Origin of the sequence: Pinibacter aurantiacus (genome assembly GCF_019130065.1) — a bacterium.
Taxonomy (GTDB): Bacteria; Bacteroidota; Bacteroidia; order Chitinophagales; family Chitinophagaceae; genus Pinibacter; species Pinibacter aurantiacus.
The window spans coordinates 115,343-173,013 of sequence record NZ_JAHSPG010000001.1 but is presented as its reverse complement, the minus strand read 5'-3'; the positions used below and the strand labels follow the sequence as shown (position 1 = coordinate 173,013).

The 57,671-nt window shown below is 42.7% G+C and carries 40 protein-coding genes and 1 riboswitch (2 of these 41 running past the window's edge); of the genes, 27 read left to right on the top strand and 13 right to left on the bottom strand.

Annotated elements, in window-relative coordinates; all coding sequences use genetic code 11:
* Positions 1 to 967 carry the start of a TonB-dependent receptor gene (locus KTO63_RS00685; RefSeq protein WP_317195725.1) on the bottom strand. The gene continues 1,493 nt to the left of window position 1, outside the view, so only the first 967 of its 2,460 coding nucleotides appear in the window; its start codon is at positions 965 to 967; its stop codon lies beyond the left edge, outside the window.
* A 284-nt stretch (positions 968 to 1,251) separates the two neighbouring features.
* Here KTO63_RS00685 and KTO63_RS00680 point away from each other — a divergent pair, with 284 nt between their 5' ends.
* The 9 genes from KTO63_RS00680 (at position 1,252) to KTO63_RS00640 (ending at position 19,868) form a co-directional block, all read left to right on the top strand.
* A complete protein-coding gene (locus KTO63_RS00680) occupies positions 1,252 to 2,034 on the top strand; it encodes a carboxylesterase family protein (RefSeq protein WP_217789192.1) in 783 nt (260 codons plus the stop codon).
* An 893-nt stretch (positions 2,035 to 2,927) separates the two neighbouring features.
* Positions 2,928 to 6,206, top strand: coding sequence for a SusC/RagA family TonB-linked outer membrane protein (locus KTO63_RS00675; RefSeq protein WP_217789191.1), 3,279 nt, complete (start codon positions 2,928 to 2,930; stop codon positions 6,204 to 6,206).
* Positions 6,207 to 6,217: 11 nt separating this feature from the next.
* A complete protein-coding gene (locus KTO63_RS00670; RefSeq protein WP_217789190.1) occupies positions 6,218 to 8,143 on the top strand; it encodes a RagB/SusD family nutrient uptake outer membrane protein in 1,926 nt (641 codons plus the stop codon).
* A 47-nt stretch (positions 8,144 to 8,190) separates the two neighbouring features.
* Positions 8,191 to 9,429 (top strand): DUF4959 domain-containing protein, encoded by a 1,239-nt coding sequence (locus tag KTO63_RS00665; RefSeq protein WP_217789189.1) that lies wholly within the window; start codon positions 8,191 to 8,193, stop codon positions 9,427 to 9,429.
* Between the two features lie 29 nt (positions 9,430 to 9,458).
* The gene (locus KTO63_RS00660; RefSeq protein WP_217789188.1) at positions 9,459 to 10,712 is read left to right on the top strand and encodes a DUF4998 domain-containing protein; all 1,254 of its coding nucleotides are present in this window, start codon (positions 9,459 to 9,461) and stop codon (positions 10,710 to 10,712) included.
* Between the two features lie 170 nt (positions 10,713 to 10,882).
* Positions 10,883 to 12,169: a glucosidase family protein gene (locus KTO63_RS00655; RefSeq protein ID WP_217789187.1), complete on the top strand. Its 1,287-nt coding sequence runs from the start codon at positions 10,883 to 10,885 to the stop codon at positions 12,167 to 12,169.
* 161 nt (positions 12,170 to 12,330) lie between these two features.
* Positions 12,331 to 14,571: a glycoside hydrolase family 95 protein gene (locus KTO63_RS00650; RefSeq protein WP_217789186.1), complete on the top strand. Its 2,241-nt coding sequence runs from the start codon at positions 12,331 to 12,333 to the stop codon at positions 14,569 to 14,571.
* Positions 14,572 to 14,757: 186 nt separating this feature from the next.
* Positions 14,758 to 17,031 (top strand): GH92 family glycosyl hydrolase, encoded by a 2,274-nt coding sequence (locus KTO63_RS00645; protein ID WP_217789185.1) that lies wholly within the window; start codon positions 14,758 to 14,760, stop codon positions 17,029 to 17,031.
* A 380-nt stretch (positions 17,032 to 17,411) separates the two neighbouring features.
* Positions 17,412 to 19,868, top strand: a complete 2,457-nt coding sequence (locus KTO63_RS00640) for a glycoside hydrolase family 95 protein (protein WP_217789184.1) — start codon at positions 17,412 to 17,414, stop codon at positions 19,866 to 19,868.
* A gap of 143 nt (positions 19,869 to 20,011) precedes the next feature.
* On the opposite strand, the gene KTO63_RS00635 is transcribed toward KTO63_RS00640, so the two are convergent.
* From KTO63_RS00635 to KTO63_RS00625, 3 genes are all read right to left on the bottom strand, one after another.
* Positions 20,012 to 20,986, bottom strand: a complete 975-nt coding sequence (locus tag KTO63_RS00635) for an SRPBCC domain-containing protein (protein ID WP_217789183.1) — start codon at positions 20,984 to 20,986, stop codon at positions 20,012 to 20,014.
* Positions 20,983 to 21,333, bottom strand: a complete 351-nt coding sequence (locus tag KTO63_RS00630; protein ID WP_217789182.1) for an ArsR/SmtB family transcription factor — start codon at positions 21,331 to 21,333, stop codon at positions 20,983 to 20,985. Before KTO63_RS00630 ends, KTO63_RS00635 begins: the two co-directional genes overlap by 4 nt.
* Before the next feature lie 225 nt (positions 21,334 to 21,558).
* Positions 21,559 to 21,795, bottom strand: coding sequence for a hypothetical protein (locus tag KTO63_RS00625; RefSeq protein ID WP_217789181.1), 237 nt, complete (start codon positions 21,793 to 21,795; stop codon positions 21,559 to 21,561).
* Positions 21,796 to 22,201: 406 nt separating this feature from the next.
* On the opposite strand from KTO63_RS00625, the gene KTO63_RS00620 reads away from it, so the two are divergent.
* Positions 22,202 to 24,640, top strand: a complete 2,439-nt coding sequence (locus KTO63_RS00620) for an ABC transporter permease (RefSeq protein ID WP_217789180.1) — start codon at positions 22,202 to 22,204, stop codon at positions 24,638 to 24,640.
* Positions 24,641 to 24,779: 139 nt separating this feature from the next.
* Here the strand turns inward: KTO63_RS00620 and KTO63_RS00615 are convergent, their stop codons facing one another.
* Both KTO63_RS00615 and KTO63_RS00610 read right to left on the bottom strand, forming a co-directional pair.
* Entirely contained in the window at positions 24,780 to 25,577 is a 798-nt protein-coding gene (locus KTO63_RS00615; protein WP_217789179.1) for a ferritin-like domain-containing protein, read from the bottom strand.
* Between the two features lie 11 nt (positions 25,578 to 25,588).
* Complete coding sequence (locus tag KTO63_RS00610) at positions 25,589 to 26,302, bottom strand: ferritin-like domain-containing protein (protein ID WP_217789178.1); 714 nt, start codon at positions 26,300 to 26,302, stop codon at positions 25,589 to 25,591.
* 185 nt (positions 26,303 to 26,487) lie between these two features.
* Here KTO63_RS00610 and KTO63_RS00605 point away from each other — a divergent pair, with 185 nt between their 5' ends.
* Together KTO63_RS00605 and KTO63_RS00600 are read left to right on the top strand one after the other, a co-directional pair.
* Positions 26,488 to 28,158, top strand: a complete 1,671-nt coding sequence (locus tag KTO63_RS00605; RefSeq protein ID WP_217789177.1) for an alpha-amylase family protein — start codon at positions 26,488 to 26,490, stop codon at positions 28,156 to 28,158.
* A 747-nt stretch (positions 28,159 to 28,905) separates the two neighbouring features.
* Positions 28,906 to 30,102: a neutral zinc metallopeptidase gene (locus KTO63_RS00600; protein WP_217789176.1), complete on the top strand. Its 1,197-nt coding sequence runs from the start codon at positions 28,906 to 28,908 to the stop codon at positions 30,100 to 30,102.
* Between the two features lie 239 nt (positions 30,103 to 30,341).
* Here the strand turns inward: KTO63_RS00600 and KTO63_RS00595 are convergent, their stop codons facing one another.
* Entirely contained in the window at positions 30,342 to 31,142 is an 801-nt protein-coding gene (locus KTO63_RS00595; RefSeq protein WP_217789175.1) for a DUF4382 domain-containing protein, read from the bottom strand.
* A 385-nt stretch (positions 31,143 to 31,527) separates the two neighbouring features.
* Complete coding sequence (locus tag KTO63_RS00590) at positions 31,528 to 33,330, bottom strand: tetratricopeptide repeat protein (RefSeq protein ID WP_217789174.1); 1,803 nt, start codon at positions 33,328 to 33,330, stop codon at positions 31,528 to 31,530.
* A gap of 162 nt (positions 33,331 to 33,492) precedes the next feature.
* Positions 33,493 to 33,585, top strand: a riboswitch (TPP riboswitch).
* A 66-nt stretch (positions 33,586 to 33,651) separates the two neighbouring features.
* On the opposite strand from KTO63_RS00590, the gene thiM reads away from it, so the two are divergent.
* The 8 genes from thiM to KTO63_RS00550 all read left to right on the top strand — a co-directional run bounded on the left by thiM (position 33,652) and on the right by KTO63_RS00550 (position 42,599).
* Positions 33,652 to 34,446 carry a hydroxyethylthiazole kinase gene (thiM, locus tag KTO63_RS00585; RefSeq protein ID WP_217789173.1) on the top strand — a complete coding sequence of 265 codons (795 nt, stop codon included), beginning with the start codon at positions 33,652 to 33,654 and terminating at the stop codon, positions 34,444 to 34,446.
* A 2-nt stretch (positions 34,447 to 34,448) separates the two neighbouring features.
* Entirely contained in the window at positions 34,449 to 35,084 is a 636-nt protein-coding gene (gene thiE / locus KTO63_RS00580; protein WP_217789172.1) for a thiamine phosphate synthase, read from the top strand.
* A gap of 136 nt (positions 35,085 to 35,220) precedes the next feature.
* Positions 35,221 to 36,057, top strand: a complete 837-nt coding sequence (thiD, locus tag KTO63_RS00575; protein ID WP_217789171.1) for a bifunctional hydroxymethylpyrimidine kinase/phosphomethylpyrimidine kinase — start codon at positions 35,221 to 35,223, stop codon at positions 36,055 to 36,057.
* Positions 36,041 to 36,694 (top strand): thiaminase II, encoded by a 654-nt coding sequence (gene tenA / locus KTO63_RS00570; protein ID WP_217789170.1) that lies wholly within the window; start codon positions 36,041 to 36,043, stop codon positions 36,692 to 36,694. Before thiD ends, tenA begins: the two co-directional genes overlap by 17 nt.
* Positions 36,695 to 36,836: 142 nt before the next feature.
* Positions 36,837 to 39,005 carry a TonB-dependent receptor gene (locus KTO63_RS00565; RefSeq protein ID WP_217789169.1) on the top strand — a complete coding sequence of 723 codons (2,169 nt, stop codon included), beginning with the start codon at positions 36,837 to 36,839 and terminating at the stop codon, positions 39,003 to 39,005.
* A gap of 274 nt (positions 39,006 to 39,279) precedes the next feature.
* A complete protein-coding gene (locus KTO63_RS00560) occupies positions 39,280 to 40,782 on the top strand; it encodes an ArnT family glycosyltransferase (protein WP_217789168.1) in 1,503 nt (500 codons plus the stop codon).
* A 292-nt stretch (positions 40,783 to 41,074) separates the two neighbouring features.
* The gene (locus KTO63_RS00555; RefSeq protein WP_217789167.1) at positions 41,075 to 41,911 is read left to right on the top strand and encodes a rhomboid family intramembrane serine protease; all 837 of its coding nucleotides are present in this window, start codon (positions 41,075 to 41,077) and stop codon (positions 41,909 to 41,911) included.
* Between the two features lie 190 nt (positions 41,912 to 42,101).
* Positions 42,102 to 42,599 (top strand): hypothetical protein, encoded by a 498-nt coding sequence (locus KTO63_RS00550; RefSeq protein ID WP_217789166.1) that lies wholly within the window; start codon positions 42,102 to 42,104, stop codon positions 42,597 to 42,599.
* Positions 42,600 to 42,687: 88 nt separating this feature from the next.
* Here the strand turns inward: KTO63_RS00550 and KTO63_RS00545 are convergent, their stop codons facing one another.
* The 3 genes from KTO63_RS00545 to KTO63_RS00535 are packed head-to-tail and all read right to left on the bottom strand — an operon-like array spanning position 42,688 to position 44,616.
* Positions 42,688 to 42,927, bottom strand: coding sequence for a hypothetical protein (locus KTO63_RS00545; RefSeq protein ID WP_217789165.1), 240 nt, complete (start codon positions 42,925 to 42,927; stop codon positions 42,688 to 42,690).
* 5 nt (positions 42,928 to 42,932) lie between these two features.
* The gene (locus KTO63_RS00540; protein ID WP_217789164.1) at positions 42,933 to 43,643 is read right to left on the bottom strand and encodes a hypothetical protein; all 711 of its coding nucleotides are present in this window, start codon (positions 43,641 to 43,643) and stop codon (positions 42,933 to 42,935) included.
* A complete protein-coding gene (locus KTO63_RS00535; protein ID WP_217789163.1) occupies positions 43,624 to 44,616 on the bottom strand; it encodes a hypothetical protein in 993 nt (330 codons plus the stop codon). Before KTO63_RS00535 ends, KTO63_RS00540 begins: the two co-directional genes overlap by 20 nt.
* A gap of 407 nt (positions 44,617 to 45,023) precedes the next feature.
* Here KTO63_RS00535 and KTO63_RS00530 point away from each other — a divergent pair, with 407 nt between their 5' ends.
* On the top strand, positions 45,024 to 45,683 hold the full coding sequence (locus tag KTO63_RS00530) for an HAD family hydrolase (protein WP_217789688.1): 660 nt from the start codon (positions 45,024 to 45,026) through the stop codon (positions 45,681 to 45,683).
* A gap of 352 nt (positions 45,684 to 46,035) precedes the next feature.
* On the opposite strand, the gene KTO63_RS00525 is transcribed toward KTO63_RS00530, so the two are convergent.
* Positions 46,036 to 48,261 (bottom strand): sodium-translocating pyrophosphatase, encoded by a 2,226-nt coding sequence (locus KTO63_RS00525; RefSeq protein WP_217789162.1) that lies wholly within the window; start codon positions 48,259 to 48,261, stop codon positions 46,036 to 46,038.
* A gap of 427 nt (positions 48,262 to 48,688) precedes the next feature.
* Between KTO63_RS00525 and KTO63_RS00520 the strand changes: the two genes are divergently transcribed.
* The 5 genes from KTO63_RS00520 (at position 48,689) to KTO63_RS00500 (ending at position 54,182) form a co-directional block, all read left to right on the top strand.
* A complete protein-coding gene (locus KTO63_RS00520) occupies positions 48,689 to 49,453 on the top strand; it encodes an SDR family NAD(P)-dependent oxidoreductase (RefSeq protein WP_217789161.1) in 765 nt (254 codons plus the stop codon).
* 190 nt (positions 49,454 to 49,643) lie between these two features.
* Complete coding sequence (locus tag KTO63_RS00515; protein WP_217789160.1) at positions 49,644 to 50,498, top strand: fumarylacetoacetate hydrolase family protein; 855 nt, start codon at positions 49,644 to 49,646, stop codon at positions 50,496 to 50,498.
* 365 nt (positions 50,499 to 50,863) lie between these two features.
* On the top strand, positions 50,864 to 52,420 hold the full coding sequence (locus tag KTO63_RS00510; RefSeq protein WP_217789159.1) for a S26 family signal peptidase: 1,557 nt from the start codon (positions 50,864 to 50,866) through the stop codon (positions 52,418 to 52,420).
* Between the two features lie 167 nt (positions 52,421 to 52,587).
* Positions 52,588 to 53,076 (top strand): cytidine deaminase, encoded by a 489-nt coding sequence (locus KTO63_RS00505; RefSeq protein WP_394371616.1) that lies wholly within the window; start codon positions 52,588 to 52,590, stop codon positions 53,074 to 53,076.
* Between the two features lie 263 nt (positions 53,077 to 53,339).
* A complete protein-coding gene (locus tag KTO63_RS00500) occupies positions 53,340 to 54,182 on the top strand; it encodes a DUF6089 family protein (RefSeq protein ID WP_217789157.1) in 843 nt (280 codons plus the stop codon).
* A 349-nt stretch (positions 54,183 to 54,531) separates the two neighbouring features.
* Here KTO63_RS00500 and KTO63_RS00495 read toward each other — a convergent pair whose 3' ends face one another.
* Positions 54,532 to 56,469, bottom strand: coding sequence for a gliding motility-associated C-terminal domain-containing protein (locus KTO63_RS00495; protein ID WP_217789156.1), 1,938 nt, complete (start codon positions 56,467 to 56,469; stop codon positions 54,532 to 54,534).
* Between the two features lie 369 nt (positions 56,470 to 56,838).
* Here KTO63_RS00495 and KTO63_RS00490 point away from each other — a divergent pair, with 369 nt between their 5' ends.
* A protein-coding gene (locus KTO63_RS00490; protein ID WP_217789155.1) for a menaquinone biosynthesis decarboxylase crosses the window boundary here: on the top strand, positions 56,839 to 57,671 show its start. Its footprint extends 1,090 nt past the window's final position; the window shows 833 of its 1,923 coding nt (coding positions 1-833); it begins with the start codon at positions 56,839 to 56,841; the stop codon falls past the right edge of the window.

The following is a 57,671-nucleotide window of genomic DNA, read 5'->3' as shown; positions in this document are numbered from 1 at the left end:
GTTTGCCGAGTTTGAACAAAAGAGAAGGGTTAACATAATAGCGTTCGCTTTTTACCACATCGCGATAGCTTTTTGAATTTTCGTAAGTACCATTGAGGCGGAACGCAATTGTTTTGCTGATTGGTCCGTACACATCAAAAGATGGTTTGTACAACGCATTGCTTCCCGCACGCATTGACACTTCGCCGCCGTACTGGAACTTAGGTTGTTTGGTCACCATGTTCAAAATACCACCGGGAGCAACGTTTCCAAACAAAATTGCTGCGCTTCCTTTTAGAACTTCCACTCTTTCAAGAGAGCTTACTTCCGGCATTGCGCCAGAGTTTACGCGGGCTCCGTTCTTGAACATATTGTTGCTACCAAAGCTGTAACCACGACCGGAAAAAGCTTCCTGTGTTGAACCTCTTGTAGTAGCAAGATAAATGCCGTTTACATTTTTCACCACATCGCTCAGGCGCTGTGATTGCTGATCTGTAATGATATCTTTATTGATAACGCTGATGCTTTGCGGAAGATCCATCGGATCGATTGGCGCTTTCCCAATGCTCAGAGGTTTTGCGTTAAGACCTCTTTTCGCGTTCACGATCACTTCATCAAGTTCTTTTGAAGTTTCTTTCAAAACAAAACTTGCTTCCGTTGTATTTCCCGCTGTTACTGCAACCTCTGTGGATTGTGTTTGCAGGCCCGAGTAGGAAACAACGAGTGTGTAATGGCCAACCTTTACATTGCGTAGGGAAAAAGTACCGTCTTCATTTGAAATAGTTCCTTTTGAAGTTTCCTTAAGAATAACATTTACATAAGCTGCCGGCTTCCCGTCTGTCGTTGTGATTTTTCCATTAATAGCGCCAGTCTGAACAATTACGTTCATTGTGTCTGTCTGCGCGATTACTTCGATATTTCCTGTCTGTGCGAATCCATTGATTGTGCTGAATAAAACTGATAGCAGTAGTAAATAGAGATATTTCACTTTGGTCAATTTTTTTGCAAAAAAACTACGAAGCAAACTTTAAACAGTGCCGGATCGGGAAAAACGGTTTACGGTATCGGGAAAAAGTAAGAAGCTGCGCATCCAGGTTTACCACTAAGGCGTGAGAATCAATTAGGTTAGCTAAGGAATGATAAAGCAATATGCTTTTCATAGAAGTTCACACATCAGACAAATTCCCTTAGTGGAACTAAGTGGCCTTAGTGTCTTAGTGGTAAAAAGGGGCCTTGCTTGCACAGCTACCCCAAATGCCCTAAATTCACTACATGCGTAAACTACTCTCCACCATACTGTTGCCCATCTTATCAATCACGGCACAGGGACAATCATTGGATGATTTTCAAAAACAGAAATTTACCCATGGCGGCGACACACTGTTGTACAGGGTTCAGTACCCGCTGAACAATGTGCCGTCCAAAAAGTACCCGCTGGTGATAGTGTTGCATGGATCAGGAGAAAGGGGAAATGACAACGAGGCACAGCTAAAGTGGGGCGGCGATCTGTTTGCCAACCCCGCCAACAGGGAAAAATTTCCCGCTATTGTAGTATTTCCGCAATGCCCGTCAACCGATTCCTGGGGACGAGTAGGAGGAAGCCGGAGCGCCGATTCTTCGCAACGCTTTAGCTTTTTGTCAAACGAGCCAACCGGCAAATCGCTGGAGCTGGTGCTCGAACTAATAGAGTCTATGGTCAAATCCGGAAAAGTAGATCGCAAGCGCATTTATATTGGCGGCTTGTCCATGGGAGGCTTTGGCACATTTGAGGCGCTTTGGCGAAAACCAAAATTATTTGCCGCAGCATTTCCCATTTGCGGTGGTGGCGACACTACTAAGGTTGGTGCATACGCAAAAAAATTCCCGATTCACGTTTTTCATGGCACGATTGATCCTGTTGTTGGCGTAAATTATTCCCGCTCAATGGTGGCAGCACTGGAAAAAGCCGGAGCCAACGTGCAGTATACAGAATATCCCGGTGTAGGACATAACAGCTGGAAAAATGCTTTTGCCGAACCGGATTTCTTGCCATGGCTGTTTGCGCAGAAGAAGTAGTGAGCACACGGATGACACGGATTGGACTGATTTGCACTGATTTTTTTGATTTGAAATTTGAGATTTGAGATTTGCCTGATCCCTCAAATTGCAATGTCGTCGTTTAGATGGCGAGAAGGCTTCGACAAGTTCAGCCTGACAGCGCGAACGGGTTGTCAGGCTGAGCTTGTCGAAGCCTGGTTAAACAGGATGGTGATTGCGAATCCCTCGTGACTAAACGACATTGAATTTCAAATCTTGAATTTCAAATTTCAAATCAAACATTCAGATAGAAGCCTTTAAAAAATCCGTGCAAATCAGTCCAATCAGCGTCATCTGTGTTCCTCTCTCACTGCAATATCTTATCCTATTCTTGCATTATGTTACCACGCTTGCTTTTCAAAGAAATACTTGCTTTCTTCATTTTTTCGACGTTTCGTTTTCCTGAAATACCTTATTTTACAGCATATTCCAGCGCTTTTGGCTCATTTCAAACCTTCTCTTCAGTTTATCGAACGCGATGATTTCTACCGCAAAAAAATATTTTAATTACCCACGCTTATATTTTGTTTAAAAAAAATTAAATATATATTTGTGGTATAGTATAGAATAGTATAGAAACCGAGCCTTATCCAAATACTTCCGAGCCAGAAGTAATGACCAGTCAAACTAACAATTGCCATAAAATGAATAACAAACCAACTTGCTGTGAGACGCTTTACGCGCCTTTAAAAAAGGAGTCTTTCTCTCCGCCATCTTCCCATTACACAAAACAAAGTATACACAAAGAAATAGCTGACTAAAGCGATTTCGACATTTTCAAAAACAAAGAATGAACCCTTTGTTCAGGAGGTTGCGCATGCATCCTTCCGGCAGCGTCATGAATATTACTTACAACTCTAAAATGCTTGTTTATGAGATTGTTTTCAAACAGCGATAGTGTTTCGCTATCTGCACGAAAGCATGGTTTGTTTGCACTAAACAAACTGCTTTTATTCTTTCTCTTTAGTATCACCGGCAGTATTGCTTTTTCCCAGGACAACAATAAGATCACCGTTACCGGTAGGGTAACAGACTCCACAGGTGCGTTGATCGAAAGAGCCAACATTATTGCAGTTGGGAAAAAAGGCGTCGGTACTACCACCGATGTCAATGGAAGATTTGTACTGGATGTAGATCCGGGCACACAAATTTCCATCTCTTACATAGGGTATCAAACAAAAACAGTTACCGCAACAGCTACTTCAAAAACATTCAATGTGGTGCTGGCACATGCCATTAACAAAGCAGAAGATGAGGTGATCATTACTGCATATGGCCGCAAACAAAGAAAGGAAGCCGTGGTAGGATCCGTGACAGCAGTGGCTCCGGGCGATCTTAAAATTCCGGCGAGCAATCTTACCACCGCACTCGCGGGACAGGTGGCCGGTGTTATTGCTTATTCAAAAACCGGGCAGCCAGGTATGGATAACGCTTCATTCTTTGTAAGAGGTGTTACCACGTTTGGTTACAAGCAAGACCCGTTGATTCTTATCGACAACGTTGAGCTTACCGCTTCTGATCTTGCACGCCTGCAGGTAGATGACATCGCCAGCTTTTCTATTTTGAAAGATGCCAGCGCAACGGCCCTGTATGGTGCGAGAGGTGCAAACGGTGTCATTCTCGTTTCTACAAAAGAAGGTAAAGAAGGCAAGTCAAAGATCAATTTCCGTTTCGAAAATTCCTTCTCACAATCAGCAAAAAATCTGCAGATTTCAGATCCGGTTACCTACATGAATATGTACAACGAAGCTGCAGGTTACACCGTATACGATCCAAATAAGATAGCCAACACCAAAGCTACGATGGACAAAGCGCCGGGCAGCAATGAGTTTGTGTATCCGGCAGTTAACTGGATGGATATGTTGTTCAAGAAAACAACTTCCAATCAAAGAGCCAACATGAGTGTAAGCGGTGGTGGCGGCGTTGCGAAATATTATATCGCCGGATCTTACAACGTAGATCATGGTATTTTGAAGCAGGACATTCGTAACAACAACAATAACAATGTTAATTTCAAAAACTATCAGTTACGCGCAAACGTAAACGTCAATCTGACCAAAACTACAGAAATGATCGTGCGTATGTCGGGCAACTTTAACGAATACAATGGCCCGCTGAGTGCTGATAATAATTTCTCTACAAGCCTTTACAGCGAAGCATTGCACTCAAGCGCGGTTGATTTTCCGGCATACTTTGAGCCAGATTCCGCAAATATGAATGCACAGCACATTCTGTTTGGCAACGTAGCAAATACAAATGGCGACGCATCTGTGTACACAAACCCTTACGCATCGCTGTTGAGGGGCCACAAGAATTTTTCAGAGTCACGGATGTCTGCTCAATTGGAACTAAACCAGAATTTGAGATTCATTACAGACGGGCTAACGTTCCGGGCATTGTTCAATACAAACAGGTATTCCTATTTCCAATCGGCAATGGCCTATGCGCCATATTACTACCAGGTGAAAACGTATGACAGAGTAACCAATGACTACACGTTATATTGGATAAATCACTCGCCGGGCGATGCAAGAGAATATCTGATCTATTATCCTGATCAACAACTGACGAACATCAATGCATTCTATTATTTCCAGGGTACGCTTGATTACAACAAAAGACTTGGCGATCACAACGTCAGTGGATCATTGGTAGGAACCGCACAACAAACTCTTTACTATAACAAGAAAGATGAGTGGGGAAATTATATTGATCCTTCAGTCAATCCGGGAAGGGCTTTGGAAGAAGCTTTACCTTTCCGAAACCTGGGATTGGCGGGACGTGCAACCTACTCATACAAAAACAAATACTTCGCAGAATTCAACTTTGGATATAACGGTTCCGAACGTTTTGATGAAAATCACCGCTTCGGTTTCTTCCCCACGATCGGTGCGAGCTGGATCGTATCAAAAGAAAAATTCTGGGAGCCATTGGAGAATGTAATTGATCGTTTCAAAGTGAGAGCAAGCTATGGTTACGCAGGTAACGATGCCATCAGTCCAAGACGCTTTTTCTATAAATCAGACGTTAACCTGAACGGTGGCAACGGTGCTTCATTTGGAACAAATAACAGTGAGTCAAAAAATGGTGTAAGCGTTAAGGCCTACCCAAATCCGGAGATTACATGGGAAACATCACAAATGCTGAACCTTGGCGTGGAGATGACACTTTTCAAAAACATCAACGTCGTTGCTGAGTTTTTCAAAAAACATACCTACAACATTTTGCAGCAGCGCATTACCCAGTCCACTATGGGCCTGGAAGCGGCGATGAGTTCGAATGTTGGTTCGCTTAACAGCAAAGGAGTTGATCTTTCCCTTGATTACAAAAAGAATTTCAACAAGGACCTGTGGGCTTCTGTGAGAGCGAATTTCACTTACTCTACCAACTTGTATGAACACTATGAAGATCCGCAGTGGGAAGAACCATGGAGAGTTATTTCAGGCAACCAGCCTTCCGGTAAAGCGAGAGTATATCTTGCAGAGAGATTGTTTGTAGATGACGCAGAAGCAAAGAACTCGCCTATACAATCTTTCGGCGATGGCCGCGTAATGCCAAAAGGTGGTGACATCAAATACCGCGACATGAACGGCGATGGCGTTATTGATTACAAAGACATGGTGTTTGCCGGTTATCCTTATGTGCCTGAAATCGTTTATGGCTTTGGTTTCTCTACAGGTTACAAAGGCTTTGATCTGTCAGCATTCTTCCAGGGACAATCACACAACTCGTTCTTCATTGATCCGGTAAAAGTAAGTCCGTTCATTCCAAGCAGAGAATACAATATTGCAGGCCCAACACAACTGCTGCAACAATTTTCAGACAACCATTGGTCAGAGAGCAACCAAAACCAATACGCAATGTTCCCGAGATTTCACACAACTGCTTCTGACAACGCAAACAATGAACAGGGAAGCACATGGTGGATGCGCGACGGGCGTTTCCTGAGATTGAAATCGCTTGAAGTTGGTTACACATTGCCAAGGGACATCACAAAAAGAATGCACCTGGCCAACTGCAGAATTTATTTCAACGGCATGAACCTCTTTACATGGAGCCCATTCAAAATATGGGATCCTGAATTGCAGGGAAATGGCTTCGCTTACCCAATTCAAAAAGTGATGAACATTGGCCTGAATGTTAATCTGTAAAAACTATTATCATGAGATCCATTTATAAATACATACTGCCTGCATTGCTGATCGTTTCAGGTGTTTCATGCAAAAAATACCTGGACGTTGTACCTGATAACGTAGGCACGCTTGACTATGCTTTTCACAACAGGAATGAAGCAGAGAACTATCTCTTCACTTGTTACTCCTATACACAAAGAGGCGATGTTACACACGATGCAGCATTCGTAAGCTCTTCAGAGATTGTGTACCCGATGAACCTGAAGTCGGAGTATTTCAACAAGATTGGATTCAATCTTGTAAGGGGCGGCCAAACCTCTGCCAGTCCGATTTTTAACTATTGGGATGGAGGCAACAATGGCGACAATATGTTTGTGCCCATCCGCATGTGTAACACCATGCTTGAAAATATTGACAAGCCAATTGATCTTTCACCCGTTGAAAAAACAAGATGGGTCGCAGAAACAAAATTCTTAAAAGCATACTATCATTATTACCTGCTTCGCTTGTACGGTCCAATTCCGGTGATCGACAAAAACCTTGACATCAACGCTTCCCCTGAAGCTGTGATGGTAAAAAGACAACCGATTGATTCCGTAGTCAACTACATCGTGAAATTGCTTGATCAGGCTGCACCTGACTTGCCACCAATGATTGAGAACCAGGTGAAGGAGTTAGGAAGAGTAACAAAACCTGCAGCGCTTTCACTAAAGGCCGAAGTGCTCATGCTTGCTGCAAGTCCTTTGTTCAACGGCAATCCAGATTATGCAGGCTTTAAAGACAAAGGCAAAGACGGTATAAACTTATTTCCGGAAAGCTATGATGCAATGAAATGGAAGAGAGCGGCAGATGCGTGCAAAGAAGCGATTGATGCTGCCGAAGGCGTAGGCATTAGATTGTACAAAGATTTTTCTGCACCAACCTTAACGCTCACAGAAGAATCAAGAGAAGTGCTCATGCTGCAAAACGTAGTAACTGAGCAGTGGGATAAAAATCCGGAATTGATCTGGTGTTCCAATCCAACATACGGTTTCCAGGGAGAAAGCATGCCGATCATGACAGCGAAATCCTTGCTGCACCTGTGGTCCATACCAAGCACATTTGCGGTTCCTATTTCTGAAACGGAGTTGTTCTACACAAAGAATGGTGTGCCGATCAATGAAGATAAAACATGGGACTACAACAATCGCTACACTTTACAGGATGGCGATGAAACCAACAGAGCGTATATCAAAGAAGCATACACCACCATTAAAGCACACTTTGACCGTGAGCCAAGATTTTATGCGGACATAGCCTTTGATGGCGGTATCTGGCTCGGCAACGCGCAACTTAATCTTGACAAGGCATTATACGTGCAGGCCAGAGGTGTTGGTTCTTTTTCAGGTGGTATGAAAAATGATGTGTGCGGGAACATCACCGGTTATTGGCCAAAGAAACTGGTGAATTATTTAACCACGCACGACGACCAGGGTCGTAAAGATGTTGCTTTCCGCATTGCACGCATCAGGATGGCCGGCTTGTACCTGTGGTATGCGGAAGCTTTGAACGAAGCAGGCAACGATCAGGGCGCACGTGACATGGCAATCAGCTATCTCGACAAGGTAAGAGAGCGTGCCGGTTTGCAGGGTGTGAAAGCATCATGGACAAGCTACTCTAACAATCCAACAAAATTTGCTACACAAGATGGTTTGAGAAAGATCATTCACCAGGAAAGAAGAATTGAATTGTGCTTCGAGGCACAATGTGGCTGGGATCTTCGCAGATGGAAAGAAATGCAGGAAGTGCTGGGCAAACCAATGCAGGGATGGAGCATTGATGAAAACCAGGCGGTGAACTACTATCGCCCACGCACAGTATTGGTTCCGGATTTCAGATTGAAAGATTACCTGTGGCCGATCCAGGATGATAACCTGATTAAAAACACCAACCTGGTACAAACGCCTTACTGGTAACAGACCGTTTGATCTTGAAAAATTTCAATGACTTAAAAAATTAGAAAATGATTTATAAAAATAACAGGCACAAGAATACACTTCGCTTTGTGGCATTACTGATGCTGATGGCGACATTGTTTTCCTGCTCCAAAATGGATCAATACCAGGGCATTGTTTCCACCGATCAAACAAAGCCCGATCCCGTTACCGATGTAAAAGTGAACAACATTAACGGCGGTGCATTGATCACGTATACATTGCCAAAATCGCAAAATCTTTTGTATGTAGTGGCAGAATACAATATCAGAGATGGCAAGCCAATGCAGGCAAAGGCCAGCTACTACACAGACACATTGAGGGTAGAAGGGTTTGCAGATGAAAAAGAGTACACAGTGAAATTGTACGCTGTGAGCCGTGCAGAAATAAAATCGGACCCTGTGGAAGTAAAAGTAAAACCACTCACACCAGTATTCAAATTGTTAAGAAACACCTTGACAATTGATCCAACTTATAGTGGCGTGACCATCAAAGGAACCAATGTGAACAAGAGTTTGCAAAACATTGTACTGCTCGAGTATGACAATGCTGCAAAAGGTTATAAAGTGGTGGACCAGCACTATCGCGCAGACAGCACGATCAAATATTCCATTCGCGGTTATGATACGTTAGAACACAAATTCGGTTTGTATGTATCTGACAAATGGGGAAATGTATCTGATACTTTAGTTACAAGTCTGAAACCATTGTACGATGTGCTGCTCAACAAAAGCAAAATGTCGCCTTATCGCTTAGGTACAGATGCAGCGCTATACACAGCCAGCGGAGGTTTCGGGCCTGTTGAGTATTTGTGGGACGATAATACCGGCACCGGTTGGCACACTGCCGGCAACCTTGTTTTCCCAATCTTCGTCACATTTGATATGGGTGTGTCTGCAAAATTGAATCACTTCGTTATGTGGGAACGATATGATGATTACAGCTATGGACACAATAATCCAAAAACGTTTACTGTTTGGGGAACAAACGAGACGCCACAGAACGTAACACTGCCGCAGGTTTCAAATGAAGGCGATGTGGTGAGCGGATGGACAAATATGGGCAACTATAAATATCCTGATCCTCCTTCCGGCAACAAGCCGCCAAATATCACGGCATCAGATAATCAGTTTGTAAAAGATGGCGTTGATTTCGATGTTCCGACAGGTCCTAAAGTAAGATACCTCCGCATTGCTGTAAGTTCCACATGGGGAGGCACTTCAGATGGGCATATCATGGAACTTAACCTATACGCAGATCCACGTTAACGCATTTGTAGATCATTAAAAGAAAGAAAATGAAAACATTCACAAGAATATCTCTTGTCACTTTGCTTGCTATCATGGTGATATTGGGTTGCGATAAAAAAGACACTGCCTTCAGAGACTACCTCGGTGGTAAGGAAGTCATTTATGCAGGCTTGCCTTCTAATGTAAGTTATTTTGCGGGTTACTTGCGTACGCAACTTTACTGGAACCCAAGTCCGGATCAAACCATTGCGAAGTACGTTATTTATTGGAACAACAAGGCTGATTCAATATTAGTGAATGCCACTACACACAAGCCTTCCGATACCATGCGTGTAATGATCAGCAACCTGAAAGAATATAGCTATGCATTTACCATTTACTCAATCGATGGACAAGGCAACCGTTCTATTCCGCTGGAGATAAACAATGTGAAAGTGTATGGTCCTATATATAAGGCAGGACTACTGAACAGACCTTACAATGCAGATAACCCTTCGAAAGTTAACGATGATGGTACAGTAACATTGAACTTCAACAAAGCGGATACGATCAACATTACAACTGTAATTGAATACACAAACACATCAGATGTGGTGGTGAAAAAGAATATCGATTCCAGTCAATATTCACTCATACTATCTGATCTTAAACCGGGAACATCTGTAAAATATTATTCGTCTTACATTCCGTTCGTGGGTTCGCTGGATACAGTGTTTACGAATGAAGCGTCAACCTTCCCGGAAATAAAAAAATATGTTGAGTGTGATAAATCTTTGTGGGCAGAATTACAAATGCCAAACGACGCACAAACATTGGGAACAGCTTATGGTCCTGAAACAAGACTCAACCGCATTTGGGATGGCGACTGGAGCGAGGGCGGACGTGACTTTTGGGGGAGCCATATCTTTCACAGCAACCAAGCGCACTTGCCTGCACAACTAAGTTTTGACCTTGGTAAAGATTACAATGAATTGGGTCGCATTGCAGAAATGGGAAGAAGCTGTTGCGCAACAGCCACCGCTTTTGAAGTGTGGGGAATCAGCACAAATGATATCAATGCCGCAGCCACCTCAAAGCCTTCAACAGACGCAGGCTGGGCAGATGAAATGCGTTCGAAAGGATGGACATTACTGAAAGATGTTGTAAGAACCGATAATGGCCAGGCGATAGCAACCTTTGATTTGATAAAAAATCCTCCGCCTGTACGTTACATACGACTACGTGTAAAAGCAGTAGCAGATGGCAGCAGCGGCGATTTTCAAATTGCAGAAGTTGGTTTTTGGAACATGGTGCAATTTTAAAATTTTATAAAGTGCAAGAACGTAGAGATTGATTTCTACTCTCTTCAATAAATAACATTTCTATATTACCACTAAGGCACTAAGTGCACTAAGACACACTAAGTTTCATCGGCAAGTTTTCTTAGTGAAACTTAGTGTACTTAGTGTCTTAGTGGTAAATTTGGTTCCTTATGGTTAAAAGAATATTCGCTATAATAGGCATTGTTTCAGCAGTCGCATGCTCGACAAATAAAAAGGCCATTGATCAACAATTGGCAACCACCATTCGTAATGATCAACGTTTACAAACCGTCTCGGCAAAAGCAGAAACATTGCTGCACGACGGCTTAAACGCCGGCAGCGGCTACGGAGAAATATGGATACGCGACCTGAACACTTTCATCGAACTCGCTTGCAAAACCGGCGATGTAAAAAAGATCCGCGAAGCATTGTTGACGTTCTTCAAATTTCAACGGGAAGACGGCAATATCGTAGATGGTTACATACCAAAAGGTACTTCGCAAATTTCTTATGATTTCATCTACAGCCCGCTGGCACCGGATTTTGCCGCACATAAAAATACGGTAGAGACCGACCAGGAATCATCTTTAATACAGGCCATTAATAAATACATCAACGTAACACACGATACTTCTTTATTGAACGAAGTGGTGGCAGGTAGAACCGTTGCGCAAAGAATGGAAGATGCGATGAATTTTTTACTGACAAAACGTTACAGTGAAAAGTACGGACTGATATGGGGCGGTACAACCATTGACTGGGGCGACGTACAGCCTGAACACGAGTGGGGTGTGGTGCTCGACAGCTCTTCGCATCCTGCGATTGATATTTACGACAACGCCATGTTTGTAATCGCCATGAATAATTATGTTGCCATGATTAGTGATGCGAACAAGAAAAAGCAATGGCTGCAAACAAGAGATCAACTGTCAAAAAATATAAGAACATATTTGTGGGATGCATCAAAACAGAAATTTATTCCGCATGTATATTTGAAAGGGTCTCCATTTCCAGCAAGCTTCGATGAAAACGCCATTTATTATCATGGCGGAACAGCTATCGCAATAGAAGCGGGGCTTCTCAGCGAAAAAGAAATACTGGCATCATACAAACAAATGCAGCAAAATGTAAAAGAAGCCGGCGCTCCATCCATCGGACTCACCGTGCATCCTGTATATCCCAAAGGCCTTTTTAAAAACACATGGTTGGTGCCATACTATTATCAGAACGGTGGCGACTGGCCATGGTTTGGCGGTAGAATGGTGCAGCAGCTGATAGCAAATGGTTACTACAAAGAAGCATACGAAGCGCTGTCGCCGATGTTAGACATGATCATCAAAAACGGTGGCTTCTCAGAATGGTATGATTTGAAAGGAGCACCAAACGGCTCGGGTCAATTCAGAGGTTCTGCAGGTGCTTTGTGGAAAGCAATCGCAATAATGAATGAGAAGATGTAAAAGCATTTTCAAGCGCAGTTAAAATAGTACAGATAATAGCCACTCTTTAGTAGATGTTGAACATCTTTGTTGAATTGCAAAATGGCAAAAAGCTTTTACCTTAGAGTGCGCAAACGTTAACACAAAAATCAAACACCGACCATAAAGTGACCGCATTGCATATGACTAAAAACAAAATTGCCGCTTGCATTTCGTTGGCTATTTTACTTTTTGTAAATACAATTGTAAGTGCACAGGAAAACATGAAGCTGCACTATACAACTCCTGCAAAAGATTGGATGACCGAGGCATTGCCCATTGGCAATGGCAGAATGGGAGCGATGATCTTTGGAGGGGTTGAAAAGGAACATCTGCAATTCAACGAACAATCTTTGTGGACGGGAGACGAAAAAGAAACCGGCGAGTACCAGGCATTCGGTGATCTCTATATTGACTTCAATAACAAAGATGCTTTTACAAATTATAGCCGCGATCTGGACATCAGCAGCGCAACCCATAGTATAGCTTACACACAAAACAACGTGCAATTTTTCCGCGAATATTTTTGCAGCTTTCCCGATAAAGTAACAGTGTTGCGGTTTACAGCCAATAAGCAAAATGCTTACAACTGTAAAATAAGGTTGACAGATATGCACAAAGCGGCTTTCGCTGCAAGCAATAATCACATTGCTACAAGCGGAAATCTTGCCAATGGATTATTATACGGTTCAGATGTTTACGTGAAAACAGAAGGAGGACAAACAAAGTTAATGCAAGACACTGCGGGCTATTTTATCACGGTCAGCAATGCAAATTCGTTTACGGTATATCTTACTGCTGTTACCAATTATTTGCAGGACAGCAAAAAAGGCTGGCGCTCTGCTGGGTTGAGTCGCCCGTCAAATCCTGCTTTCTTACAAAAGACATACGTGCAATTGAAAGCCGCTCACACAAATGATTACAAAGCACTGTTTGATCGAGAGCAGATTAATTTAGGCACCACAGATGCAAGCGCATTACAGCAAACAACCGAAAAAAGAATTCTTGCTTATAAAAAAAGCACCGATCACTCACTCGAAACCTTGTTGTTTCAATATGGCCGTTATTTATTAATCAGCTCATCGCGTAAGGGAGGCTTGCCCGCTAATTTACAGGGGCTTTGGAACAATACAAATACACCGCCATGGCGAAGTGATTATCACTCCAACATCAACATACAAATGAACTACTGGTTAGCGGAACCTGCTAATCTTTCGGAGCTGCACTGGACATTTCTCGATTATATCAACAGCATTCGTGACGTTCGCAAGAAAGCGACAAGCGATTATTACAAAGGCGTTCGCGGATGGACAGTACAAACAGAAAATAATATTTACGGTGGTTCCGGCTGGAAATGGAACCCTCCCGGAAGTGCATGGTACGCGCAACACGTGTGGGAACACTATGCGTTCACGATGGACAAAGCGTATTTAAAAACATTTGCTTATCCCATCTTAAAAGAGCTTTGTGAGTTTTGGGAAGATCATTTGAAAAAAAGACCCGATGGTACATTGGTAACGCCCGACGGCTGGTCGCCCGAGCAGGGCCCTGAGGAAGAAGGTGTGACCTATGACCAGGAAATTGTGTACGATCTGTTTACTAACTATATCGCGGCTGCCGACACGTTAAAGATTGATCCGGCATATCGTCAACGCGTGTACGAAATGAGAGAAAAATTGCTGAAACCCAAAATAGGGAAGTGGGGACAGATACAGGAATGGGAAACAGACAGAGATGATTCAACCAATCATCACCGCCACGCATCGCACTTGTTCGCCTTGCATCCGGGAAAGCAGATTACACCTGAGACACCGGCACTTTTCAATGCTGCAAAAGTGAGTTTGAAAGCAAGGGGAGATCTGGCAACGGGCTGGTCAATGGCATGGAAAATAAACTTCTGGGCGCGTTTGCTTGATGGCAATCATGCCTATAAAATACTGCAAAACTTCATCACACTTGTTGGCGGTGCGAGCATTGATTACCAGGAAGGTGGCGGCATTTACCCGAACCTTTTCTGCGCGCATCCGCCATTTCAAATTGATGGCAATTTTGGCTACACCGCAGCAGTTGCAGAAATGTTATTGCAAAGTCAGTCAAGCGCCATCAGGCTTTTACCTGCATTGCCAGATGCATGGCAAACCGGCTCTGTAAAAGGCTTGCGTGCCAGAAGAGGTTTTGAAGTTTCCATCAACTGGAAAAACAAACAACTGCAAACGGCTTCCGTCCGCTCGCTTAGCGGCATGCAATGCAGAATAATGTTACCTGCCTCTTTTTCAATAAAAGACAAATCCGGTAAAAAAATAAATTACACAAAAGACAGCGATGGCGTGGTGGTGTTTAACACCGTGAAGGGCGGGGAATACGTTATTGCAGTTGAGAATTGAGAGTTGAGAGTTGAGAGTGGAGAGTTAATGTTTTGCATGATTCTGTATCAACAATAACTCTCCACTCTCCACTCAATAAAAAAGTCCATCATTACCGATCATTCATCCATTTATAAAAATCGCTTTAAACATACATTTGATCACACAATAAGATTCTAAAAGTTTTATTGAAAATAATTTCTTGTCATGATGAAAACCCGCAAGGCTTTTGTTCTGGCCGCTTTTTGTTTGATAATAGTTGATCTTGCTTGTGCCCAAAGCACGGAAGATAAAGTCACACAATATGTCAATCCCTTCATTGGTACCGGCGCAGTAAATGGAAGCAGTCTTTCCGGCAATACATACCCCGGTGCAACATCTCCTTTTGGTATGGTGCAGTTGAGCCCCGATACAAGAGACGAACCTGAGTGGGACGCTGCTTGTGGCTACAACTACAACGACAAAACGATTGCAGGCTTCAGTCATACACATTTAAGCGGAACTGGTGCGCCTGATTTTTTTGACATACTGTTCATGCCGACAACCGGCCAGGTTCATACACGTGCAGGCAATGCCAACGAACCCAACAGCGGCTATCGTTCTCGTTTTTCGCACAGCGAAGAATCTGCAAGAGCTGGTTATTACCAGGTGAAATTGTTGGATTATAATATTAATGCAGAGCTTACAACAGGCACGCACACTGGTTTTCACAAATACACGTTTCCTAAAAACAGCGATGCCCATGTGGTGATCGACCTTGACCATTCACTGAAGAAGCCAAACTGGGGATGCAAAGTGATCGATGCACAGTTTAAAGTAATTAACGAATTTACAATCGAAGGTTATCGCGTAATCACAGGCTGGGCAAAGCTTAGAAAGATTTATTTCCACGCGGAATTTTCAAAACCCATCACCAATCAAATCATTGCTGATGGCGGAACGGTGTTTCAAAACAATGCAGTAGTCAATGGGACAGACCTTCGCGCAGTGCTGGATTTTGATACCAAAGATGAAAAGCCGTTGTTAATCAAGATCGGTATTTCGGCTGTAAGTACAAACAATGCACGCTTTAACATGCAGCAGGAAATTCCCCATTGGGATTTTAATTTGGCAGTCGCTCAGGCAGATGATGTATGGGAGAAAGAATTAAGTAAGATAAAGATTAGCGGAACAAAGGATCAAAAGCAAATTTTCTATACATCCTTGTATCATGCGTTCATACAGCCCAATACTTTGTCCGATGTAAACGGAGAATATCCTTCCATTAACTACACGATAAGGACAGGCAGGCAATATTCGACTTTCTCTTTGTGGGACACTTATCGCGGCGCACATCCTTTATACACTTTGGTACAACCTGCACGCACAGCGGATTTTGTCAACAGCATGATACGTCAGTATGAAGATTACGGCTATCTTCCTATCTGGCAATTGTGGGGTCAGGAGAACTATTGCATGATCGGCAATCACTCCATTCCTGTAATTGTAGATGCCGTGTTAAAGGGTATCCCCGGTATCAATAGACGCAGGGCTTACAACGCTATCAAAGCGTCATCGACCGTTTCGCATCCGGGTTCTCCATTTGATATTTGGGAAAAGTACAAGTACATTCCTGAGAACAAATTATCGCAATCTGTTTCTGTTACTTTGGAAATGGCTTATGATGATTGGTGCGTGGCGCAACTTGCAAAAGAGCTGGGAGAGACAGACGACTACAATCACTTCATGGAGCGTTCGCAATTCTATAAAAATTTGTACGACACTCAAACCGGTTTCTTCCGTGCACGTGATGATAAAGGCAATTGGTTAACACCTTTTAATCCTTTGCAGTATGGCGGCAACGGCGGAAACCCTTACACAGAAGGCAATGCATGGCAGTACTTTTGGTATGTGCCGCAAAATATTTCATCGCTTGTTGAATTGACAGGGGGCAAGCAAGCCTTCGATAACAAGCTCGATAGCTTCTTTACTATTACAGCAACGCACGGAGAGGTAAATGGAAATGCATCAGGCTTTATAGGGCAGTATGCACATGGCAATGAGCCAAGTCATCACGTTACTTATTTGTACAACTATGCGGGTCAGCCCTGGAAAACACAGTATTACGTTTCCAAAGTGCTTACAGATCTATACACTAACAACTCTGCAGGATACTCCGGCAATGATGACTGTGGTGAGATGTCGGCATGGTATGTGTTTAGCGCCATGGGTTTTTATCCGGTAAATCCGGCTTCCGGTATTTACGATATCGGCACTCCATTGCTAAGCAAAGCTGCGCTGAAAATGCCCAATGGTAAGATGTTTACGATGATCGCTAAAAATATTTCGAAAGAAAATATTTACATACAGGCGGCTAAATTAAACGGGAAAGATTATCAGCTGACGTACATAACACAACAGGATCTTGAGGCCGGGAGCACGCTTGAATTTACGATGGGCAGCAGGCCCAATAAGAAATGGGGAGTTCCTAAAACGAAGTGATGAATGATGGATGTCCGGCAGTTTTATTACTATGAAACATTTTTGCGACGCTCCATTGGATGCTCAATACTGTGTTTTCTTAAGGTGATTCCGCAACAAGTTTATGCCTTACGGGCAACAATACGCGGGAGTGCCAGTTTCTACTGATATTTTTTCCCCTACGGGAAAGGTTCTATTGCCCGTAGGGCATTAATGTCAGTAGAAAATATAACAGAGAGTTTCTTTTTGTCCCCGTCCGATCCGGCACGGGCGGGCGTAGGACATTAATATGAAAAGTAACGACATCGCTTAGCCAAACGACATTGAATTCTATTGAACAAATAAAACACACCCCTTATTTCTTTAACAACCGGGTTAATGAAAGAATAAAAAAGCAGTACATGAAAATGAAACGATTGTTCAGCAAGAGGAATTTTTTTTGCATGCTAAGCGGATTGTTTGCGGTAACAACACAAGCGCAAGATGATGTGAGAATGTTGTTCAAACAACCTGCCGACAATTATTTGTCATCGGCACCTTTAGGCAATGGTCGCCTTGGTGCGATGGTGTTTGGCCGTGCCGACAGAGAGCGTATCGTTCTCAACGAAATCTCCATGTGGAGCGGGGGCGTGCAAGATGCAGATGACAAAGATGCGTACAAGTATTTACCAGAGATAAGACAACTGCTGCTGGCCGGTAAAAACAAAGAAGCACAGGACTTAATGCAAAAGCATTTTGTATGCAAAGGGCCGGGCTCTGGTGAAGGCAAGGATGGAAAGTTCGGTTGTTATCAAACGCTGGGCGATCTTTTCATAAACTGGAAAGATGCTCAACAACCCATTCAAAATTATTCCCGCTATTTGCGACTCGATAGCGCCTATACAAAAACAACATGGCAGCGCAACGGCGTCGATTTTACCGAAGAAGCAATTGTTTCCGGGCCACAACAAGTCATTGCCGTTCGTTTACGTTCGTCGAAAGCTGGAGCACTATCATTTGCCACAAGAATATACAGAAAAGAACGAGTATCATACGCCGTGAAAGGCAATGAGATGCAGATGAGCGGTATCATGAACAGTCGCGGTGATGAAGGCATTTACTATGCGTCTGTTTTAAAAGTAATTCCAACAGGTGGGTCGCTTACGCAAAATGATACAAGCATCATTGTAAACAATGCCACTGAGTGTTTATTACTCGTGAGTGCAGCAACGGACATGAACTGGCCGAACGTTGAACAGCGCGGGCCTGCGCCGTTGCCTGTTGTACAAGCTACTTTGCAAAAAGCATCTGCGCAGTCATGGAAAAATTTATTGGCTGCAAACATCAAAGACTACAAATCTTATTTCGATCGTTGCAGTATAAAATTTGCCGGTGCAGCTCAGCCAGAGATCGGCAAAATGAGTGTGCAGGAGCGTTTGGTCAATTTCAGCAAAGGCAATAGCGATCCAGCGCTCGTCAGCATGTACTTTAATTTTGGCCGCTATTTAATGATTTCTTCTTCACGCCCTGGTGGAATGCCCGCTAACTTGCAGGGACTTTGGGCAGATGAATATCAAACACCATGGAACGGCGATTACCATACAGATATTAATGTGCAGATGAACTACTGGCCCGCAGAAGTTACCAATCTCGCCGATTGTCACACACCTTTATTTGGTTTGCTTGGACAAATGTCAAACTATGGAAGCCGCACAGCCAAAGCATATTACAATGCAAGGGGCTGGGTAACGCATCCTATCACGAATCCATTTGGCTTTACTTCTCCCGGCGAATCTTCTAGCTGGGGTTCGACTGTAACAGGTGGTATTTGGGCGGCCACGCATTTGTGGTCACACTATGAATTCAATCACGACAAGAAATTTCTTGCACAGGCTTATCCAATATTAAAAGGTGCCGCACAATTTTACCAGGATATTTTAATCGAAGAACCAACGCATAAATGGTTGGTGACTGCACCATCCAACTCTCCGGAGAACGCTTACTTCGACGCAAATGGCAATCACATCGCGAATTGCATGGGGCCGACTGTCGACAACCAATTTGGTCGCGCCATTCTTAACTATGCAGCCGATGCCGCAGATATTTTAGGGGTTGATAAAAAATGGGCCGATAGTGTTCGTGCGATCAGCAAACGTTTGCCGCCCAATCAAATCAGTCCCACTACAGGCGCCTTGATGGAATGGCTCACAGATGTGAAAGAAGTGGAGCCCGAGCATCGCCACACTTCACATTTAATGGCGGTTTATCCCTTGGATGAAATTACACCATGGGATACTCCCGAACTTGCTGATGCGGTTAAGGTAACGCTGGCTCATCGCGGCAAGGGAGGCATAGGCTGGGCATGGGCATCGCGCATCATGACGTGGTCGCGTTTGCAAAATGGAGACAAAGCACTTGAGCATTTACGTTATATGCTAACGCCGTCTACAGTTACTACAGTTGAATATTCATCTGGTGCAGGAACTTATCCAAACTTGTTCTGCGCGGGTCCACCGTTTCAGATCGACGGGAATTTTGGTTGTACTGCGGGTATTGCGGAAATGTTTTTGCAGAGCCACGGAAAAGAAGATGTGATACGCTTGTTGCCTGCATTGCCATCAGATCGGTCGCTTCAATCCGGTGCAGTCAAAGGTTTGCGGGCACGTCGTGGTTTTGAAGTTTCATATAACTGGAAGAATGCAAAAGTGCAAACCATCAATATTGTTTCAACAAATGGTTTGCCTTGCAAAATTTTATTGAACAATGCATTTACGATAAAAGATAGAAGCGGCAAAGCGGTGAAGTATAAAAAGGATGCAAGTGGAGTGGTGGAGTTCGCGACCGTTGCGAACGGAGCGTACAAGATTGAGGTGATTTGAGATTTGTTGTTTGCAAGGTCTCTGGATTACCACTAAGGCACTAAGGACACTAAGTTTCACTAAGAGAGGTCTAAATTTTAAACAACCCTTAGTGAGGCTTAGTGTCCTTAGTGTCTTAGTGGTAAATGAGAGAGAACAAATCTCTAGTTGTTATAATTCACCATCCACTTCACGCCAAACTTATCAGTGAATTCGCCGAAGTAAGCTCCGAAAAACATATCCTGCAACGGCATGGTAACAGTGCCATCTTTTGACAAAGCATCGAATAGTCTCTTTGCTTCTTCGCGTGATTCAGGTTCAAGGCAAATGTGTGCATTGTTGCCAAAGGTTAATTGAAACCCCATTTCTTTTGGCGCATCGGTTCCCATCAATACATGGCCGCCAAGTGTGGGCAATTCAATGTGCAGGATCATTTTCTTAATGTTCTCTGGAATCTCCGGATGGTCTGCATCCTGGGGAATGTCGCCGAAACGTTGAACGCCTTTACCTCCAAATTCCGTTTTGAAAACTGATTGATAGAATTTAAATGCTTCGTATGTGTTGCCGTCAAAATTCAGGTAGGTGCAAACCCTTGCTTTGGTATCTGTTTTTGCAGCTTTTCTTAATGTAAATTGAGCCTTGATATAACTATCAAGTTGATCAAATGTTTTGTTGAAACCACCGTTAACATTCGTTCTCATTGTTTGGAAGAATTCGTATTCTTCTTCCGTATTATTAACCGGATACCCTATAAGCGTGATAGTCGTTTTGTTATCTTTCTCAGTAAATGTTATCCGGTTGAAAATTTCCAATGGCCATCTTGCATCAAAATCAGCCCTTACTATTTCACCTTTTTCATTTGAAAACGAGTTAGTGAATTCCAGCAGGTCAGGTCTTTTAATATTGCCGTAGATAAACCTTCCCCACATGGTGTGTTCCGGGCCTTCCATTTTGTAATGAAACATTCCTTTTGACTTAAAATCCAGTTTCACTACAGTTGTTTTAAATTCAATAGGTCCCCACCATGCTGCCATTGCTTCAGGCGTTGCGAAGGCATCAAATACCAACTCCTTCGGCGCGTCAAATTCGCGAACAATCGCAAGTACTTCGCGTTGTGTTGCTTGATTGGTCTTTGTCATTTTGAATTGTTTTTAGTTTTATTCTTTAATTGAATATTATGCAGGTATTTATCGAGAGAATTGAATTTCTCGGTCCAGAATTGCCGGTATTGATCTACCCAGGCAGACACTTCAACAAGCTTATCCAGTTTTGCTTCACAGTATCTTTCCCTTCCTTGTTTTTTTATAACGATCATTCCACATTCAGTGAGGATCTTAATGTGCTGGGATATGGCGGGGCGGCTGATATCAAAGTTTTCCGCGATTGCGTTCAGGTTCATTGACTGCCTGGCAACCAGGCTAATGATCTGCCTTCTCGTAGGATCGGCAATAGCCTGGAATACATCTCTTCTTGCTTCTGTTGACATAATATGTAAGTAAATGCTTACACAAATATATGTAAGTATTTGGTTACACAAAAAGAATCGGACATTTTTTTCAGGAATTAGAAGTTAGGAGTTAGGAATTAGAAAAAGGCGAGATGCACTGTGTGGAGTAACAGTGTTTTAGGTATAACACTTGAATGAATTGGTTGGTAAGATTCGATCGCGTTGACACACTATTCTAATTCCTAATTCCTAATTCCTGGTCAGCTAACTGTTGTCCTCAATCGCCTGACCAATTGCCACGATCAAATCGTTGGATTTATTATTGTTGTCAACCCATGAAGCTTCGTTGTTTACGAGGGTTGGTTTAATCGTAACATTGTCGAGATACACTTTTCCTGTTTCGTCATTTCTAACATTGGTCACTTCATAATTGCCGTCTTTTTCTTCATAATCGGCTTTCAGATAATCATCTTCGAATTTGAACAGAATCTGCATTTTCATACAATAAGTTTAATGGTGAGCCTGCAATTTTAATACCCTCAAAAATCAATGTTCTTGCTTAAGGATATTCCGTCACGGTTAATGCCCTACGGGCAATAATGAACGTTTGTGCTGCTTTTATTGATATTGTTTCCCTACGGGAAAAGATTGCCCGTAGGGCATAAATGTCAGTAGAGAATATGTAAGTGGACTCCTTTTGTCCGTAGGACATTAATATGACAAGGAATGAAATCGCTAAAGAGAGGACATTGACCCTCAAAATTCGAACCGCACACAGGTTGTATCAAAATCGTACAATTATTATTATCTTAATGGGAGAGCGTTTTTTGATTATCAATCATTTAAAATTCTGGTACATGTTTTCGTTGTTTGATAATGGTGAAGTTAATTCCATAAAACAACTGCCATGCTACGCAACTACCTTACCATGAGCTTTCGCAGCCTTTGGAAAAACAAAGGTTTCTCGCTGATCAATATTATGGGGCTTGCCATTGGCCTTGCTACCTGCCTGCTGATACTCTTTTTTGTGATAGATGAACTGAGTTATGACAAGTATAATGAAAGGGCAAAAGACATTTATCGTGTAGATGCAGATATTCAATTTGGCGGTAGTCACTTTGATATGGCGATGTCACCTGATCCTATTGGGCTCACGTTGCAAAAAGATTATCCCGAAGTAGAGGCTTATGTAAGATTCAGAAGACCTGAAGACAGGTTTCTTGTAAGAAAGGCGGATCAGAATGTTGCTGAAGACAATGTGTTATTTGCAGATTCATCCCTCTTTAATGTTTTTACATTGCCAATGGTACAGGGCAATCCTGCAACGGCGCTGACTGAGCCAAACACTGTCGTGATCACAGAAGCCATTGCGCGTAAGTATTTCAATAGCACAGACGTTTTGGGAAAATCGCTGCTGGTGAATGATACATTGCCTTACAAAATAACCGGAGTGATTAAAGCTATGCCGGCACAATCACATTTCTACAACGATATTTTTATTTCCATGTCATCCAATGCCGAAAGCCGCATGGGGCTGTGGGTGATGAATAATTATCAGACTTATATTGTTTTAAAGCCCGGCTCAGATCCGAAAAAGTTTGAAAAACATTTTGATGAAGTAGTCGACAAGTATGTGCTGTTGCAGGTGCAGCAAATGTTGGGCATTACGAAAGATCAATTCAGGCAGGGCGGCAATTTTGCGCGGTATCATCTTTTTACACTCACGGATATTCATCTGCATTCTTCCAAGGTTGGTGAAATAGGCGTGAATAGTGACATTCAATACGTTTATATTTTTTCTGCGGCAGCTATTTTCATCTTGCTTATTGCCTGTGTAAACTTTATGAATCTTTCTACAGCACGCTCCGCCAATCGTGCGAAGGAAGTGGGTGTTAGAAAAGTGCTTGGTTCCTTGCGCAATAACCTCATCAAACAGTTCATAACTGAATCTGTGGTGGTGGCTGGCATTTCAATGCTGCTGGCTATAATGATCGTATCGATTTGTCTGCCTTACTTCAATAATTTATCTGGTAAAAATATTGACGTTCATTTTTTTGAAATGCCGTGGATGGTTGCATCTATTATTGGCTTGACATTATTGGTGGGCTTCCTGGCAGGTTCTTATCCGGCCTTTTATCTTTCTGCATTCAGGCCCGTGAAAGTTTTGAAAGGAGAGGTGGCATCCGGCTTTCGAAGTAGCAGGTTAAGAAGTGCTTTGGTAATTTTTCAATTTTGTATTTCCATACTTCTTATCGTCAGCACGATCGTTATCTACAGTCAACTAAGATACATTCGTCATAAGGATATAGGTTTTGACAGGGAGCAGGTTTTGGTATTGCAAAACACAGATAAGCTTGGCAATGGCACAAAAGCATTTCGCTCAGAACTAAAGCGCATAAAAGGAGTGGAAGAGGTTACGATGACAAAGTTTCTTCCAACCAGCGGAAAGCTTAGTGATGCACCGTTGTTTCGGGATGCGTCATTCGATCAAAAGTCCGCTATTTCAACACAGCTCTGGAACGTAGATGAACATTATGTTCCAACGCTTGGCATGACAATGTTGAGAGGCAGAAATTTTTCAGAAGACATGAGTACGGATGCATCGGGGGTAATATTGAATGAGGCGGCGGCGGCGCAGCTTGGTTATAAAGATCCGTTGAATAAGTATCTCTATATTCCGAAGGATTTTCGTGCAGGTAATTCTCCTGACAACATTTTGACCTTTCACATTATAGGGATCGTTAAGGATTTCAACTACAGTTCCCTGCGGCAAAAAGTTTCGCCGCTCGCCCTTTTCCTTGGGGCTTCGCCAGGCACTACCGGCATTCGCATTAAAACAGCTGATATTCCTGGTTTAATCGCGCAAGTAAAGCAAGCGTGGAATAGAATGCAACCGGGACAGCCTTTCTCATATTCGTTTATGGACGACGATTTCAACAGGATATACAATGCAGAACAACGCACGGGAAGTATTTTCATTTATTTCGCTGCACTTGCTATCATTGTTGCGTGTCTTGGCCTGTTTGGATTGGTGACCTATGCTGCGGAACAACGTTCTAAAGAAATTGGCGTTCGCAAAATACTGGGTGCTTCTGTCAATAACATTGTCGTGATGTTGACGTCAGACTTTTTAAAACTTGTTTTAATCGCCATCGTCATCGCTGCTCCGCTTGCGTGGTGGTTGATGGTGAAATGGTTGCAGGGTTTTTCTTATCGCATCAACATGTCCGCGTGGTTCCTTGTATTTGCAGGTGCGTTGGCGACAGCAATAGCAGTGGTGACAGCGTGTTCGCAAGCGATCAAAGCAGCTGTTGCGAATCCGGTGAAGAGCCTTAGGAGAGAATGAAAATTAATAATTAATAATTAAGAGGACCACAGTTTTTATTGAGTGCTACACTTCGCATGTTAAACATAATGCTTCATAGTTTTTGTCAGGGGCGCTACACCTATTAATTCTTAATTATTAATTATTAATTTTCTTGCTCTCACGCTTTAATAAACGGCCCCGCAATCGCCAACACCTGCGCCATCGTTAAGGGCTCATCGAATGCTTCTGTGATAGCGTCAGCAGATACTGAGGTAATCGTCTTTACATCTTTTCCGCCTTGCATCGTGTTGTCTTCTCCCGCGTAGATGGCAGCAGGCAATCCATTGGCTTGCGATTGCGTGATCCAGCCTTTGAAGCCTCTTAACCGCCTTATTTCAGAGGCATGTCTAGCCTCTACGGAATGTATGTCGAGTGCAGCAGTAATCACTGCTCCGGCTGCTTTATCGGCAAGCAGGTTGGCAGCTTGTCCTTTGTAAGCACGAACACCTGTGTCTTCAAATGCATTTGACAACGCCAGGAAAGTTTGATAGTTACTGAAAACATCGGCAAATGTGCCACCCGCTGTAAAATCAAAGTTTGGCTTGCTTACAGGTGTGCCCTGCAATGAGGTGATGGTTGATTTCAGCAATATAACGTGCGCGTCTTCATGTTTGCTGATCTGCGCAATAATGTTCATGTCGCTGGAAGGAACAAGCCCCGAAGACGCAAGCCCCATTTGATAAAATTCTGATTCCAGGTATTCCAGTGTAAGTGCATAGTTTAAAATATCAACAACGCCCGGCGTGGAAGTTTGCGCGAATGCACGATTGCTCATGATGCTGGAAAGCCCCAGTGGAATAGCCGCGATCGCTGCTTTAAGGCCAAGCTTTAGGGTCTTGTTCAATGCGTCGCGTCTCGAAATATCCGTTTCGTTCTTTTCATTTGCAAGTGCTTCAAATATTTTCGTAGTATTCATAACAATAAGTTTTATGGTAGTTTGGTGGCGGATATTTTTGTTTTGAGAAACGTATTCGCAGTGGCTACAATACTTGGATTGCCTGCATTGGGAGTTCTGGAGAAGTCGAGGCCCGTGGTTGGGTCAACTACGTCATCACCTGCAAAGGATGCCGACTTCGGATTCAGCAGGTCCCGTATGGCGGCAGCATGTCTTGCTTCTACCGAAACAATTTTCCCTGCCAGGGTAAGATAGTCACCGTTGGTGATGTATTGCCCTGCGCCATTGTAGGCGGAAACACCAGTGTCTTCAAGTGCTTTCGCAGTGGCCAATACACTGGCGCGACTGGTGAAATCAATTTTTGAAAAATCAACCTGCAATTGCATGATAGCAGAGGAACCCAATGCAGCTTTAAAGAAATCGCGGTGGGCAATTTCATGGTTCATGATGTCAGCCAGTATTTGTTTTTCTTCATTGGTAGCGCCGCTGTACATCGAAGCATTTACCTGTATATAAAATGCAGCTTCCAGTTGCTCCAGCGCGTAAGCAAAATTTAAAATGCCCGTATCGCCGCTTCCTACGTCGACTGTTCCATTGGACATAGAAGGGTTATCGTCTTTATGACAAGCTTCCAAACCTATTGCCATTGTAGATCCGGCGATGGCTGAGTATTTCAAAAAAGTCTTTCTGTTGAGCTGAGTAGTTAGTATTTTTTGCACGGCACCTTCATCGTTCGTTTCTTTCATAAAAATATTTTTAGTGAGTGATTATGTTCAGCTACGAGAAAGCAAATCACTTTAGATTCATATTTTTTAGAAAATGGTAAAGAATTTTTTCCAATGAACTGGTTGGGGAAAATCTTGCTCGTTATTGTCTTATAATCTTACTATCTTTTGCTGCCACGATTTTTTAAAACAACAAACTTGACCAAATGAAAAGACGGGATTTTGTAAAAATATCAGGGACAGCAGTACTTACAGGTGCCTTAACCAAACTAACGTATGGATTCGGAAGCGGCAATACTTCAATGAAATATCCCGATGAAGTGTGGGTGCAGTGGATGAATGAATGGTTCAAGCTTACTGCAAGCAATGGCAGTTTATATAGGCATGAGAATTTTACAGTAGAGATAAAAAGAAGCGGCGATGCAGACGGTATTTATATAAGTTCACCAACGAAGGAGTTAAGTGCAGTTCGCATTAAATGGAAATACGAAAAGGCGAACAACTCAAAATTTTTAGGAGATCATTGGGAGCGCTCTTATGGAGATCTGCAATGGAAAACAGATTATACGGGTGTAAAAAATCCATGGTACATTATCATTACAAATGGCAAAAGTGCAGAATGCTTTGGGGTGAAGACTGGCGCAAATGCCATCTGCTGGTGGGTTTTAGGAGATCATTCGTTAGAGTTGATGCTTGACACTAATTCCGGTGGAAGAGGTGTTTTGTTAGGCAATAGGAAATTACACGCAGCAGATGTTATTACCATGAATGATGCAAATGCGAAGAGTGTCTTTCAAACAGATCATTTGTTTTGTAAAAGAATGTGCGCTAAACCGCGATTACCAAAGCAGCCTGTTTATGGCATCAATGACTGGTATTTTGCTTACGGCGAAAATTCATTTGACCTTATTAAAAAGACGACGGCGATGATGGCCGAGCTGGTGACCGATCATTCCAATAAGCCTTTCTCTGTTATCGATGCGGGTTGGGCCGAGTACTCGCCGCTATTGCCCGGCGATGGCGGATGGAATGAAGATTTCGGCAAGCCAAATGATAAGTTTAAGGATATGCATCTGATGGCCGACGAAATAAAGAAGCTTGGTATGCGTCCCGGATTGTGGATGCGTCCACTTTGTGCACGACATGATGAAAAGAAAACGTTGCTTGCACCGCCAATTCCGGGCAGGGATAGTCCTAAGAATCCTGTGTTAGACCCAACCATTCCGGAAAATATTGAGCGCATTAAAAACTATTTCAGCATTTATAAGTCCTGGGGATATGAAATGGTAAAACACGATTTCACAACTTATGACATTACAGGTCGCTGGGGTTTTAGCATGAACGATGGTTTTACTTCTGCAGGCTGGAACTTTAACGATCGATCGAGAACAAATGCAGAAATCATTGGTGATCTATACAAAACCATAAGAAGCTCCGCAGGTGATAATATTTACATCATTGGTTGTAACACGCTGAGCCACCTGAGTGCGGGCTTGTTCGAATTGTGCCGCATTGGTGACGATACGAGTGGAAGGGAGTGGAGCCGTGTAACTAAAATGGGAGTGAATACTTTGGCTTTCCGTTTGCCACAACACAATGCGTTCTATGCCGCAGATGGAGATTGTGTGGGGTTAACAAAAGACATTCCATGGATTAAAAACAAACAGTGGCTGCAACTGCTGGCAGAGAGTGGTGCTCCTTTATTTATTTCTGCGCAACCGGAAGCTGTTGGCGCAGAGCAAAAAGAGGCTATACGCAAAGCATTCGCCCAGGCTGCAAAACAACAGCCCTTAGGTGAACCTGTAGACTGGATCACGAACAACCAACCTGCTGTTTGGAAATTGAACAATAGAACGGTGCAATTCGATTGGAGTTAGGCGAATAAAATAAGAAGAGTTCGAATTGGAAACCATCCCTCAATAGTATTACTGCTGATGAACGTACTGCGACGCCCGCCTGAATGAATCAATTCGGGCAGGCAACGATGTTTAACCGGAGCCACAAATGCCGGTAACGAACAGGCAATATATAAGAGACCCGTGGCCTTTTTAAAGAACATTTTTTCTTATAAAAAAACTTCGGTCAGAAAGTAATACTGAAGTTTTTTTTAATTAACTTGTTAGTGCTTAACCCCGGCTGAGCCGCCGATCGCGGCTTCCCCAATTTATCTTCTTTGCCGGGCTCCAGCGCAGATTACACAACACCAATGTGGAAATAATTTCTCCGATCAGGCGTCTTTGTAAGCCAAAAGTGCGGCACAAAGAATGTTGTTGATCAACCAGGCAAGAGGCATCGATAAATGATGCGTTTGATTTCTTTTTCGTACCGTGTTAACCAAGTTGACTGCATCTTCTTTAATCGACAATGAGGAAAAGTGCTTTAATTAAAAGATTCATTGAGGCCCCTGATGGCACGCAATGCTGAAATCTGCAATCACAAAGCATATTCACTTCTACACAAGATTATTTAATGGAAGGCGGAAAGTCTATCTAAGGAAAATGCTGTAGGCAAAGCTTTACATGCATTCTTCAATCATGGAAATTCTGTGCAGTGATCGCTATGCAACTATTTAAACATATAGTATGAAACACGTGTTATTAAAAACAAATCAAAAACCTTTAATTATGAGAACTCTTTATTCATCGATGTTTGCCATTATGATCTGCGCATTCTTTGCTACGGGCTGTCAGAAAGATTACAATAGAGAAGGATCGGCCCAACCAAATCAAAGCAACGCAGCTGCCAAAACAAACGCTAAAGCCCCTGTCGATGTAGCCGCAACATTCGCAAAAATCAGGGCAACTCTGCCTGCCAATTTCGAAAGCAGATCGAATAGCATAAAAGCCGACCTGCTTGCGAAAGTTAACCCTGAGTATAAATATGTAGTGTTGAACGCGCTCAAACTTACAGAAACAACATGCGACGACAATACGTTGCTTACGCAGTGGCTGAATCTCCAACTATCTGACTGGAGCTTCGATGTCATCTTCTATGCATCTCTAACAGGAATGCTTGATTTCCCAACCTATGATGCGTTACTTTTTTCAAACAGCGAAAGCGGTCAGCAATTTGGAGTGAACGGAGAGTATTCGCAGCGCATAACTAAAACAATGAAGGATTTAAAACGTTTCTGGGACATCCAGTCTTCGCAAATTGTAGTAGTGCCCATGCATGGAAGCATGCTGCTGGATAGAAACAAAGTGATAAGGATCGATATGATTCTTTATGGCGATTCGCAAGTTGGTGCAGAATACTGGGCAGACGTGATTTCATCTTTGCTGGAAGGGATTCCGCAATACAGAAATGGGAATCATCCAATTTTTACTTTCAATGCGTTTGCGCAGTCTACATTTGATTTTCCACCTTTTGGTGTAGTGCCGGATAAAATTGTGATGGGAGATGGTATCCTGGATGCCTATGCTGCTATTGGTTTTGGAGATGTTGCTCCTCAAGCGGTGCTTGCACATGAATTTGGGCATCACGTTCAATTTCAGAGGAATGTATTTGGCAATGAATCTTCACCTGAGGCAACACGCAGAACAGAGCTGATGGCAGATGCAATGTCTGCATACTATCTTTCTAGCGCAAAAGGAGCATCCATGCAGTGGAAAAGAGTGAAAGAATTTTTGCAGGTCTTCTTTAATATAGGTGACTGTTCATTTACCAGCATCAATCACCACGGTACGCCCACTCAAAGAATGGCGGCAGCAGAATGGGGATATCAAACAGCTAATAATGCACAAAAACAAGGTCACGTGATAAGTTCTGCTGAATTTATTGCTTTGTTTGATGCGCAGTTGCCGACGATAGTAAGTCAGTAAAAGAGTTGAGAGTTGAGAGTTGAGAGTTGAGAGTTGAGAGTTGAGAGTTGAGAGTTGAGAGTTGAGAGTTGAGAGTTGAGAGTTGAGAGTTGAGAGTTGAGAGTTGAGAGTTGAGAGTTGAAAAAAATAAAACCTCCGAAGGTACGGAGGTTTTGTAATACTGTTGTGAATAATTGATTTTCAAATTAACTCTCAATTCTCAATTCTCCACTCTCAACTTAATAAAGAGTAAGGCTGAATTATTTAATCAATGTCACCGTCGGCACAGTCGTTACAACGCCTGTTTGCACCGATACATTTCCAACGTTGAAGTTTTGATAGCCTGTTAAAGTATCCGCCACAAAATATAGGTTCCAGCTTCCGGCTGTAACGCCAGCAAAACGATAGAAACCTAAAAGGGAAGGAACTGCATACAATGTGTCTGTTCCATTAATGGCCATTACTGTTGCTTTTGCATCAGGAGGCAAAACTGTTCCCTGCAATGTACCGCCTGTTGCTTCAGAATAAGTTCTGATAACAGGTTTGAGATTGAATTTGCCGCTGCCTGTTGCAACAACAGATTTATTGGCATCAAAATCTATCCACAATCGATAAACAATTCCTGCAGTCAGATCTGCATGGAGATTAAGTTTTAAACCGCTTTGTTGTGCAGAAGGTGTGTTTAATGGATAAGATACACCATCTACAACTACGCTGTTATTGCTGCCGAGCACCAATCTTATCTGGCTTATTTTTCCTGCAGGAATATCTACGGAAGCAAGTAGAGTATCGATGCCATTTCTAAAGTCTAATAAATTGTATACTCCAGGTTTAATTAACGGCACATCTGTCCAGCCATTTGAAGAGTCTGTAGTTGCGTTGATTTTTACACTTTGAATATCTACGTATACAGCATCGTAGTTTCCCGGAGCATCGGTAAGCCTTAGTTCGAGTTTGGCTGTACCGCCGGAAGTGCTTTTGTCATTTTTGTTACATGCAGTAAAGGCGATAGCAAGGACCGCCAGGCATAAGGTCAAAAACTGAAGGATATTCTTTTTCATCGAGTTACGTTTCCTCAGCTTATTCGAATTCCATGCCAAATTATTCCAGGGTATAAAAAACACGGTATAAAACATAAAAAGAGTCCCGTAAAACGGAACCCTTTTTTATGTCAATAGCTGAAATGATGAGCGCGTCAACCGCGCAGATAAATCAATGCAAAAAATGTTCCTCGGATGGGCACACCAATATGTACACATAAAATTTATTTTTTGGAAAAGTTTGGGGTAGGGTGTACACAGTTAGAAATTGCCAAATCGTTTAATGTGGATATTCGAAAAAGTTTAAAGAATCTTGCTTGTCATCCCGACGGAGGAGGGGTGACGAGCAGTCTTTCTTTACTGATGTTGACCCCTGAAAAGTCAACGGTCACGACACTCAGCTTGTTTAATTTTTTACAAGCGTCTTTGCCATTTCTTCGTCCTGAGCGGCAAGGTCAGGGAGGTTTAAGGCTTTATATATCCTGGCCCTTACCTGGTAAGCAGCACGATAATTTCTGTCAAGTTCGAGGGCTTTATTTACCATCTCCAGAGCAATGTTGTATTTCTCCTGTCTGTAATATACCTCTGCCAAATGCTTGTAAGGGTACTCGTAGGAAGGGTCCAGCTGCAATGCTTTTTCGAGATCGGAGATTGCTTCTGCATATTGTTTTGTTTGTAGAAAATAAAAGCCGCGGGTGTTATAGTATACCGATTTCTCTATGTTTGATGTGGTGGTTGCTTCAATAAGGTTGACAGCGGTATCAAGATCTTTTGAAGCAAGCTCGTAGTCGGCTTTTTCCGTATAGGCCCAGCCACGTCCGCGGTAGGCCGACGCATTTTTATCATTCAGGGCAATGGCACTCGTAAAGTCTTTTATTGCATTATCATAATCTCTTTTATCGTCCACGTAAATAAAGCCGCGATGCATGTAAGCGTCGGCAAAACCTGGATCGTGCGTAAGTATTTCAGAAAGCAGGTAGAAACGTTTTTCCTGGTCTGTTTCTTTGTTTGTTTTATTGATAAGATCCCAAACCAATTCTTGTTTCTCCAATTTGTTGATCTCAGATTGAGACGCATTTTCTTTTATTTTTTTTGAGATCTCCAGTATATATCGGTTAAACTCATCTTCACGTTTTTTCGCTCTTTCGATGGGAGCGAGGGACTTTTCAAGGAACTGGTAATAAAAATCACTGATCACATCATCAAAGTCTTTGATCTTGATGAACCAGCTGTTGGATGTAGTGTTGATGAGATTGGCCACCCGCCAGTGTACATCATTTTCGTCGAGACCGCACCAAAGCAGTTCACAGTTGGGCGATTTCATTTGCTGTAAAACATTCATGATGGAATAGTCGGAGCCGTTGTAGCCAATCACAATGAGATCAAGATTTAACAGTAGCTCCCGTAGTTTTTCTTCCATGCTTTTTGATAGCCGAAGTGTTTCATCCGTGGTGTTTTTGATGTTTGCATAACGATAATCTCCATGCAGCTTAATAATGTTTGGCTTATTGCCGTAAATGGAAATAAACTGGCTGATCTCATCGTCAGCAAAGAACCTCACGCGCTTGGAAGTATAATAAGCCACCGTCTCATTGATGAAGTCGTCGAAGTTCGTGGTAAGTATATTGTTGAAATATCCCTTCTCAATCATGTGGGCAAGTATAACATAGGCGCCGCCGGGATTGCATTCTTCAATCAACGCCTCCACCAGTCGTTGCCGTTCTCTTGGGCTGCTGTTATAAGCATCCATCCAGAAGCCGTACCTGGCATCAGCTACAAGATGTTTTTCGTAGTCGTCCCATTCTGCATCCGGCACAAAGCTCCGCAGCTTTTTCAGCTCTTCTGTTTTAACCTTTAAAATGTTATTCTTAATTATTTCCTCTTTTTCTGTTACGTAATTTTCAAAGGTTTGCTGGTCAATTTGCTTTTCGAGGAAAAATTTGTCGATCATATCCGTGCCTGGTTTTGTAAGGAAGTTGGCATGCAGTTCCGCTGCGAACAATGGAAACTTATCCCTTATAAAACTCAACTGCTGGCAATACTTAATAATGCCTGAACCTAGTGGTACTACAGGATAAGAACAGCCGGCACCCAGCAACAGCGCACTTTTCGGCGTTTTCCAAAACTCATGCTTTTGCTGGATCTTATATTGCAGGTAAGATTTTTCTCTGATCTTTTCGGGCAAGATCTTTGTTGACGGAGGAGCCATTGTTCAATCCGAATTAATAATTAATAATTAGTAATTAATAGGTGTAACAGCAAAATGAGAAATAAGTTCTATTCGGTTCAACGTCAACTGTTCTGAATTCAATAACGAGTCAAACACTATTAATTCTTAATTATTAATTATTAATTAAATCTCCCTACATTTACGCGGCTTTAGGGGTATTCTGAAAAGAATTGAGATAGTCCCTTTGAACCTGATTCGGTTGATACCGGCGTAGGGAAAAGTCAGATGATATACTGCATCTATTTTTCTTCTCTCACCAGAGGTTCTAAAGCCATAATTATTATTCAACACATCAAGATTATGGAACAATTGCTCTGGAAGCACATTCAAAACGTAAGAACAAAATCTCCGCTTGTACACAACATCACGAATTATGTAGTAATGAACAATACGGCAAATGCGCTGCTGGCCATTGGTGCGTCGCCCATTATGGCGCATGCCCACCAGGAAGTGGAGGAAATGGTAAACATTTGCCAGGCTTTGGTAATTAATATCGGCACGCTGGATGAGTATTGGACCGTGTCAATGATACAAGCTGCAAAAGCCGCAAATCGCCTGAATAAGCCGTGGATATTGGATCCTGTTGGTGCCGGAGCTACTTCATACAGAGATACAACGCTTGAATATTTATTGTCGTTCAGACCAACAGTGATAAGAGGTAACGCATCAGAAATACTGGCACTGGCAAAGCTCAACCAGGAAAAAACAAAGGGCGTTGACAGCACCGCACAAAGCAACGATGCGGTACAGGCGGCTCAATATCTTCACAAGCAGTTCGGCTCGACTGTTTGTATTTCCGGCGAAACAGACATCATTGTTGCTGAAGGAAAAGAAATGCGTCTGTTCAACGGAAACGCTTTGATGACAAAGGTTACAGGCCTCGGCTGTACTGCAACGGCAATCATCGGCGCGTTTATTGCGGTGACAGAAAACGTTGCCGAAGCGGCAGCAGCAGCGATCTCACTACTGAATATTGCCTGTGAACTAGTGGCAAAAAATGTAGAAGGGCCGGGAAGTTTGCAAATGCATTTGCTCGATAAATTGTACAATCTTACCCAAACAGAATTTGATCAACACATTAAGTTGTCGGCGTAGTAATGAAGCATGTTTTTCCATACAGATTATACCTTGTGATTTCTGAAGAAGCCTGCAAAGGGCGGCCACTCAATGATGTAGCAGAAATGGCAATCCGGGGCGGAGTCGATATTATTCAGCTCAGAGAAAAATTTGATGATACCGAAACGTTTTTGCAAAAAGCAATATCGCTGCAAAATGTGTTGCGCAAATACAATGTTCCGCTGATTATTAACGACAATTTAGAAGTTGCCAAGCGCAGCAACGCATATGGCATTCACGTAGGTAACAGCGACTCACCACCCACTGCGATCAGAGAAAGCTGGGCTGCGTGTCAATGTCTTGGTTATTCAATTGAGTACCTGAAACAGCTGGTCAACAAAGAAACGCTTACATCCGACTATTTAGGCATCAGCCCCATATTCGACACGTTAACCAAGCAGGATACTGTAACACAGTGGGGATTGGCGGGCCTCCGGCAAATACGCAGCATCACAGAAAAGCCATTGGTGGCCATTGGCAACATGAATGCACAAAACGCTTACGACGTGATGAAAGCTGGCGCCGATTGCCTTGCAGTTGTTTCTGCAATATGCGGCGCTGCCAATCCGGAAAAGGCGGCGAGGGAGATAAGGAGCAATATTGAAAGAGCGATTTAATGAGTTGAGAGTGGAGAATTGAGAATTGAGAGTGAAGAGAGCTATTAAGAAATTATGGAAAACAATCGGATTTGATTAACACACATCTCTCAACTCTCAACTCTCAACCCTCAACCCTCCACTAAAAAAAGTAACAATGAAAAAATACAAAACACCTTCCGTGCTAACCATCGCAGGCTTCGATGGAAGCGGTGGGGCGGGCATACAAGCTGATATAAAAACAATCTCTGCGCTGGGTTGTTATGCGACTTCTGCGTTAACGGCGCTGCCGGTACAAAATACAATGGGCGTCCGTTCCATTTATCCCATTCCTACAGTAGCTGTTGAAGAACAGATCAAAGCAGTGATGGATGATATTTTTCCTAATGCCATTAAAATTGGCATGGTGCATACCAGCGAGTTGGTCGATGCAATTGTAAACACACTGCAACAGTATCCTCAGGTGCCTCTGGTGTTTGATCCTGTGATGGTGGCAACGAGCGGCCATCGTTTAATCGAAGACCAAACCATTCAAACAATTATTGACAAACTGATCCCAATAGCAACAGTCATCACACCCAATCTTGATGAAGCAGAAATACTTGCCGGTATGAAGATTCAAACAGTAGATGAGATGTATGTTGCCGGAGAGAAAATAAAAGCACTCGGTTGCCGCTCTTTGCTGTTGAAAGGAGGGCATTTAAAAGCCAGTGTACTTACGTCACTTTATTTTTCTGAAGATGGCAAGGTGTACGAATATCACTACGATAAATTTGAAACCAATAACACGCACGGCTCCGGTTGCACTTTGTCATCTGCCATTGCCAGTTATATTGCGCAAAGCAAACCCTTGATAGAAAGCGTTGCAATGGCACAGGATTATGTACACCGGGCCATTTATTATGGCAAAGATTTACAAATAGGAAAAGGCAATGGACCTTTGAATCATTTTTTTGATCCGCAAAAACTTATTACCTATGAATTGGTCAACTAAGGCATGGAACGCCATTGACGATATCTATGCAGACATTATCGGCATGCCGTTCATTAAAGAACTAACGGAAGGCTCACTGCCGCTGGAAAAATTTCAGTTTTACATAACGCAGGATTCGCGTTATCTAGATCATTTCGGCAGGGCATTGTCGTTAATTGGTGCGAGGGCAAATGACTTGCAGGATGCGCTGGCCTTCATTCGTTTTGCTGAAGGCGCCGTGGTAGTTGAAAATGCTTTGCATGGTTCTTATTTCGAGACGTTTGGTATAAGCAGCGCAGGTAATATTGAACCGGCCTGTCATCATTATATTCATTTTCTTAAAAGCACCGCTGCATTGGATGCTGTGGAAGTGGCAATGGCTGCGGTTTTACCCTGTTTTTGGATTTACAAGAAAGTGGGCGATCATATTTATAGCAATCAAACAAGCGTGACAAATCCGTATAAAAAATGGATCGCTACCTACGCGGGAGAAGAGTTTGGCGAGTTGGTGAATCGTGCGATCGCCATTTGCGATAAAGCTGCAACAACCTGCACCGAAGCCCAGCAGCAAAAAATGATCGAGGCTTTTGTAACTGCCAGTCGTCTCGAATTCGATTTCTGGGATGGGGCATACAAGTTGAGGAAATGGAGTGTTTGAGGTTCGATGTCTCCGAGTTACCACTAAGACCCGCCCGGATGAAACCGTTCGGACGGGTCTTAGTGGTGAAAGGCAGACTTAACATTCGCTACAGAATTGCTCCAAATTTGTTGCTTTTATTTGCCTGAAATATAATCGGACCATGAAATTGTTTTCGGCAATAGTTTTAATGTTTTTTGTGATTGCGGCTCACGCGCAACAATCATCGCAACTGGTAATTGCTGTGAAAGACAGCGCATCGCAGAAAGCGCTGGAAGGCGTTTCTATAATAGATGGAACTACCAAAAAAGGTGGCACAACCAACGGCAATGGGTTTTACATTCTAAATACATCTGAAAGCGGAAATAAAACGCTGCAGTTTTCATCCACAGGCTACAGCGAAAAAACGGTGAATATTACGCTGCCGTTTTCTTCCGATACCTTGTACGTTTTGCTAAGCAGAAAAGAAGCTGAAATGGCCGAAGTGGTTGTTACCAGTACAAGATCTTCTGCCAACAGAATTGAGGACCTGCCGATGAAAGTAGAAGTGTTGGGACAAGAAGAAACGAAAGAGGAGAGCGGTATCAAACCCGGCAACGTTGCAAGTTTGTTAGGTGATCTTTCTGTTATCCATATTCAAAATACATCTGCAGTCAGCGGAAGCAATGCCATTCGTATGCAGGGTCTTGATGGAAAATACACACAACTGTTAAGAGATGGTGTTCCGGTGTATGAAGGCATCAGCGGAAACTTCGGAGTGTTGGCCATTCCACCGCTTGACCTGAAACAAATCGAAATCATTAAAGGATCAATTTCTACTTTGTATGGCGGCGGAGCGATAGCGGGTATGATCAACTTCGTTTCAAAAACGCCAACAAAGAAGCCTGAGCTGGATGTATTGCTGAACCATTCAACACTGAAAGAAAGCAATGCCAATGTTTATTATGCACAACGCTGGACCAAAACCGGCCTTACTTTCTTCGCCGGCACCACGCAACAAAAAGCGGTTGATGTAAACAAAGACGGCTTTAGCGATGTGCCGCAGTTGCATCAGTACATTATTCATCCGAAGTTCTTCTACTATATCAATCCACGGGCAACATTAACCGCCGGTTACACGGGTACATTCGAAAACCGCAATGGCGGCGATATGCACGCAATTGGCACCAAAGAAGAAGGTGTCAGCAAATATTTTGACAACAATACAAACAGCCGTCACAGCGTAGATGTGCAATACACACAAAGAGGCGTTGACGGAGGAAAATTTACAGCAAAAGCGGTGGGAAGTATTTTCAATGTGAACGAGAATGAGAAATATTTTCTTACACACGGACAACAGCTAAACAGCTACGCCGAATTATCCTACAACAAAGTTGTTGGCAAAAATGATTTGGTATTGGGCCTGAACAATACAAGTGAAAACTATTCGCGGAAGCCCGATGACAGTACGCTCGTGAATAATTATTTCTACAACACAACAGGGTTGTTTGCGCAGGATGGCATTCATTTTTCCGACAAATTCATCACGGAATTTGGCATACGCGTAGACTATCACAACCGTTACCAATGGTTCGTTTTACCACGCATAGCTTTTGTGTACAAACCAATCGATGGAATGAGCATTCGCCTTTCATCAGGAACAGGATACAAAGTGCCGGAGGTATTTACTTCGCAAACGCAAATGATGGGTTATCAAAAATTGTTGCCTCTCGCCGACAATGTGCAATCTGAAAAAAGCTATGGCATCAACTTCGATGCGAACTACGAGTTTAAAGCGGGAGAGGTTAAACTAACTGTTAACCAGGCGGTATATTATACCAACATCCAACATGCCATTATCCCTATTGTTCATGCAGACGGATACTACAGTTTGCAGAGTGCACCATTTAATGCGCATAGCCTGGGAACGGATACCTACATACAATCGGAATGGAACAACTGGGAACTTTACCTTGGCTACAACCACACGGTTTCAAAATACAGGGATGACGCCAATACCAACTTCCCGTTTGCACCACGCGATAAATTTGCTTCTACACTCGCTTACAGCATTGAAGGGAAATGGCGCATGGGTATTGAAAACAGCTGGGTGGGTAGCCAATATTTGCCAGACAATACAAAAGCGCCGAACTACTGGTTTTGGGCCGCAATGGTGCAGCACAACTTTGGTGAGCACATCAGCGTAGTGCTAAACTGTGAAAACATTTTTGATGCACGCCAGGGTAAAAATGAACCTCTCTACACCGGCTCCATGAACGATCCGCAGTTCAAACCTCTCTGGGGACCGATTGATGGAAGAGCTGTGAATTTGAGTGTAAAGTTTTCTCTCTAGCCAATAACTGAATAACTGAATGACTGAATAACTGAGTGGTTGATAGTCGAAGTGCAAAGTCGAGAATGAACTACTCAGTTATTCAGTCATTCAGTTATTCAGTTATTGACTCATTCCCCTTCACGGTAAAATCCCTTCTTTCTGCAGTTTTTATTCATGATTAACTAGCATATTCAATTAAAGGCTTGTATCTTTTCTGCATAACTCTTTGCTTGCCAAGAAATATCGCCCGCTTCTGTGCCATGTTTTAAAAACATTCAATTTGCAAATACCTATGCAGTCTATGTTGGAGCCTTTTAAAGATCGTTATGGTAAATTTATCGTAGCGGCGATTTTGTTTATTTGTTTGCTGAGATTGTTTTTTATCGGAGAAATGGGCATGATGCCGCAAGACGCCTACTATAGTTTTTATTCGGACCATCTCGCTCTTTCTTATTTTGATCATCCTCCTGCAATTGCATACATACTGAGGTTGTTTATGACGATTTTCGGTCGACACGTATTTGTTTTGAAACTCGCCGACACAGTTGTTACCCTTCTTACCATTTGGTGCTTTTATAAATTGGCTTTTCGTTTTCTCGATAAGGAAAAAGTACCCACCGCAATAATCTTGTTGCTGAGCACATTCATGGTTACCATATTATCACTTATCTCAACACCGGATGTGCCACTGATGTTATTCTGGACCTTGTCTTTGCTTGCGCTGCATAATGCCATTTTTCGTGGAAAGAAATATTATTGGCTATGGTCTGGAATCTGCATGGGGCTTACGTTTGATAGTAAGTACACGGCAGTTTTTTTACCAGCGGGCTTATTCTTGTTTTTGATTTTATCACCTGCTCACCGCAAACAATTGCTTTCGCCCTGGTTGTGGATCGGAGCAGTACTCTTTGTGCTTACCATCAGTCCGGTTATTATTTGGAACGTGCAGCATGATTTTGCTTCTTTCCGTTTTCAATCGGAAGAGAGGATGAGCGATCCCGAAACATCGCGAATAAACATTTTCTACTTTTTTGGTTTGATAGGGCACCAGGCCGCTATATTGATGCCTGTGCTATTGACCGCATTTTTCATCTTGTTGTACAAAACCTTTAAGCAGTATAAACTACGTATTGCAAGTGTTCCGGCAGAAGAATTGTTCCTCCTGTGTTTCTTTTTGCCATTATTTGGCGGATTTATTTTGATTTCATTTATATACTGGATAAAGCTCAACTGGATAATGCCAGCTTACATCACCGGAATCATTTGGGTCACTAAATTCTTCAACAAAAAATGGTTGAAGGCACAGGTTGGTTTTGCATTGGTGCTGCATTTTGCGCTGGCGCTGGAAGTTATTTTTTATCTCGTTCCTGTTAATTCAAATGACACGTGGGTAGGTTGGAAGCAGCTTGCTCAGAAAGTTGAAACAGTAAGAAGCGCCTATCCCAATAATTTTATTTTTTCTGCAGACGGATACAAGACTTCAGCCGTGCTTAACTTTTACATGGATGAAATGGTGTATAGCAGTAACATTATTGGACAAGAGGGATTGCAGTTTGATTTTGTAAACAACGATTTAGAAACATTGAAAGGAAAAAACGCCCTGTTTTTCCGCTCCGATCCGCGCTTTAAAAATGTAGAAAAAGCGAATGATCAACCTAACTATTTATTGCCATATTTTGATGGCGTTAAAGAACTCGATCCCATTATTATAACTGACAGAAATGGAAAGACCATCCGGAAATTTTTGGTTTACGAATGCATGAATTATAAGCCGGGGAAGAAACTGAATAACTGAGTAACTGAATAACTGAATAACTGAATAGACTGAATAAACTGAGTGGTTCATAGTTGTTAGAAGGAAAGGGCACATGAAACCTATCAACTAACAACTCAATTATTCGGGATTTGCAAGGGCAGTTGAGAAAGCGGCTGTTTAAATATTTGATAGCCAATATGATTTTGCCATTTTCCAAAACCAGTCGTTAAAAATAATCGGGAGATCGTTTTTAATCGCAACTTTTGTATTTTTAAGAAGCCATCTGCGATTGAAATGGCGGATCAACTAAAATTTTAAAAACTACCCTGGAATGTTAGGCATCGGACTTGTTGGTTTACTGCTCATAATAGCCAATGTATTTGTTACTTACTTAGGATTAAAGAGCGATTCGTTTTACGAAAAGTATAAGTTTGAAGTTGAAAAGGTACTTCTGTACAAAGACTACAAACGGATTGTAACAGGCGGCTTTTTACATGTAAGCTGGTTACATCTCGTCTTTAATATGCTTTCCTTATTTTTCTTTAGCAAAAGCATTGAAACCGATCTTGGCCCTTTACAATTTTTACTCATTTATTTCGGTGGATTAATTGGCGGCAATCTGTTTGCATTGTACGTGCATCGTAATCATCCCGACTATAGCAGCGTGGGTGCTTCAGGGGCTACCTGTGGAATTTTGTTTGCGGCAGTTGCATTGTTTCCCGGCATGGGCATTATGCTTTTTCCTTTGCCGATCTCGGTTCCTGCGTGGCTGTATGGTTTGCTTTTTGTCGGCATTTCGGTGTATGGTATCAGGTCGGGCAAGGACAACATTGGTTACGAAGCCCATCTTGGCGGCGCATTGGTGGGCATGATCACGGCTATTTTGCTGAAGCCGTCAGTTGTGCCACATAACTATTTCGCCATCCTTGTGGTAACGGTTCCTACCATCGCTTTTATTTATATCATCGCAAAAAAGCCACACTTCTTAATGGTCAGCAATTTGTTTTACGATACACATAAAAATTATCGTTCGATCGATCATAAATACAATGCAGAGAGGTTCAACCGCCAGCAGGAGGTAGACCGCATTCTCGACAAAATAAGCTCCCGAGGCATGAAGAGTTTGACAAAGAAGGAAAGGGAAACGTTGAGGGAATATTCGAAGTAATTGAAAATGGTAGGGGCGAATTGTGATGGAGTTGAGAGTGGAGAGTTGAGAGTGGAGAATTGAGAGTTAAGGGTTATTGAGCAACTACCAACAACTCTCAACTCTCAATTCTCCACTCTCAACTAAGTAAATTTTCACATCAGCTTAACGATGCGCTAATTACTTTTAATAGCATAACCTCAAAGCCCCTATGACACAGCACGTATTCATAGAATCGCAAAAGTTCAAAGGCAAGTTGATGTATTTTGTCTTTATGCTTTTAGGAAGCATTCTTGCACTATTTATTTATGCAGATGTTCAGCAATTGATTTTGGGTAGGCCATTTGGTGAAAAGCCTGCACCAAACGCTGTATTGATAACAGCGACATTATTTCTGTCGTTTTTGTTTTTCGCACTCATAGCAACCACATTGGAAACCACCGTAACACAAAAAGACGTAACCTTTCGCTGGAGGCCATTTCAAAAGAAGGTAAAACAATTTAACTGGAGTGACATTGCAAAAGCAGAGATTGTTCACTATGGTTTTGTTGGCTATGGATTGCGCGTTACCTCGCATGGATTGGTTTACACAGCCGGTGGAAATGCAGGCTTAAAGCTTGTATTAAAATCCGGCAGAAAAATAATTATCGGCACACAAAGGCCGGAAGAGCTCGAGGAGGTTTTAGCTCAATTGAAAATTGAAAATTGAAAGTTGAAAATGGTAGGAGCTTCATGTTGAGGAATTGAAATCGTTAGCCGTTAATTTTCAATTTTCAACTTTCAATTTTCCATTGGCTTCACCCTTCGCATATTTCTCCGGTTGTGGCTTTGCATTCTTCCAATGTTTCATAAGGGCCACTGCATCCTATCCACGAGCCCTGCACTTTTTTAAAACACCAGTATGTGCCATCTACTGCCATGTCACACACGCACTTGCTGGCACCTCTCAATGCGGGTGCTGCTTTTTTAGGCGCTGCTTTTTTAGGTTTTGCTGCTTTTTTTGTAGCCTTCTTCGCTGCTTTTTTTCTTGCTGCCATGATGGTTAATTTTTTAGATAAATGGTGGGACAATGTCTGAATCGCAAGGCGGTTGTATCCCCAAATATTTTAGGTATGTTGAACGCTGCGTATTTATTTCCTCCAATCTTATTGGCATCTTCTTCGATGATTTGTGTTATGTCAAAGTACTCAACCGGCTTGCTCAAGGATGGTAATCCGGTAGTGATGAAGGTAACAGCCGCTTTGCCCGTTTCACATAGGACAAAGACAGAATTGTCGTTCGTTACCTGTAATTCCCTGCTGAACCTTATCTGAGAATTGGATGCTGTGGGCGTGCTGAAATAGGCCGGCCCGAAACTTTTACAAACTATAGAAGAAGGCGATTCCTTTCCGGGTTTATATTTTACGGAGAAATAAACCCACATATTCTTTTTCTCACCTTGTATATTGGCTAAAAAAAGATGTTGCTGATCTGCATAGCTTGGAATGGCTGTAACATAAGGCAACGTGGTGATCTGGTTTTGAACAGCAAAGTCGATAATGCCATCTTGTTCAGTTAGCCGCTGGATAAATATGGTTTCGTATAGCTCTATTTTAATAGGATCAGGCACAAGGTTGGTGGAAATAATTTTGCTGAAGAATTTATCATTCAGATGTTTGTCTTCATTGAATGTCTGCGGCTTAAGGCCACTGCAGGCAACGAAAACAAGCGAACAGAATGCTAGAATAAATATGTTACTTTTTAAAATAAACATTTGATAAGTTATTAAAGGTTGCACCTAGATAGATTTTTGTTGGATCAGTGTTGGGATGCAGTGCATATCCTCCTAGCGTATGAATAATGTCCTGTAACCCGAAAGGAGTTCCGCCTCTGCCAACGAGACAACCAAGCACGCCTATGTCCACAGCATAACCTTTCGTGAAGTAGATTTTTAAATTATAGGACGAACTGTTGTAGGAACCATACCGTTCTTTTTTACGATTAACAGAAGAGTCTTCCGGTATATACCTTGGAACGTTTATGCCCAGCATTGAAGACATTTCATACAAAAGAGGTTCGTAGCCGGTGAATTGATCAAAATTGAACTCGACCGTATTATAGCTTTGCCTGTTGTGAAAGTAAATACCAAGTCCACCCGTCCACCATCGATCAAAATTGTCGGCCAGGGGCACGTAGTTGAAAGGAAACGCACCGTCATTTGCATAGTTAATTGTTACACCCGGAAATGATAAGCTTATCGATCCAACAGTTTGGTTACGATGGTGATTGTTAACTATGAAATTGGCAGACATTAAACCGACGAAACTCTTTTGTACACCTACGTTGTAGTACGATGCATTATTGATGGTGCGGAAATATTTGATGTAGGACAAATCACTGCCACCACACACACCTACGCCAAACGAGTTGGCAAAATCAAGCTGAATGTCATTTACAAGCGGATTAGTATTTGCCCCCAGGCTTTTTGTGTAGATGGCAATCGACGGCCCATAGTTAAATACCCAGGTGCTTTTGTAGACGCCAGTAACATTGAAACCGCCAAAAAGCTTAACCCCGGCAAATTGTTGTCCTTTGCTATAGTTGAGGTTCAGCGTGCATCCAAAGTTGAACTGACTGGTATATTTAACTTCCTCCTTTTGCGAAGTTGCAGCAGTACTCGTTAGCATGGTTAGCACAACCATGATCGATTTTAGTGAAGCGATTTTTGCGATGGTTGAGTTAGGCATTCGTGCGGATTGAGGTGCAAACTATAAGATGAGTGTCTTTTAAAAATGCAGGAGGCGTCATTGCCGCAGAATGTATTAAAGGCGATTGCGAAAAGAGATGTAATCCTTTCATAGTTAAAGTTTAGAAGGTTGGTTGTAGAAGAGAGGAAAAGCACTTATGAAAGTATGTAGATCAACGGGAGAGGATTGTTAATACAAATTATAGATCAACAATCATAAATGCAAGAAAATTAACGGTTTTATTATACCTGATGAATGTTAAAACCTGCAAGGACATATCTGCAAGAGATCGGTTCCGGCGGAAATAAATATCAATTTGACACTTATTTGACATAATCTGTTTTATTTATGCCCGGTGCCCGCTGTGAATGATTTACCTTTGCGGCAAAAATTAAAACGCAATGGCAATGATAAAAGCAAAAGCATTATTGTTTGACATGAACGGAACAATGATAGATGACATGGCATATCACGCCAAAGCCTGGTATAATATTCTGAATGATGATCTGCAGGCCGGGCTCACTTACGACGAGGTGAAGAAAGAAATGTATGGTAAGAATGACGAAGTGCTGGTGAGAATTTTCGGTCCTTCAAAATTCAGTGTGGAAGAAATGACAACGCTTTCTATTGAGAAAGAAAAACGCTATCAGCAGGAATATCTTCCTTTCTTAAAATTAATTGATGGTTTAAATGAGCTGCTGGTGACCGCAAAGTCACAAGGAGTAAAAATGGCGATCGGTTCTGCTGCCATTCCTTTTAATATTGATTTTGTGCTGGACAACCTGCACATCCGCGAATATTTTCCTGTAATTGTAAGTGCAGATGATGTGGCCATCAGCAAACCCCATCCTGAAACATTCACGAAAGCTGCTGAGTTGCTGGGTGTAGCACCGGAAGATTGCATTGTGTTTGAAGATGCGCCAAAAGGAGTTGAAGCTGCCCAAAACGCAGGGATGCAATCAATCGTGTTAACCACCATGCATGAAAAAGAGGAGTTCGCACAGTATTCCAACATTAAGGGATTCATTAGAGATTATACGGACCCGCATTTAATTTCGCTGCTGTAGAGACGCATTGCATGCGTCTCTGGTGCTGCACCCAGTTCGTGCAACATTTCTTTTAACCACAGAGTAAAAGAGATTTTTTTCACAGAGGAAAGGAGAAATTCCGAAAGTTTAAAACTGTCTTTATAAATCAAGGTCGCCGCACAGCGACCTTTTTTAATTTTTCCTTTCTTTGATTGCTACGCCCTTCGATAAGCTCGGGTTGACACTCTGCGCAGGCTGTCTGGCTGAGCTTGTCGAAGCCTTCACATAAAAAAAGCCCCGATGTAGACACATCGGGACTTTTGGTATTTGGAATTGATTAGTTTCTGAAGCAAATATAGGTAAAAAATCGACTTTAGAAATTCTACCAAAGTTAATTTTTCAGAATATACGTGTTAGCTGGTAAATTTCCTGTTGTACTTACGACAGATAATTCTTTTTTAACATCTAACTTCTTGTTAACACTTACTGGTTCTTTTGTGTGATGCACCTGGGCCAGTGTAGGCGCAATTACCAAAGACACAATTGACATCAATTTGATCAAAATATTCATTGATGGTCCAGATGTATCTTTAAATGGATCACCTACAGTATCACCAGTCACAGAAGCTTTATGCGGCTCTGATTTTTTGTAATAAGTTTCTCCGTTAATTTCCACGCCTTTCTCAAAAGATTTTTTTGCATTGTCCCATGCACCGCCTGCATTGTTTTGGAACATACCCATCAACACACCACTTACAGTTGCACCGGCAAGGAAACCACCCAATGCCTCTGGTCCTAAAATAAAACCCATCAGCAGAGGAGAGATCAACGCAATGGCACCAGGCAACATCATTTTTTTGATAGATGCATCAGTAGAAATGGCAACGCATTTTTCGTACTCAGGTTTTCCGGTACCTTCCATAATGCCTGGAATAGTACGGAACTGGCGACGAACTTCTTCCACCATGCTCATAGCAGCTTGTCCCACCGCACGGATGGCGAGAGAAGAAAATACAAACGGAATCATACCGCCTATGAATAACGAAGCCAACACATCGGCTTTGTAAATATCAATACCCTTGATTCCTGCAACACCAACGAAAGCGGCAAACAATGCCAGCGCCGTTAACGCAGCAGATGCGATCGCAAAACCTTTACCAGTTGCAGCGGTAGTGTTACCAACAGCATCGAGCACATCGGTTTTTTCACGCACTTCTTTAGGCAATTCGCTCATTTCAGCAATACCACCCGCGTTGTCTGCGATTGGTCCGAAAGCATCGATAGCCAATTGCATCGCAGTAGTTGCCATCATACCGGCAGCAGCAATCGCCACACCGTATAATCCGGCAAAAGCATAAGAGCCATAAATACCGCCCGCCAAAACCAGGATTGGAAGGAAAGTAGATTCCATACCCACCGCAAGACCGCCGATAACGTTTGTCGCGTGACCAGTGGCTGATTGTTTAACAATACTCATCACTGGTTTTTTACCCATTGCTGTGTAATATTCAGTGATGATGCTCATTAACGTACCCACCACCAAACCGACAACGATAGCGCCGAATACATCATTACTGGTGAATTCAAAACCTCTCAATGTCATTGGCGTATCCGGAAGAATATGTTTTGTAAGGAAGAAAGCGGCAATAGCGGTTAAAATAATAGAACCCCAGTTACCCATGTTCAATGCTCTCTGAACCGCACTGGTACTGATACCTGCAGATTCTGAAATGCGAACAAAGAAAGTTCCGATGATAGAGAACAGAATACCCACGCCGGCAATCACCATTGGCAGCAGGATAGGAGAATATCCGTTATAAGCGTCTTGTGCAATGGTTTCCTGACCCAATACCATTGTTGCTAAAACCGTTGCTACATAGGAACCGAAAAGATCGGCACCCATTCCCGCAACGTCACCTACGTTATCACCCACGTTATCTGCAATGGTAGCAGGGTTGCGCGGATCATCTTCCGGAATTCCGGCTTCTACTTTACCAACAAGGTCAGCTCCTACGTCAGCAGCTTTGGTATAAATACCGCCACCAACGCGGGCAAACAATGCGATAGATTCTGCACCGAGTGAAAAGCCTGTCAGTACTTCAATAGCACGCGTCACCATGTGATCGTTTGCCATTGCATCCGGAGCAAATATGTGTACAAGAATAATAAACAAACTTCCGAGGCCAAGCACCGCAAGGCCGGCAACGCCCAGACCCATTACAGAACCGCCGGTGAAAGAAACGTTCAATGCTTTAGCAAGGCTGGTTCTTGCGGCCTGTGCTGTACGTACGTTGGCTTTGGTGGCAACACGCATACCGATAAAGCCTGCCAGCGCACTGAAAATGGCGCCCAAAACAAAAGCGATGGCTATTGACCAGTGGGATTCGGGGTTACGGCTTCCCATAAAGCCGAGCAAACATGCAGCGATTACCACAAAGTAAGCCAGTATCTTATATTCTGCCTTCAGAAAGGCCATTGCACCCTCAGCAATGTATTTGCTGATTTCCTTCATTCGGTCAGAACCGGCATCCTGCTTTGAAACCCAGGCGAATTTTATAAAAGTGTACAGTAGTCCTATTGCGCCCATGGCAGGAACCAGATAAATCAGTTTGTCCATACAAGTTAATCGTTGTTTTAATGTGGTTGTAATATATAATTCTATAAATATAGGCTTTGCCGATTAAGTTGTGAAACTGCGGGCCAATTTTGTTTGGGGATTTTTATCAGTTTTATTTCAAGCAAAAATTCCTATGAAGTCAATATATTGGCGTCTATTCTCATCATATTACATTATATTTCGTACTGCGAATTTGGTTTATCCCTAAGTTTGCGCGGGCAAACCAATTAATAATTAATAATTAGTAATTAATAGGGTTGCAGTCACTTGCAGAGGTGGCATCTTGCTTTTAATGCTGGTGATTTGTGATGTCGACGTAGAAGGGAGAGATCAAAATATTAAAGAGGTAAAATATTAATTACTAATTATTAATTATTAATTCGCCTTTCAGCGTTTTACTAATAGAATCGAATAAAAATACATTCCTATGTTTCGAATAGACGATAAACATGCCGTAGTAACAGGAGCAGGAAGCGGGATCGGGAAAGCTGTAGCATTGGTATTTGCCAAACAGGGCGCCATTGTACACGTGCTGGATGTGCAGGAAAATGCAGCGCTGCAAACAGTAAATGAAATTACATCTTCCGGAGGAAGGGCGCAGGCACACGTGTGTGATGTGACCAACCAACAACAGGTTACTGCGTTATTCAATGCAATTGACAAGGTGGACATCCTTGTAAACAGCGCGGGTATATCTCACATCGGTCGCGCCGATACCACAAGCGAAAGTGATTTTGACAAAGTGTATTCGGTGAACGTGAAAGGTGTTTACAACTGCTTGTTTGCCGCCATTCCGCGAATGAAAGCGCAAAAGGGCGGAGTTATAGTAAACATGTCTTCCATTGCAGCAGTAGTGGGCCTTGCAGACAGATTTGCTTATTCCATGAGCAAGGGCGCAGTGTACGCAATGACAATGTCTGTTGCAAAAGATTATCTTGCAGATAATATCCGTTGTAATTCCATAGCGCCGGCAAGGGTTCACACACCTTTTGTAGATGGATTTTTGCAAAAAAATTATCCCGGCCAGGAAAAAGAAATGTACGAAAAGCTGTCTAAAACACAACCTATCGGCCGCATGGGCAAACCAGATGAGATCGCTAATCTCATTTTGTTCCTTTGCAGCGACGAAGCGGGTTTCATCACCGGCTGCGATTACCCGATAGACGGCGGCTTTATTAAGCTAAACACGTGATAGAACAGAACGCAGATTTTCAAGATTGTCATGATTTGCCAGGATTTTTTGAAGAATCATTGCATTTCCCAGACTCTATAAATTTGTGTTCGATTCAATAATAAAATTTAGAACGTAGTATAAAAAGAAGAATCATAACAATCATGACAATCTTGAAAATCTGCGTTCCCTCTCTCAAAAAAATCATTCAATGAAACTTATTCGTTACGGTAGTTTTGAACAGGAAAAAACAGGTGTTATCATCAACGGTGTGCAATACGATACATCTGATTTTGGTGAAGATTACAATGAAAAATTTTTCGCAACAGACGGTCTTAAGCGTCTTGCAGAATTTGTAGAAAAGAATAAAGGTTCTTTAAAAGAAATTCCTGCGGGAAGCCGCCTTGGAGCGCCGTTGGCAAGACCATCTAAAATCGTGTGCATCGGATTGAACTACGCCGATCACGCGAAAGAAACAGGCGCTGCATTGCCTCCGGAGCCGGTAATTTTTATGAAATCAACAACTGCATTGTGCGGGCCATACGATGAAGTGGTTATTCCAAAGAATTCTGTGAAAACAGACTGGGAAGTAGAACTTGCGGTTGTTATTGGCAAAAAAGCTTCCTATGTGGAAGAGAAAGACGCGATGGATTATGTGGCAGGATATTGTCTTCACAATGATATCAGCGAAAGAGAATTTCAATTGGAAAGAAACGGTACCTGGGATAAGGGTAAAGGTTGCGATACCTTCGCACCAATGGGCCCATTCCTGGCCACTAAAGATGAGGTTAAAGATGTAAACAATCTGCGTCTTTGGTTAACACTCAACGGCAAATCCATGCAGGACGGCAATACTTCCAACTTCATCTTCAATGTAGCAGTTGTTATTGCTTATGTTAGCAAATTCATGACCCTGCTTCCGGGTGATATCATTTCCACCGGAACACCTGCCGGAGTAGGTTTGGGAATGAATCCGAATGTGTACGTTAAGCCAGGAGATGTAATGGAGCTGGGGATTGATGGATTGGGCGTTTCGAGACAAGTGGCGAAAGCGTGGACGAGGTAATTAATAATTAATAAAGAATAATTAATAGGCGGTTTGCGAAATTGATTGTTGCATCCGCTGAGTATTAACCCTGATAGGTTTCAAAAAAACTGTCAGGGTTTCTTATTTTTTTGAAAATCCTGAAATAGCAGCGACCATATCTAAATGATATCACAAATGCAGGAAGGGTACCAAGAACATCCGCTGACACACCTATTAATTATTCTTTATTAATTATTAATTGATATCCCGGCCTGTAATATTTCAATTACTTCTGTTACAAACATTAAGAATCATTTTCTGCGCCAATAAAGTACACGGAATCAATTTCTTCTGTACTTTTCAGGCAGAATGGTATTTTTGTCCAATTTTAAAAAAACAATTGAATGTCGTCCCATCAGCTTTTTGTACTATTTCTTATCTCGATTTTACTGGTTATGCTGCCCGCATTTGGTATAGCGGGGATGTTTAAAAAAGCAGGAGTTCCTACCTGGAAAGCTTATGTACCTTTTTACAATACTTATGTAATGCAAAAGTTGGCAGACAGGCCCGTACATTGGGTTTACTGGCAATTTATCCCCATCGTGGGCTGGTTCATCACCATGGGCATTTTTATAGAGTGGGTAAAAGTATTTGGCAAGTTTGCATTTTGGGAACATGCTGCAGCGGCTTTGGTGCCGTTTCTTTATTTCCCCTACATCGCAGCCAATAAAGACGATCGCTTTTTAGGCTCCGCAGTGGTAAAGAAACACAGAAAATCAACGTCACGTGAATGGATCGACGCCGGTATTTTTGCGGTAGTGGCTGCTACACTTATCAGGACATTTGTTTTTGAGGCCTATACCATTCCTACCGGTTCAATGGAAAAAACATTGCTCATAAACGACTTCCTGTTTGTAAGCAAATTCAAATATGGTCCGCGCATTCCGAATACGCCGCTGGCAGTGCCTTTCGTGCATCATACCATGCCATTTGGCAACGGCAAATCTTATACAGAAATTGTAAAGTTGCCATACATTCGTTGGTTCGCATCTCCGGTTAACAGAAACGATGTGGTCGTTTTCAATTTCCCGACAGGAGATACCGTAATCAACAAAGAAGAATTCCAGTCGAAAGATCCGTATTATGACGTTGCCCGCCGCTTAGGTAACGGTGACATCAATATTGGTCGAAATATCATACTGAACGATCCTGAAACATATCCGCTGGTTATTCGCCCGGTAGATAAAAAAGAGAATTACATTAAAAGATGTGTAGCGATTGCAGGTGATACACTGGAGATTAAAGAGGGAGTTGTGTATATCAACGGCCAACAAAATTTTATTCCGCCGCAATCTGAAATTCCTTACGAGATCGAAACTTCAGGTCAGCCGCTGGATCCGCAGATCATGAAGGACGAATACAATATCGACATTGAGAATCCGGAAGAATTTCAACCTTACGGTGGCAACAAATTTACAATGTTGTTAACGCAGGAAGCGATAGATAAAATGAGAAAGAACGGCCTTGCAAAAACGGTAAAACCACAGTTGCAGCAGCCTTCGGACATCCCTGCGCAAATGTGGGGACAGGTGACCTGGCCATACGACACACTGCACAAATGGACAGTTGATGATTTCGGGCCGCTGTGGATACCTGCAAAGGGCGCAACGCTTACTTTGACGCCGCAGAATTATTCCGTATACGAGAGAGCCATCCGCACCTACGAAGGCAATAAGCTGGAAGTGCGTGACGGCAAGTATTACATTAACGATGTTCAAACCAACCAGTATACATTTAAAATGAATTATTACTGGATGATGGGAGATAACCGCCACGGTTCACAGGATTCCCGCTACTGGGGCTTTGTTCCCGAAGATCACATAGTAGGTTCCGCATCATTGATATGGATGAGCTGGGAAAAAGGAATCAGATGGAAGAGATTGTTTAAAACGATTAAATAGTAGAACATAGAACGCAGATTTTCATGATCGTCATGATTTGTTATGATCTTTTGATTTGAGATTGTTAGACTGTTAAGGTGTTAAATGTCGTCATGGCAAACACACAAATTCTTAAATCATAATGATCATGAAAATCTTGAAAATCTGCGTTCCGTTCTCAAAGTACTATCATGGAGCAAAAACACATAAACCTCGTTTTCGAAAAATATAACTCCATAAACGAGTTGCAACCGGATGATGCTTTGTTGCTGCGGAAGGCAATTGAGGCAACCGGTCTGGCATATGCTCCTTATTCAAAATTCAATGTGGGCGCCGCGGCAAAACTTGCCAACGGCGAAATTATAGTAGGAGCCAACCAGGAAAATGCTTCGTACCCTGTTGGCATTTGTGCTGAACGAACATTGCTGTCAACTGCGTCTTCTCTATTTCCAAATGTGGCCATCAATACCATGGCGATAAGCTACAAGAGCGCTGAGTTGGAAAGCGATCATCCCATTACTCCCTGTGGTGTTTGCAGGCAAACATTGCATGAGTTTCAACTGCGCGTAAAGCAAAGTATGCGATTGATTCTCGCAGGTGAAACAGGCGAAGTTTACATATTAGCCGATGCGGATATTTTGCTGCCATTATCATTTTCTGCGACCGATTTACAATAAAGTTTCATTTTTTACGTTACCGCTATATCCTCACGAAGTTGTTAGTTGTGAGTTATGAGTTTTTGAGTTGTGAAAACGGCTAAAAACCTATATCCATAAAAGAATCGTGATTTTTTGACTGCATTACCCAATAATGTCCCTTCCCTTATAGCCGTTATTAAAACTATCTGGCTGCTTACCTGAGTGGTTTTTAAAAGTTTGTTTGGGCCTTGTGTAAAAAACTGGCTTAAAAATTGTTTAGCGAGATATACCGTTAATAAATTATGAAAAAATTACTCATCCTTTTAATCACAGTACTCCCTCTGTTATCGATGGCTCAGCCATTTCATGTTACGTTGTTTGGTGGGTTGGCAAACTACCAGGGAGATCTGCAGGACAAGCGATACACATTCAGTGGTTCCAAGGCCGCATTTGGCCTGGGCGCGCAATATGATTTGAATAATCACCTTTCTGTAAAAGCAGGAATGATGTTCGGTAAAATTGGTGCCGATGATAAGAACAGCGACAACTTCTATAGAAAAGCACGTAACCTTAATTTTCAAAGCAACATAACGGAAGGACAGGTTTTGGCGCAATATGATTTCTTAGATCTTTCTGAGAAAAGATTAAGCCCTTATGTGTTTGCCGGCATTGGTTTTTATCATTTCAATCCTTACAGCTATGATACATTGGGCAGAAAAGTTTTTCTTCAGCCATTAAGCACAGAAGGACAAGGTCTCGCGCAATATCCTGACAGAAAAAATTATCATCTCACACAGTTCACCATTCCCTTTGGTTTTGGCTTACATTTCAAACTGGCAGACAACCTCGTTCTTGGTTATGAAATGGGCTTCAGACCTGCTCTGACAGACTATCTTGATGATGTAAGCAGAACATATGTTGACCATGATGCATTGCTTGCTGCAAAAGGTCCGCTGGCAGTTGAAATGGCCTATCGTGGCGGTGAATTAAAAGACGGAGATCCCACATATCCTGTAGATGGTACGCAGAGAGGCGGCGCTAACAGAAAAGACTGGTACTATTTTTCTGGCTTCTCACTGAGCATCGGCATTGGCAATAACGGCCGTGCACCGAAAGGATTGGGTTGCCCAACGAGAGTTTATTAGTAGTTGAGAGTGGAGAATGGAGAGTTGAGAATTAATTGACCGTAGGGGCGAATCGCATTCGCCCAATGTATCGAATCGTATTCGCCCGATATTTCGAATAGCATTCACAATCCGGTTTCCAATAATTTTCAATTTTCAATTTTCAACTTTCAACTTTCAATTAATTAAAGCCTTATCGCAAAAAAGTCAATGAAGTTTTTCATTGACTTTTTTTATTCTACATGCAGGACGCATAACGCTTAATGCCTAGAGCAAAAGACCTCCCATTTTCTTGTCATTTGAATACTTATCGGCAAGATCTGAATTTCAACTAGCTTTAAGCATTGGGCATTAAGCGTTCCGCATAAATCTACAGCACAATAAACAACATTCCCGTCAACACCGGCGTGCCATTCTTTAAATCAATTACGTAGGAATAACCACCCATAGGGCATGGTTTGCCTTGAAATTTTCCATCCCAAATTGGCGAATCGGCTCCGATGGCCGAAAAAACACATTGGCCAAACCTGTTATAGACCTTTACTGTAGATGTTGGATAGACCTGCAATGATTCGAGGCGCCAATAGTCATTTGCCCCATCTCCATTTGGAGAAAATGCATTGGGTACGATGAGTTTTTTAAATACTTTGACAAAAACATCATCGGTGGCTGGGGGGCAATTATGCGTTGATGTTACGACCAGGGTATAAGTAGCATCTTTCGAGGGGTTCACGGTTGGCTGCAAGGTGGTTTCGCCGGAAATGTCCGTAAGCGGTTGCCAGCTATAACTGATATCATCACCCGAAGCGGAGCCGTTTAGTGTGATATATTGCCCCTCTAATATTTTTCTGTCGGGACCAGCATCAGCAATGGGATTTTTCCAAACCGTTACTATAACGTCATCAGAGCCCGTACATCCGTTCACGTCAGATGCAGAAACATGATAAGTCGTCGTTTGAGTTGGAGATGCGACAGGATTTGCAATACCTGAACTTGATAATCCTGTTGGTGGCGACCACACATAATTGGCGCCGCCGGTGGCTTGCAGGTTGGTCGACTCACCGCTGCAAATAGCCACATCTTCACTGGCAGTTATTACCGGCAGCGGATTTACTGCTACATCGACAGAGCCGGTCGTGGAGCAGTTATTGTTATCAGTATAAGCTAGTTTATAAGTTCCTGCGTTAACCCCGTGTGCCGTCAATGTTGGGTTTTGGTCGATTGACGTAAAGCTGTTTGGCCCTGTCCAGGCGAAACTTTTGCCTGCATTGGCGGAAAGTTTCAGTGTATTGTTATCACAAACCGGACTGTTGGAGCCGATGCCCGTCACCGGAATAGCATTAACCGTAACAGTTACCACGTTCGATACAATTCTGCACGCTGATGAATTGATGTTCCCCAGTTCTGCAGATGCGATACGGTATAGAGCCACACCTTTTCCGGCTGGAGTGAAATTAAGGGTAGTGGTAGTAGCGCCGGGAATATCTGACCATGTAGCGCCATTATCGATACTTTTCTGCCATTGATAAGTGGGATTGTTATAACCGGACGTAACGGTTGCCTCCAACTGTACCGGCGATAACGCATTCTCGCATTGATTCACGCTGGAACTGTGGGTTGTTGCGTCTCCTGCATTCAACATAGGACCGCAGGCACGAAAGGTTATATCATCCAACGCCAGGTCATTTCCGCAACCGCCATTTGCGTTGTTGGTCATTCGGATCACTACCTCTTCAACATTTGTGGGCGTTTTAAAGTAAAGACCGTATTGTTTCCAATCAGGCGATGCAGTCGAATGAATTTGGCCTGTCGAATACGAGCTGAGGACAGTGCCTGTTGTGGTTTCTATTCTGAAGGTCAGATCCGGCTCTTGCGCAACACCCGGTCCGCCGCACGAGCTTTGTGCATTAGTAAGCAAGTTTACTATCCAGGCTGCAAATTCGTATGTGGTGTTTCCACACAAACCCGTAACCTTTTGCGTGTAAAAATCCTTAGGATTGAAGTCTGCATTTACCACCATCATATAGCCGCTCGCATCGTTAGGAGTATGATTTCGGACAGTGTGCCAGGTGCCGTTAAAACAGTTTTGAACCAAGTTGCTGATGGTATAAGAACCATCGCCGGGACAGCCGCTTGTTATGTAAGTGTAAGTAGTAACTGAAGAGCTTAACGCCGGCCCCGGATTGCTGCCGCTGCCAAAAGTAATGTTCACCACGGGATCGCCAAGGCTGCCGTTGCACAATTGTTGGGCGAATATTTGCGGACTAAGAAATAGAATTACAATGCACGAGATAAACAGTCTTTTCATGGCAGCATGTGGTCGGGTGTATTAACAAACTTACAAATTATTAATTTGAAAATTTGAAGATTTGAAAATGAAATGTGCGATATTTTTTAATGAATCGGGCTTTTTGTTATATATAAGTTAATTGGGCATTCAAGGGAGTATGACTTGAGATTTAATGTGTGGCGGCGAAATATGAGAGAAGGAACGCCCGCCCGAACGACTTCAGTCGGGCACGCAGATTTTCATGATTGTTGATGATTTGAAGTTTGCGATTGCTGGTTAAGTCAAATTTCAAATCAAAAAAATCTTGACAAATCATGAAAATCTGCGCTCTCCCTCATTTTCAAATTTTCAAATCTTCAAATTTTCAAATTGGGTACATTTGCAGCCATGGCATACAAAAATCAGCAGGAATTTATACAGGCGCTTGAAAGTGCAGGAGAATTGGTTCGCATTAAGGAATACGTGAATCCGGCACTCGAGATAGCAGAGATAACAGACAGGATAAGCAAAAGCGGCAATGGCGGTAAGGCATTGTTGTTCGAAAATACAGGCTACGATTTCCCCGTACTTATGAACGCATACGGCAGTGAAAAACGCATGTGCATGGCGCTGGGCGTAAATCACCTGGACGATGTAGCGAAAGAAATTGAAGGGCTGTTTAAAATGCTGTCCGCTCCAAAGGAAAACATTATCGACAAACTGAAATTGTTACCGAAGCTGAGCCAGTTTGCCAGCTGGATGCCCAAAGTAAAAAGCGGAAGAGGCGAGTGCCAGGAAGTGGTAATGGCGACACCGGATATCACAAAACTGCCGGTGATTACCTGCTGGCCGAAAGACGGCGGCCCGTTTGTGACCCTGCCGGTTATTCATACAAAAGATCCCAACACCCATTCAAGAAATGTGGGTATGTATCGCATGCAGGTGTTTAGCCCAACGCTTACCGGCATGCACTGGCACAAGCACAAAGTGAGCGCGAAACATTTCAGCGAATATAAAAAGTTGAACAAAAGAATGCCGGTGGCGGTGGCACTTGGCGGCGACCCGGCTTATGCGTATAGTGCAACTGCACCATTACCGGAAAATGTAGATGAATACATGTTGGCCGGCTTCTTACGCAAGAAGAAAGTAGAGCTGGTGAAATGTATCACACAACCTGAAATAGAAGTGCCTGCCGATGCAGACTTCATCATAGAAGGGTATGTTGAGCCAAATGATGAACT

What these genes read in the sequence shown, in the direction of transcription:
- KTO63_RS00525 (WP_217789162.1), bottom strand. Translation starts at nt 48,261, where the DNA reads ATGGACAAACTGATTTATCTGGTTCCTGCCATGGGCGCAATAGGACTA.
- KTO63_RS00645 (WP_217789185.1), top strand. Translation starts at nt 14,758, where the DNA reads ATGATGAAAACCCGCAAGGCTTTTGTTCTGGCCGCTTTTTGTTTGATA.
- KTO63_RS00660 (WP_217789188.1), top strand. Translation starts at nt 9,459, where the DNA reads ATGAAAACATTCACAAGAATATCTCTTGTCACTTTGCTTGCTATCATG.
- KTO63_RS00495 (WP_217789156.1), bottom strand. Translation starts at nt 56,469, where the DNA reads ATGAAAAGACTGTTTATCTCGTGCATTGTAATTCTATTTCTTAGTCCG.
- thiM (WP_217789173.1), top strand. Translation starts at nt 33,652, where the DNA reads ATGGAACAATTGCTCTGGAAGCACATTCAAAACGTAAGAACAAAATCT.
- thiE (WP_217789172.1), top strand. Translation starts at nt 34,449, where the DNA reads ATGAAGCATGTTTTTCCATACAGATTATACCTTGTGATTTCTGAAGAA.
- KTO63_RS00675 (WP_217789191.1), top strand. Translation starts at nt 2,928, where the DNA reads ATGAGATTGTTTTCAAACAGCGATAGTGTTTCGCTATCTGCACGAAAG.
- KTO63_RS00530 (WP_217789688.1), top strand. Translation starts at nt 45,024, where the DNA reads ATGATAAAAGCAAAAGCATTATTGTTTGACATGAACGGAACAATGATA.
- thiD (WP_217789171.1), top strand. Translation starts at nt 35,221, where the DNA reads ATGAAAAAATACAAAACACCTTCCGTGCTAACCATCGCAGGCTTCGAT.
- KTO63_RS00620 (WP_217789180.1), top strand. Translation starts at nt 22,202, where the DNA reads ATGCTACGCAACTACCTTACCATGAGCTTTCGCAGCCTTTGGAAAAAC.
- KTO63_RS00500 (WP_217789157.1), top strand. Translation starts at nt 53,340, where the DNA reads ATGAAAAAATTACTCATCCTTTTAATCACAGTACTCCCTCTGTTATCG.
- KTO63_RS00535 (WP_217789163.1), bottom strand. Translation starts at nt 44,616, where the DNA reads ATGCCTAACTCAACCATCGCAAAAATCGCTTCACTAAAATCGATCATG.
- KTO63_RS00655 (WP_217789187.1), top strand. Translation starts at nt 10,883, where the DNA reads ATGGTTAAAAGAATATTCGCTATAATAGGCATTGTTTCAGCAGTCGCA.
- KTO63_RS00610 (WP_217789178.1), bottom strand. Translation starts at nt 26,302, where the DNA reads ATGAAAGAAACGAACGATGAAGGTGCCGTGCAAAAAATACTAACTACT.
- KTO63_RS00635 (WP_217789183.1), bottom strand. Translation starts at nt 20,986, where the DNA reads ATGACAAAGACCAATCAAGCAACACAACGCGAAGTACTTGCGATTGTT.
- KTO63_RS00560 (WP_217789168.1), top strand. Translation starts at nt 39,280, where the DNA reads ATGCAGTCTATGTTGGAGCCTTTTAAAGATCGTTATGGTAAATTTATC.
- KTO63_RS00615 (WP_217789179.1), bottom strand. Translation starts at nt 25,577, where the DNA reads ATGAATACTACGAAAATATTTGAAGCACTTGCAAATGAAAAGAACGAA.
- KTO63_RS00630 (WP_217789182.1), bottom strand. Translation starts at nt 21,333, where the DNA reads ATGTCAACAGAAGCAAGAAGAGATGTATTCCAGGCTATTGCCGATCCT.
- KTO63_RS00605 (WP_217789177.1), top strand. Translation starts at nt 26,488, where the DNA reads ATGAAAAGACGGGATTTTGTAAAAATATCAGGGACAGCAGTACTTACA.
- KTO63_RS00600 (WP_217789176.1), top strand. Translation starts at nt 28,906, where the DNA reads ATGAGAACTCTTTATTCATCGATGTTTGCCATTATGATCTGCGCATTC.
- KTO63_RS00625 (WP_217789181.1), bottom strand. Translation starts at nt 21,795, where the DNA reads ATGAAAATGCAGATTCTGTTCAAATTCGAAGATGATTATCTGAAAGCC.
- KTO63_RS00550 (WP_217789166.1), top strand. Translation starts at nt 42,102, where the DNA reads ATGACACAGCACGTATTCATAGAATCGCAAAAGTTCAAAGGCAAGTTG.
- KTO63_RS00595 (WP_217789175.1), bottom strand. Translation starts at nt 31,142, where the DNA reads ATGAAAAAGAATATCCTTCAGTTTTTGACCTTATGCCTGGCGGTCCTT.
- KTO63_RS00670 (WP_217789190.1), top strand. Translation starts at nt 6,218, where the DNA reads ATGAGATCCATTTATAAATACATACTGCCTGCATTGCTGATCGTTTCA.
- KTO63_RS00565 (WP_217789169.1), top strand. Translation starts at nt 36,837, where the DNA reads ATGAAATTGTTTTCGGCAATAGTTTTAATGTTTTTTGTGATTGCGGCT.
- KTO63_RS00515 (WP_217789160.1), top strand. Translation starts at nt 49,644, where the DNA reads ATGAAACTTATTCGTTACGGTAGTTTTGAACAGGAAAAAACAGGTGTT.
- KTO63_RS00650 (WP_217789186.1), top strand. Translation starts at nt 12,331, where the DNA reads ATGACTAAAAACAAAATTGCCGCTTGCATTTCGTTGGCTATTTTACTT.
- KTO63_RS00665 (WP_217789189.1), top strand. Translation starts at nt 8,191, where the DNA reads ATGATTTATAAAAATAACAGGCACAAGAATACACTTCGCTTTGTGGCA.
- KTO63_RS00680 (WP_217789192.1), top strand. Translation starts at nt 1,252, where the DNA reads ATGCGTAAACTACTCTCCACCATACTGTTGCCCATCTTATCAATCACG.
- KTO63_RS00640 (WP_217789184.1), top strand. Translation starts at nt 17,412, where the DNA reads ATGAAAATGAAACGATTGTTCAGCAAGAGGAATTTTTTTTGCATGCTA.
- tenA (WP_217789170.1), top strand. Translation starts at nt 36,041, where the DNA reads ATGAATTGGTCAACTAAGGCATGGAACGCCATTGACGATATCTATGCA.
- KTO63_RS00520 (WP_217789161.1), top strand. Translation starts at nt 48,689, where the DNA reads ATGTTTCGAATAGACGATAAACATGCCGTAGTAACAGGAGCAGGAAGC.
- KTO63_RS00545 (WP_217789165.1), bottom strand. Translation starts at nt 42,927, where the DNA reads ATGGCAGCAAGAAAAAAAGCAGCGAAGAAGGCTACAAAAAAAGCAGCA.
- KTO63_RS00555 (WP_217789167.1), top strand. Translation starts at nt 41,075, where the DNA reads ATGTTAGGCATCGGACTTGTTGGTTTACTGCTCATAATAGCCAATGTA.
- KTO63_RS00540 (WP_217789164.1), bottom strand. Translation starts at nt 43,643, where the DNA reads ATGTTTATTTTAAAAAGTAACATATTTATTCTAGCATTCTGTTCGCTT.
- KTO63_RS00590 (WP_217789174.1), bottom strand. Translation starts at nt 33,330, where the DNA reads ATGGCTCCTCCGTCAACAAAGATCTTGCCCGAAAAGATCAGAGAAAAA.
- KTO63_RS00510 (WP_217789159.1), top strand. Translation starts at nt 50,864, where the DNA reads ATGTCGTCCCATCAGCTTTTTGTACTATTTCTTATCTCGATTTTACTG.